The organism is Bacillus sp. AFS037270 (assembly GCF_002585305.1).
On sequence record NZ_NUNF01000007.1, the window covers coordinates 1 to 57671 of the forward strand.

The window sequence follows — 57671 nt, forward strand, 5'->3', positions numbered from 1 at the left end:
TTTTAACACCGTTTTTCACAGTTGTGACAAAACAGTTAAAAAGGTTTTGGATTTTACAAGGAGTCAAACTTCATTATTAGATAGCGTAGTTCCTGACGTTAAAACTGTTATAATCGTAAACTTATTTCCTTTCTATAAGACAGATTCAAGTAAACTATATGAATTGTTAAATGAACTCTGTGAAACAAGAAACGGTTATGAAGATTTGTTAGAAGCTAATTTATTGAAAATTAGAAGGGGAATTCAAAAGGCGGATTATATAGTATATGGGTGGGGGGACCCACCAGATAACGTTGATGAATGGTATCATAGAGAATTAACTTCTAGAATTTTAATAGCAGCTAAAAGATTTGGTAAAGAAAACACTTTTGTTTTTACAAGTACACGGGATGAAATAATTACTCAAAAAAGAAATCCTAGACACCCAATTATTATTACACTTACTGGTTTAATGAGATGTAAAATAGAGCACTTTTATACTGTTTCATTGAATTAATTTATATGGATATTGACGCTGTGATTTTATTAAAGTGAAATAGTGGTACACTTCATTTTACTTATTGAGAGTATGAATGGATCTTCTTGAAGGGGAAAAAAGTAAATGAATAAAGAAAAAATTTATCCAATATTAGTTAATATTTATACAGATTACTTCGATGGATTATACACTAAAGAGCAATTAAAATTCTTGTTAAGAAAATTACATAAAACATATCCACAAATTAGTAGTAATGAATTTGCACAGTTGTGTTTAGATGCACAGTGGGAAAATGCAACTGAAGAAGATTATAAAAAAACAAGAAAAATAAATGAAGAAAGTTCAGATGACTCTTAGTATTTAAAGTATGTATGGAATATAAAAAACACTTCCCAAAATTACCATGATTTACTAAAATAAACATTATAGGTTTCTTCATAGACGGGACAAAAATGACTGTCGGGATTCGTCAAAGGATAATTATCATTAGAAGAAATTATTTATAGTAGTAGAGTGATTTTTTACCAAGAAAGAGGGAAAAGCAATGAGTAACGGTGCAAGTATAAGAGATCCCATACACAATTATATTTACTTAACTGAGGTAGAGGAAGAGATAGTGAAGCACAAACTATTTCAAAGAATGAGATTTATAACACAGAATGGATTAGCATATTTTACTTACCCATCTAATCGAAATGATCGATTTTTACACTCATTAGGATGTATGCAAATAGGGGGAGACATATTTTTAAATGCTACAAATAATCTATTTGAAGAGGAAAACTATACTATAGATTATTTGGATGATGCTTACGATTACCTTAGGAGCAATTCCTCCAATTTTGATGAAGCAATTAAAAAATATTCTGAGCAAAATGATAAATCTTTTATCAAGTATGGTTTGAATACTTTAGCAGATGCTAGATATATTAAAGAATACGGCCCAGAAAAAAGAAAGTTTGCAAGGGCTGTATTATTTCAAAGTGTAAGGTTAGCCTGTTTGTTGCACGATATCGGTCATTTTCCATTTAGTCATACTGTGGAGTATGGTTTTAAAAAAGTAATAGAAAATGATAAGCCAAAAGAACTGTCAGAGCATTTAAAATCAATTGCATTAGAGAAAGAACTTCATGAAGCTTTTGGCGTAAAATTGTTAGACGTTATAATCCCTGAGTACGAAAATGCCTTTCATAATATTTGTAGAGAGTTAACAAGAGAAATCTTAAGTAATACAAATTCTAACGAAATTATCGTTTCTTTGTACAAGATAGTTTCTGGAGAGATTGATGCAGACCGCCTTGATTATTCATTAAGGGATCCTTATTCTTCAGGATTAGAATTAGGATTATTTGATAAAGAAAGATTGATAAATAATTTTGCTATAGTGTCTTATATGGAGGGTGACATAAAAAAATATGAATTTCTCCCGAAAGTCCAAGCTTTATCAGCAATTGAGAGTTTCTATCACCAGAGATATCTTACCTATAAATATTTAATTTATCATCATAATAAGACTAGGATGGACGAAATAGTTAAAGAATTATCTCTGTCATTTATAGATATCTATTTTTCTGAGGATGAGAAGTTTGGGGATTTGAAAAAAGTACTTATAGAAAATAATTTTGACTACTTATGGAAAAAACAAGATGAACAGTATTATTATTGTAATGAAAATTGGTATTATGAATTAATACAAAAATTTTATGTTATTTTAGATAAATCAGAAATAGAGGACTTAGAGTTAAAGGAAATAAAGAACCTATTAGAGATAATTCTATTTAGAAAAACGGAGCATGTTTATACATATTTCAAAAGGTATGATATGTTCCACGAATTTATAGAAAAATTGTATGATGAAAGCAATTTTCCGAAGAGTCCTCTAAAGGAAATGTTAAAGCAATCGCTTCCTGATATAAGAATTGATGAATTAGAAACGAAATTTGATCTAAAAAAATATGATTATGAAAAAAATATTACGAAGTTTAGAAGTGAATTGTATTATGTAACAAAAGCAACTGACTTTACAGCATTTAAACAAGAAATAAAAAGTAAATATAATGTTATTTTACTAGTTTCTTTATGTGAACCAAAAGTGATTAAAATGAACGATGGAATTTCTAACCTACATCTCATCGTAGAGAAAGAAAACCAAAAAGAACGCATTCCTGTTTCTAGATTCTCTCCATATTTGGAGACGCTAGGGGATGCTTCAGAGACCTATAAAGATCAGTTTTTGCATATCTTTATCATTGGAACAGAAATTAAGGAAAATGATAAAATTATTGAAGAAGTAAAACAAGAAATCTTCAACTTTTTAAAAAATCGAATTGAAACTGCTTTTAATGTTCCTGTTTAAATTTTAACTGGAGGGTGATTTAATATGTCTACTTTGGTAGAGAAGAAAGTTAATAATGTTTTGAATATTGTGAATTCCGAAGGGAATATCAAAAGGAGTCATTTAACCAGCGTGGTGAAAGAAAGAAAGGATATGTATTTTACAAGTATTTTTAGTCTAGATGATTTAGTAGAGCTTGTAGTAATTAAAGGGCTTTTAGAAAAAAATAATGATATACTTTCAATTACTGAAAAAGGGAAAAAATTTGTTGAGAGAGCATAATTCAAGGATCTAAGAAATAATTTGTGCCATAGCGAAACGGGCTTTCGTGAGTGGGACGAATCCTATTCAAGATACTTCTTTAAAGCATGTGTTGTAACAGGCCTAAAAGCTAGGCCTGTTTTTTCAATATTATATTAATCGCACTGGATTTCCTTGAAGGGAGAGAGATCTCCACTGTGCAAGTTCGATAGAAAGCAAGAGTAACAAAAGGGTAACATAACCTTGTGTTACTCCATTAATTTTCGTTAAAGATGTTACTCTTATAAACAAATTAAAACCTATTAAAGGCGCAGTTTTATCATTATTTGTTAACTCACGTTAAACATAGTACAAAAGGGAGGAAACATGGGCGGCATGATGTAATTGGGGTTTTAAAACCTTGTTATATCAACGTTTAAAATGATAATATGCTTTTCTTGTCCTCGAATTTGTCCTCGTTTTATAAAAAACAAGGCAACCTATGACAAAAAGCTAACTATAGGAGAAGGTCTTTCATCAGTTTGCTAAACTGTTGGGAGGCCTTTTCTTCCATATTGGCGGTCATATGGGCATAGATATTCATTGTAGTATTAATATCTGTATGTCCAAGCCGCTGTTGTATTTCTTTAATGCCAACTCCAGCTTCAATCAATAATGAAGTGTGGGTATGCCTAAATGAGTGTGGAGTAATGTTCTTTTCTATTTCTGCTTTTTTCAGAAGCCTTTTAAGCCGGGTATCTACAACTTTTCTTAATTGTGGATGACCATCCTCTCGAGCAAAAATAAATCCGTTGTCTTGGTAAGCAAGTCTGTATTTTAATTTAATTTCATTTTGTTTAAGTCGGTGCTTCTTTAACATATTGATTAGCATTTCATCAATTTTGATTGTACGGACAGAGCCCTTTGTCTTTGGCGTTAAAAGCTGATATTTTTTAAATTGATTGTTAGGGTTATAAAGAGTTTTAGTAACTCGGATAGTACCTTGCTTTTCGTTAAAATCCCCCCATTTTAAGGCCAATAATTCTCCTATTCGTAATCCGGTATAGGAAAGTACCGTGAAGACAAGATGATCCATTTCAAGCCCGTCTGTATAGGCTAATTTAAGAAAATGGGCAAGCTCTTCTTTTTCAAGAAAAACAATATCCTCTTCTGCTTTCTCCAGTTCCTCAACACTTTGCTGCTTTTTAGGCATTTTGAAATCCTCAGTAGGATTACTTTTTATCAGTCCTTGGGTTAATGCTTTCCGAAAAATCATTCTTCCGCAAGCATGAATACCATCCATATAATTTTGGCTGTATTTTTCGTTTAATTCCAGAATCCTTTCCTCATACATTTTCTTAGTAATGCGGCTGATTGGATAAAGTCCCCAAACAGAGGTAAAATGCTTCATTTCCTTTTCTCGAGCTCTCACACTGCTTATCTTAACACCACTGCGGCTATACGTTTTTAACCAATCCTGGGCGAATTGCTCAAAAGGCATATCGGATTCTTTGGTAAAAGTGCTATTTTGAATTTCTAATTCAACAACGCGTGCTGCTGCCTTTGCTTCTCGTTGTGTTTTAAAGCCGCCTTTAGATATCTCCTTACGCTTTTTTTGTAAGGGGGTCTAAGCCTAAATAAATATGATAACTCCATGTTTTTCCTCTTTGCTTGAATTTTGCCATCTTAATGGCCTCCTTTATTAATTATGAAGACTCCTGTAATGCTTTTCTAATTCGATAAGCTTCTTGTTTGCAAGCATTTGAACAGTATATTTGCCGCTTTACCTTTTTAAAAGGCAACTTACAATTTGGATTTTCACATATATGAACAGGCTCATTATTAGATACTAGGTGCCATAGATCACGATAAATAGCCCTTAACAGATGTGAAGTGTAATTCCACTCTTTTATGGTGAATCCTAAAGGCGGTTTACCTGTTACGATTGTTTCAGGAATCCTTTTAATGTCTTGGTTCCCAATTGAGTTAACTTTTTGAGCAAGTATCCCTTGAGCCAGTTTTAATAGACTCTCTTCTTTTTCCATTTCCTCCTCAGCAGCTGTGAACCCGGTCCATGATTCATCCCACCATAAAATTTGGCAGCTCCCGCCTATAGGTGGTTTTACATTTAATAAAATATCTTCAATTTCACTTTCTTGCATTTCTCCCTTATGAATGTTGACTAATGCTTGATATAGCTTTAGTAGCTTTTGCATTTGCTTTATATGAAAAAACCATAATTCTATAGGTTCGCAATCAGATGGGCCAATGGGTAAATCGATAAAGTAAGTAGAGTCTTGATAAAGATCTCTCATAAATTTAATTTTATTTATTTCCATATGACCGGGCGTGCTAATCCCAAGTAGGCCGTATCTCTTAGCAAACTCATTTATTTCTTTTTCGTTTTTTAATTTTGAAAATTCCCAGGCTAACCCTTCTGGATTAAATGTTTCCCCCATTGTTCTCCCATACAAAGCATTAAAACAGTGCTTACAGTGGTGCAGAAAAAGCATCGACAGTGACCTACTGTCGGTGTTTTTTTCTTGTCCAAAAAAATAAGAAGCCACCGATTCAGGAGAAAACGGTTTTATGCTCAGGTGACTAGTCTGAGCTGGCTTCAGCTAATATTTATCCTATATTCCATGATTGAGGCATTACTGGTGACGGAATTTGTTTTAAATAATTGTATATGCACTAATGTAGTGGACTGAGATACGATTGACGTTGAAATAGATGTAGGCTTAGGGGCTAGCCCCTGTACTTCCACTAACAGATTCTTACACTTTTATATGGCCGCCTCTAGGTTCAATTTAATATTGTTGTGGATTTTACTAGTAATTTTGTTATTGATTTAAAAGGAAATATGCCCTTCGGAAACACGAAGTCATCATATGAATTTATCGATATATAATTACATTTGTTATATTATTTCATTAAACATCAGACAAAAGTTAGTTATTTATCAAAAATACATAATATTTTAAAAATTAATATTGACGAATAAACCCATTATAATATACAATTTCATTATTAAATGATAAAAAATGAATTTTTATTGGAATTACAAACAATAAAAACATCATACAAATCAAAAGGAGGGAATGTTTAAAGACAAAAAAACATCAGACAAAAACAAAGAATTAAACTTTTAGGTAATAATTGGAAATTATGGCAAATCAAATTCGCCAGGGAATAATTGATATTGTTTTAATATCAAAAAATCCATCATATTCAGGTCCTGCTTTATTATCCGCCGATATCATCACAGCATTGTATTTTAATAGTATGAAGAGTGGGAGAACAGATGCTAGACAGCAAAAAAAGTCCAACTGCAGAGGAATATGAGAAAGCTATGGCGGACTTAAGGTAAGGAAATCTTGAGTTAAAGCTATCGTGTACAATGAAATTTCAACATTTCGTGGAAGCGTTTTACTAGGTGTGCGAAAATGAATAATAATGTATAGCATTAAGTGCAGACGCGGACAAAACCACTGGACTTTGCTCAACCCTCTGACGTTAATGGGTATAATTGGAAATATAAACGCGTTCATAGAGTCATGAAAATATGATAGTTTACTGGATAAGTAGAACTGGTAGCTTATCGAAAAGATCATGATTAAAGTTATGAACAAAAAAATCTTACCAAGGGGTGCAGTAAAATGGAAACTGTCGTGAAAGTAGGAGAATCTCACCTATCCTCAAAAGAGGAAAAGCATATAATGAAGGCGGTTGTAAAAACTGGTGAGCATCTAGGGTTCTCTTATATAGAAGTAGAGAAACCGACACCAAAACCGAATGAAGTATTAATTGATGTAGAAGCAGCGAATATTTGCGGAACGGATATTAGTTACTTTAAGTGGGGGCAATCAGCAAAGGACTTTGCCTCAAAATTTAATGTGAAATTTCCGTTTATTGTTGGTCACGAATGCGCTGGAACAGTTGTGGAAGTCGGCAGTAATGTTAAAAAGATTAAAGTTGGCGACCGAGTATCTCTTGAGACTCATATTCCTTGTGGTGATTGTTTTCAATGTAAAACAGGCAATGCCCATAACTGTATGAATATGGGTATTTATGGAACGAGCTGCGACGGCTGTTTTGCTGATTATGCCATTGCTCCGGAAAGTGTATGCTTTAAATTGCCGGACAGTGTTTCTTTCCAGGAAGGTTCCTTATTTGAACCAGCCGGTGTTGCCATGCGTGCAGTGGAATTGTCTGGTCTAGAGCCAGGTGATACATGTCTCATCTTTGGGTGTGGAGCAATTGGTCTTTTAGCTATCCAAATCCTGCAAGCGTGTGGGGTCTCAAGGGTCATTGCTGTTGATATTGATCAGTACAGAGTCGATATGGCCAAAAAATTTGGTGCGATTGGTGTTAATTCACTGACAGAAGATCTTCCGACCGTTGTAAAAGAATTGACAGCGGAGAGAGGTGGAGTAGACTTTATTTTCGAAATGACTGGTTCTCCTAAAGTCTATGAAACTCTATTCGATTTCCTTCGTTTAGAAGGAAGAGTAGTAACAGTGGGTCATCCTGGCGGTTCTATTCCAATTAATATTACACAAAGCATTAATTTAAAAGGCGCTACAATTAAAGGTTTATTTGGAAGAGGCATTTGGTCTACCTGGTATAAACTATCAGCTTTAGTTGAGGCGAAGAAAATAAATATTCTCGATGTCGTTACACATCGCTTTTCGTTTTCACAGGTGGATGAAGCATTTGAACAACTTAAACAAGGATCAGGGAAGATTATGTTTTTAAAGGACAAATAATAGCCTAAGCAGAGTTCGGCAATAATGCGAATTTGTAAAAAGGTATATAAATACAAGTAGGCTATAATATAAAGGCTACTTGTATTTATAGTAAGAACAACTAACATTCTATTAATAGTCGTTCGAGGTAAATAAGAATCTAAAATAATAGTATGGAGAGGGAGTCTATAGATGAAATTAAAAGCCGCAATTGATAAATTTCCTGCAGGAATGATGTTAATCCCTTTGCTTTTAGGAGCAGTAATTCGCACATTCTTTCCGAGTGTTTTTGATTTGCCTGAATTTAAAAGTTCTTTTACCGGGGGATTACTAACTGGAACCACAGCGCTGCTCGGTGGGTTTTACATATGTTTAGGTTCAACTATACGATTTAATGCAACCGGTTACATCCTAAAAAAAGGCGGATCCTTATGGCTTGGAAAAATTGGAACAAGTTTTTTAATTGCTTTCCTGATTAAAGCAATCTTTCCGGATCAAAATAATTTATTTTTAGGATTATCTGCATTAGCGATTGTGGCTGCTTTTTCCGATACAAACGGCGCTATTTATATGGCTCTCATGGGTCAATTAGGCAAGAAGCAAGAAGATATTGCGGCTTATTCTCTGATGTCCCTTGAATCTGGGCCATTCTTCACTATGCTGATTTTAGGTGCTACTGGTTTAGCGAGCTTTCCAGTTACGGCATTTGTATTTACCATTATACCATTGGTCCTTGGGATGATTCTTGGAAACCTGGATGAAAAAATGAGGGAGTTTTTAAGTGTAGGTGAGAGCCTCTTTATTCCCTTCTTAGGTTTAGCAATTGGGTGTGGAATCAACCTGGGTAATTTATTTAAAGCTGGTCTATCCGGTATTCTTCTAGGGCTAGCTGTTGTTGTGATTACTGGGATTGTATTAGTTATATTGGACTTTGTCACGGGTGGAGATGGTGTAGGGGGTATGGCTGCTGCAACTACCGCCGGAAATGCTGCAGCTGTACCATTAGCTGTTGCTGCTGTTCAACCTATATATAGTGAAGTTGCAGCAAGTGCGACACTTCAAGTATCAGCAGCTGTTATCGTTACAGCCGTTTTAGTCCCAATTATGACGACGTGGTATGCGAAAAGAGTAGAAAAAAGAAAAGCACAGTCTGCTAATAATATTGTAGCGTAGGGGATCCAAATTCTTGTAGATTTAACTGACCTTTAAATCACTTGGGATCGCAAATTGTCTTAAAGAGAAGGAAAGCTTTCCTTCTCGATTCTTTTTTTGCTTTCATTAAGTTTTAAAAGTATATTTAAGACTAAGCTAATTACTGTATAATTCAAAATGAATGGTTATTTTTATTTAAACATATAAGAAGGGTTCAAAATTAAAAAATATGGATTAAAGGTGAATGATGAGATGGACCTACTTACATCAGCGGCCGTTAAAAGTGAAATATCATTGGATAATAAGTCGGCTGTAAATAAAGTGACAGACTACATTAAGAATAAAATTATTCTTAAAGAGCTAAAACCTAATGATAAAATACCTACAGAAATCGAACTGAGTGAAATATTAAATGTAGGGAGGAGCTCTGTACGGGAAGCATTGAAGATTTTAGAAGCGATTAATATTATCCAAATCCGGAGAGGGGACGGTACGTATATATCGGAACCTGAAGATATTTCTATTTCTCAATCCCTATTGTTTAAAATGATTTTAAACAATATGCAATTGAAAGAATTGGTTGATTTCCGTGAACAGATTGAAATTGCAGTGGTTAAATTGGCCATTTCTTATGCAACTCAGGAAGATATTGAAGTACTAAGAAAAAATTATCAAGATTTTTTAGAGTGCATTGAAAATAATCCAGAAGATTATGAAAGGCTTCATACATTGGACTCGGAGTTCCATAAAGCCTTAGCGGCATCCACCAAAAATAAGCTCATGCAAGAGGTTTATTTGTTTTCATTTGAGATTTTTTCACCCATGATCTTGGAAAACTATGCCTCTGGTCAAATTGAGAGTGAGGACAAGGAACCAACATCAGAAAATCATAGGATTATTATTGAAGCAATAGAAAACAAGGATTTTTATCTTGGGATTCACGGTGTCAAAATAGCTCTTAATTTATGGAAAAAATGGATCAATAAAAATGAAAATAGTAAAATGTCAGAATAGTGGTTGAATAATGGGTTGCATTTTCTTGAATGCCTAGCTGGTATGACTGGGGGTGGTTCTTTTGTTTCTTTTGAACGAAAGTTAGAACCGTTCCCTTTATTTTTGCCTTTTTTACTATACAGTTTTTGCTGGCTTTATTCCTTACTCTATTAAGGATAATTGTATAGATTTTATTTTAGTTTTTATAGCTTAAATGAGTCCTATATGTATTGTTCCCTTTACCTTTGTTGCTCTTATAGACCCTCAACTTCCTCCTTGGTCCATAGTTATTTCCTAAACAAAAACTTAGAAGTGTAAGAAAGTTCAATTGTTTAAACATCATACAAATGAATTGTTCGATGATGAATTAAGTTGATATTTAAAATAAACATCAGACAAAAGAATACCCCCTCTTATATAAAAAGTAGTCTTTTTATGGTAAAAACCTCGAATTAGGCAGTTGATTTTTGTTGTTGACGGCTAATATTGGCATAGTATATAATCAGATTAAATAATAACATCAGACAAATTTTTAACGAAAGATAAAAATAAATGGAATACGTCTGATGAATTAGCGGAAAGTTATTAATTCAGGAAATGTTTGTGAAGGTGGTGTTTCCGTAGGAGTTTAAAGTTAAAACAAGGGTGGGAAGCAGATCTTACTGGTTCAACATTATTTAAAAAAACATAAACAGAAAGGAAGTGTAGGAATGTCTGAAAATAATTTATTGCTTGCCTTTTACGGAGATGATTTTACTGGGTCTACGGATGCAATGGAAGCGTTAGCATCAAACGGGTATCGCACAATCCTATTTTTGGAGCCGCCTTCACCAGACATGTTGGAAAACTTCAAAGGTATTCAATGTATTGGAGTTCCCGGAACCAGCAGGGCTAAAAATCCAGTAGAAATGGAGCAAGAATTACGACCAGTGTTTGAGGCATTATTTAAGCTGAGAACGAATGTGATTCACTATAAAACATGTTCAACATTTGATTCAAATCCGGATGTTGGCAGTATTGGTAAAGCAATTGAAATTGCGCTTGATTACACGGAAGAATCACAAAAAACAGTGCCGCTTTTTGTTGCAGCACCGCCACTAGGAAGGTATACGGTATTTGGAAACCATTTTGCAAAAATGTATGATACGGTTTATCGGTTGGACAGGCATCCAACTATGTCAAAACATCCAATGACACCTATGAACGAATCAGATTTACGAGTTCATTTAAATAAGCAATTTCAAACACCCAAGCAAATTGGTTTGATGGATGTGGTGGAGCTCTCTGGAGCTTATCGTAATGCTAAAGAAGTGTATGAGCAAAAATTAGAATCAAACGATGGTATCATACTTCTTGATGCGTTAGATGATAGCCATAGTCAAACGGTTGGCCGACTAATATGGGAAAAAGGCCAAGAAGGCTTGCGCTTCGTTGTCGGATCATCAGGTGTTGAATATGCATTAACAGCTGAATGGAATCGGCAAGGATTGCAGGCAACAAGCAACAATAATGGGCAAACAAAAATACCTGCTGCCAAACAAGTTCTTGTTGTTGCAGGCAGCTGTTCACCCATTACCAAACTCCAAATCGAAACGGCAAGTGAAGAAGGTTTCGTGGGAATTCAAGTTTCTCCCCAAGATATTATTAATAAAGAAGAACTGCCAAAAAATCTATTGGAAAAGGCAATTAAACATATCCAAAACGGAAAAAGTGTTATTTTATATACAGCTCAAGGACCAGAAGATCCCGCTATTGATGAAACTCGCAGACTTTTTGATGAGATGGGAATCGAGAAAAGGGAATCAGGCGAGTTGATTGGTAGTCAATTAGGTAAATGGACATTGGAAATTATAAAAGCAACAAATATTCGCCGAATCATTGCTGCCGGAGGGGATACTTCGGGCTTTGTGACAAAAGAATTGAAACTCTTTGCATTGGAAATGATTCTTCAAGTTGATCCAGGTGTTCCGTTGTGCTGTGGCTATTCTTCAGATCCAATTATGAATGGTATCGAAATCGCCTTAAAAGGTGGTCAGATGGGCAGCCCTGATTTCTTTGTTAAAATCAAGGAAGCTTGAGGGAAAGAAAGAAGAAACTATGAGATGTGTTGAAGGAGCTAGACGTTCGAGGGTTCATTAGAATGGTTCATGGATTTCCTTTAATGGTTTTAGTAACTTTTTAGTTTAGTAGATCACCATAACAAAAAAATGTAAAATTCGGACCGCATATCTAAATTTAATTTTTTTTAAAATTTCAACTATAAAGGAGAGTTACCAATGAGTCAGGATCGTGTTTTTGCTACATATCACATTGAGACACCCTATGATTTGGAATATGCTGCAAAAGTCATGGCGGGTGAGCAATCTACCGGTACTTTTATTGCTGTTCCTGGAGAAACAGAAGAACTTAAGGACAAGTTTTCAGCCAAGGTGGTGTCGATTGAAGAATTAGAGGTAGTGTCTACTCCTACTTTGCCCGGATCCAAACCACCTAAAGGATCCAATGGATCCTTTTCCTATCACCGAGGGAAGATCGTTTTATCATTCCCCTTACATAACTTTGGCCCTTCAATACCGAATCTATTGGCCACTGTGGCAGGGAATCTGTATGAACTCCGTGAATTTAGTGGGTTGAGGCTCATGGACTTGGAGTTGCCTCATGCATTTATGGAAAAGTATCCTGGACCTAAATTTGGGATTGAGGGAACGAGGAAATTAGCCAATGTGTACAATCGTCCATTTATAGGAACGATTGTGAAGCCTAGTATTGGATTAACACCTGACGAACTTCGTGTAGTGGTAAGAGATCTGGCGCTTGCTGGAATTGACTTTATCAAAGATGATGAACTCAACGCGAATCCTCCTTACGCTCCTTTGAAAAACCGTGTTAAAGCGGTAATGGAAGAAATCGAAAGGGTCGCAGATAAAACAGGCAAAAAGGTTATGTATGCCTTTAATATTACGGATGACATAGACCAGCTCGAACGTAACCATGAAATAGTTGTAAAAGCCGGTGGAACTTGCGTGATGGTCGGTATCAACAGCGTTGGGCTAGCTGGTGTTGCACATTTACGGAAATATAGTGAGGTTCCCATTCACGGACACCGTAATCAATGGGGAGCTATGACCCGCTGCCCGCAGTTAGGAATGGAATTTACGGCTTACCAAAAGATGTGTCGCCTGGCCGGAGTGGATCATTTGCATTGTAATGCTCTCGACAGCAAGTTCTATGAGTCTAACGAGTCCGTAATTAAATCAGTAAAAGATTGTATAACCCCGATGTTTGGCGGTTATACCGTGATGCCTGTATTATCTTCCGGCCAATGGGCAGGAACTGCACCAGATTCCTACTCGTCGATGGAAACGATTGATGTAATGCATTTGGCAGGTGGGGGAATCATTGGGCACCCAGGTGGTTCTGAAGCAGGGGTTAAAAGCATGATTCAAGGGTGGGAAGCAGCAGTTTCTGGTGTATCTCTCCATGAATATGCTGAGACTCACTTTGAGTTAGCGCAGGCCATTGAGAAATTTGGGAAATGAAAATGTGCGGGTGCTGCCGGACTTGGAGCGGCATTTGCAGATTTCTTCCAACTCCAGTCTGGAATTTAATTGGATGTACAGCTAAAAAAGATAGATAACACCCTTGACATCCTATAGGTTTACATTTGCAATCATTGAATCAGATGTTTAAACAAATAAAGGGGATGTAGCTTGATATGGATACAAAAGTAGGTATTAGTGGTACTGGAAGAATTGGACGGCTGTTAATCAGAAAGATTTTATCCGATACAAATAAATCATTGAAATTAGTAGCCATTAACTCGATTTATCCGGCCGAAACCGTTGCTCATTTATTAAAATATGATACTGTTCATGGAACCTGGGATGCAGATATCTCAGTTCAAAATAGTAATCTCGTCATTAATGGAAAACATTTTCAGATAGTATCAGAACGTGAACCCGAGAATATCCCATGGGGGAAAATGGGTGTTGACATTGTCATGGATGCGTCTGGTAAATTCACACACCGTCAAGGTGCAGAAAAACATCTTAGAGCAGGGGCATCTCATGTAATCGTAACCGCCCCTGGTGAACAGATGGATTTAACAGTCGTTATGGGAGTAAATGACCAGCTGTTAGACATTTCTAAGCATAAAATCATATCAGCGGCATCTTGCACAACGAATTGTGTGGCTCCTCTTTTAAATATCCTTGATCAAGCTTTTCTAGTAAAAAGAGGCTGGGTGACGACGGTTCATGCCTTTACTTCTGATCAAAAGCACATAGATAACCCTCATAAGGATTTGAGAAGAGCAAGAGCTTGTACACAATCGATAGTTCCAACAACTACTGGAGTCGGCAAGGCACTTGAGGATGTACTGCCACATCTTTCGCGTTTTGTGGAGGGAATATCTATACGTGTTCCTACCCAAGATGTTTCTTTAGCAGATCTAACTATTGAAGTGTCACGAGCGGTTACACTAGATGAAGTAAAATCAGTTTTTAATGGAAAATTAAATAAAAATCATTATGTATCTTACACAAATGTCCCTTTAGTTTCAGCAGATTTTATTGGTTGTGATAAATCTGCAGTTGTCGATGGGCTTTCAATCATGGCTACAAATAATCAAATAAAATTACTTGCCTGGTATGATAACGAATGGGCTTATGCTAGCAGGGTAATTGATTTGGCTCAGACGGTTCAAGAAAGGATGGAAAAAGAATGGTTGTTTCCCAAGATTCTGAATTAGTATTAGGGACCATTATATGTGACCGTTGCGGGAAGTTTATAGATACAGCTGATACTAATAGAGTCATCATTTATTATTCTCGGTGTGAAGACGATAAATGCAGCAGTCCAGAAGAAGAATAAAAATAGATTTTTTTCTGAGAGTTTAGCGAAGAGCATCTATGCTCCCATCCTAATGGAGAAATATGTTTTAATAACTCTTCTCGTAACACTCCTTTATTCCGGAGTACTATGTAAGTATCGCTTTGATCAAAGAGTGGCTAATACCATAGAATCATTACGGTAGTTGAACTACCAGGGGTAATAATGAACACGGGTTACACCTTACTGTGGTAGGGCAGATTGACCGAGATAGACTAAAAAGCACGTTAAGGCAAAAGGAATATTTTTCCATAGATAAAATAAAGTTGGCGGTACTTGAACCGTATGGAGAATTGTCGATTTTGGAAAAACATGTGTTAATATTGTTACGCTAAAGAAACGTCCCTTCTATGACGAAAGGGGCGTTTTTTTTAGAGAATAATAAGTTTACAAAAAAAAATTTGGGTAGCTTGTTGACTGCAAGTGAACAAATACATGAGTGTAAATAGTTTATCTCTGAATATGAATTTGAATATCCTCCAGGAAGATTAGATTTATGCGGGGCAATAATTGGCGTTATAACTTAATTGGAAAACAGCTGATTTTTCAGTATTAAAAAACTATGTGAAGAAATACACTTATGCTACGAGTGTGTTTGTTGAAGAAGGATTGTGAAGAGGAAAAAGCCCCACTCAATGGAGAAGGGCTGAATACATTCTTACATCTAAATGTGTCCTCTTTTGTCCTCCTGTTTGTCCTCCGATGTTTTATATTGCATTTAAAAATCTAAGTCGAGTTTTTTATAAATGTTAATTTAGAGCCTTTTTTTATACACTATTTCTTTCTATTATATATGAAAATGAATGGGCGGCATGATGTAATCATTGCCCAAACCCCTTGATATATGAGGGTTTTATGTAAGAGGGGAGCGGAATGCTAACATCTTGCTAACATTTCTCTCCTAAAATTAGAGGTTTCTCATGAGTTGCGCAAACTTGTGGGAAGCCTCTTTTTTTCTTTTTTTTGCTACGGGAATTCGGCAATGCCGATGTCACACTCCTGATTAATAACGCTGGTTATTACTGAACTCGAGTCCGTCACTTCAATTGAGAACTCTGTTTCTGGACTCACTTTGCGAAACTCTCTAGTCCAGCTGGGAAGATATGTTGTTGCAACGACCGTAGCTACAGAGATCTTGATGGTTTCCTGGTAACCCTGAAGACGCCTTGCGACATATTCTATGCTCTCGTTGTAGTTCTCCAAAATAATTTTGGCGTACTGTAAGAATCCGATCCCTGTTGGATTTAACTGAACTGACCCACCGACGTGGTCGTACAGCTGAGTTTCGAGCTCGTCTTCAATATTTTGAATATGAAGCGTGACTGTTGACTGGGAAACATGGAGGATGTCCGCTTTTACCAAAATCCTAGCGTTGAGACTTATCAAATACCCATAGGCGATATTTTTCTGCATTTAATTAAAATGGTTGTACTCCCTATTGTTTTTTCGAATATTGTAGTAGGGGTTACCGGATTGGGTAGTGCCAAGCGTCTAAGGAAACTAGGTTTAGAACCATTCGGTATTTTGAAATCGCTACCGCTGTAGCGATTGTAATCGGTCATTTATTTGCTAATCTTTTTTACCCAGGCACTGGAGTTGATGTGCATGCTCTTTCCAAAGGGCCTTAAGAAGTTTTAGAAACTCGAGTTATATTGATTTTAAATAATTCCGCTACTAGTCCAAAGTAAAAAAGATTGAGTACGCAGCATAAGTCGTAACGATTAACTTTCCTAATGGAATCAATGAAGCTGCACAAAAAAACTTAGAAACGGTTACATCGATTAAACCAAAAACTCCAAACGGAGCCACTTTAAGAACAATTCTAATTACTACAAGAGGTTGTTCTTTTATATTGGCTCTCTTCTCCGCATAAGTGGATCAATTCATCTGCAATAATTTCATGCGAGAATTTTTTTTAGCCTTTAACAGTTATTCATCAAATAAAAAAAATTATCCAGTCACTCTTCTTTGAACAGAAAGCAGCTGGATAACTTAAACCAGTCATTATAAATGTATAAGAATTTGTAACTAACACCAATTGACAAAGAGCCTTTTTTATTTATTTAAATATCTCCATAACGTTGTTCGACTGATACCAAGCTGCTCAGCTGTTAAAGATTGGTTGCCATTATTTTGATCAAGTACTAGTTTGATCAAATCCATATTAAATTCATGTAATGTTTTGCTACCATTAAATAAAATATTCATTCCAGCTTCTGAATAAGAAATATTATCAACAATTTTTTGTTTGCCCAAAATACTATTGACATTATTACTAGTTATATATAGCGATTTAGATAAGCATACTAATTCAGTTAGAACTTGTTTTAACTGTTCGAAATTACCTGGCCAATTATATTGTGAAAGAGTAGCCAGAGCATTGGGCTCGAAACCGATAATATCAGTATTGTTTTCAATATTTACCTTATTTAAAAACATCGTTAATATAGCCGGTATTTCATTTTTTCTTTCTCTTAAGGTAGGTAGAAGAAAACTTATACAATTCATTCGATTCATTAATTCTTTATAGAACTTTGATGTAATACCTTCAGATGTTTTTTCGCAAATAAATATGAGTCTATTATTTAGGTGTAAGTTAGTAGATTCAATAATAGTGATTAACTTTTCGAAGTTTTCATTTGAAATTTTATCAAAGTGATTAAACTGGATTGTATTACCAACCTCAAGTAAAGGGCCGTTACTTGTGTTTAAAAGATGTTTCCACATTGTATCATTTAGTAAGTTAGAATTAATCGTTACCATTGTATTATTGTTATTATTTTGTCTGATGAATACACTTTGAGAGACGATATATTTCCCTATACCTCTTTCTCCTAGTAATATAATTGGAGAATTATTTGAATTAATTTGTTTAATTTTATCGTAAATATCATTTGTGATAATAGGATTTTTATATAAGTTATTATTTAATTTTTGTTCCACTTCTGACTTATCTTCATATGTAACACCGAATTTAGAATTCATGATAGGTGTTACAGATTTTTGAACAGTTACAATATAAAAAATATCATTTGTCTTATTTGAAATTTTTACTTTTAAGTTATATAGAGTGTTGTTTACGGAATGATAAAAAGTATGTGATTCATTGAATGACGAAGTATCTTTTTTATTAAGTAAATAATTATAGATTGAGTCATGAATTTCTGTATCTAAACTTGAATAAATCAATTCAAACTGACTGGATAAAATTAAGCAGTCAGTTTTAAAATTTTCAATAGCTTCAGTAAGTAAGTTATTTTGTAATTTTAATTTTTGAAGATGGATATTTAACTCTATTGCTTGTTCGAATGTCCGTTTTATACTTTCACTTCCTGATGTAATCAGGATTGTATTTAAAGAAATTTCTAGTGCTAGTTTATTTGTTATTGCATCACAAAGAACTAATTTAATCCCTTTTTTCATCAGTGATTTTAACAGGCCTAAAGTATCACTTGAATCATCTATCGTATATATTTCCACGGAATAGTCCAATATGTCACAAATTAAATGTGCAGTTTCGGTAATACTTGAATAACCTATAATAGTAAATTTTGAAGTGTAGTTATTTGCTAGTTTGATCGCTCCTAAAATGTCATAAATAGATATTGAAACATCTATAACTGGTATGGATACATTCTTCCTGATTAACTCAGCTGTACCACCTCTTGATATCACAATATCGTAATCGTTGTGAATCGCCTCTAGGGCCAGATTTTTCCCTTCTTGCAAATCACCAGTATACGTATTTAGCAAAATATTAGAGAAAGTAGATCCTACATTTTCCATTGCGTATCTTAACTCTTCGTAAGGTGCTATACCAAGGATTTTAGTTATCTTTTGCATATACATTCCCCTTATGTGTTTCTTATTTAAACAGTTTACCACGAACACTTGAATCGTGGTAACGTTTTTGATAGAAGGGTTTCAAAAAGTAACAATAATAAAAATTATCATATTTTTTTAGGTTGAGTATAGACCTATAATTCAATTATGGTGAACAAATGTTAAGGGTATTTATAATGGCTCACGATTTTACGGAAGCGCTTGATACTGGAGTTAAGTTTTCTAATTACGGTGTTAATACTGTAGTGACCTCTGATTTAGAGATATGAATTTGGTGAAACTACAGATCAAATAGGAGTACTTGTCTTCAATACTGAAACCTTTTCCTAATTAGAAGGCAAAGGTATCTTTTATATTTTACTTTTATATACGGGGAAGATAAATGGAACTGGAATTTTTAACAGGGCTTCTTACGATTATTGCCATTAATTTAATACTAGCGCGTGCGAAAATTTATAAGGAGGAAAAATGTATGGAACAACAAATACCTAAAGTAAAACCTTTATGTCCACCGGGGCGCCCGCCGCGCTACGAGGATGTTCCCTTTGCGGAGGTAACCCTGGATAATGGGGAGCCATACACTCTGAAAATGGATATCTATCAAGATCTTAACCAGAAAACGCCAGGTCCATGCATCATTTATTATTTCGGAGGGGGATGGATGTATGGAGAATACAAGCAGGTTACTCAAAAAGCAGTATATTGCCGGGAACTTATAAGATTGGTAGAGCAAGGATTTACTATTGTATCTCCATCCTATCGCTTGGCTAGTCAGTCTGTTTTCCCAGCCTGTATCCATGACTGCAAGGGAGTAGTGCGGTTTTTGAAGGCGAAATCAGAGAAATATCATATCGATCCCGAACGGATTGGTGTGTTGGGGAACTCTGCTGGTGGACATCTAGCCGCAATGGTCGCAATGAGCGCAAATTGCAGTGAAATGGAAGGCGATGTCGGCGGTAACCAAGAATATTCGAGTGCAGTAAGGGCAGCAACAATTTTTTATGCTCCAACTGACCTAGTAGCACTCCTCAGGAACGACGCAAATGAAGCAATACAGAATCTGTCTGGAACAGAAGTCGATAATGCAGGCAAATCCATGGATACTGTGATAACCCAAATTCTTGGCTATACTGAACCTGGAAAATCGTTAATAGATTTGAATCAATTGCTAGAAAGCGGCAACGCGGGTGACCCAGATTGGAAGTATATAGAATTAGCAAAAAAATGTAGTCCGATTACATATGTAAGTGCCGATTGTCCACCAATAATGATTTTGCACGGTGGCAAGGACCCACTCGTGCCTATTGAACAAAGCGAGGGTCTTTACAAAGCCCTAGTATCTGCTAATGCGGACGCAATGTATTTATCATCTTCCCAGGCTAACCATGGCCCAACGATGGGAAATGAAGCTGATCAAATGGCATATCAATTCTTAAAAAACAGACTGTAAGAAAACTATATAATGCAACAGCAGGAATGGGTCCAGGAAACGAAGGAGATGGAGCAGAAATAGTATTATTAACCAATACAATCGTCATTTATTGCCTAACTAGTATGTGTTTTTTGTTTTATTCTTTTATAAAATTTTGGGCAACTAGAACGAACATCGAAAAAATTAGGACAAGCTGACAATAATTACTGAGCAGAAAAGAGGTTTTTAATAAATGGAGACAGAAGTAATTGTAACAATATTAAAAATCATCATGATTGATATCATTCTATCAGGTGATAATGCAGTAGTAATTGCCATGGCAACAAGATCATTACCTAAAAATTTACAAAATAAAGCTATCTTCTGTGGTACGGCATTTGCTGTTATTTTCCGTATTATCCTTGCTACGGTTGTTCTGATGATTATGGGGATACCATACATTCATGCTGTTGCTGGTTTATTGCTGGCATATATCGCGTGGGGAGTACTGGACCAAGGTAAAGAGGAAGATACTCACATAAAGAGTTATAACTCTATTTGGAAAGCAGTTGTTACTATTGCAGTTGCCGATTTAACAATGAGTTTGGACAATGTTGTTGCTGTTGCCGGGGCTGCTGGTGGTCATATGGGTCTATTAATTGCTGGGATTGCCATAAGTATTCCACTAATGATAATTGGTTCTAAATTTCTTGTTTACTTGATGGATAAATATCCTATCATTATCTATATTGGGGCTGGTATTCTTACTTGGACAGCTGGAGAAATGATTTTAAAAGATAAAAGTTTAAATCGTTTGGTTGATCTTCCACATGGGGCTAGGTCCTATGCAATTCTGGCTCTCGTAACAATCATGTTACTTTTAGCAGGTTATGTTAAAAACCAAAAGAATGCAAGAAAAGTTAAAGATAGACAAGCCGCATAATTATTGAGGGAAAGAGTGAAATTTTACTCTTTCCCTTTTTTATTACTCAATTTTTTAAGCGAACTTTGCTCCCTTATTAACAGGGTACTATAAGTAAAGTATTTTTGTTATATTTTGCATGCATATTCCCTTTGTGTGTTTCTTATTTAAACAGTTTAACGCGAATCTTTGAAATATGGTAACGTTTTCGTTAGAAAAGTTCCAAAATGAAACAATAATTATAATTATCATATTTTTTTAGGTAGAATATTAACCTATAATTCATTTATAAAGTAGGTGGTGAGCAAATGATAAGGGTACTTATAATGGCTGATGATTTTACGGGAGCACTTGATACTGGAGTCCAATTCTCTAATTATGGTGTTAATACTGTAGTGACCTCTGATTTAGACTTTGAATTTGGTGAAACTACAGATCAATTAGAAGTACTTGTCTTCAATACTGAAACAAGATACTTGAATAAATGTGACGCCTATGAAGTTATCAAGAAAATCGCCGTAAAAGCGAAAGAAGAAAATATTCCATATATATTTAAAAAAGTTGATTCAGCATTAAGAGGAAATGTTGCTTCTGAGTTAAGAGCTTTGAGTGATGTTTTCGAGGATGTATCCATTCCTTTTATTCCGGCGTATCCAGAACAAAATCGCTTTAGTTGTGAAGGAATATTACTTATTGATTCAATTCCAGTAAATGAAAGCGTTTTTGGACAAGATCCGTACGAACCAGTAACGGAAAGCCATATCCCATCTCTTCTACTTAAAGAAGCAGATTTAAAAACTTATATTACAAAAAAATATGAAATTCCTCCAAGAGAAGAAAGAATTTTGTTAATAGAAAGTCACTCTGATGAGGAGATGTTATCTCAAGGGAATGAGCTATTAATAAATGATGCATTAAAGATAACGGTGGGATGCGCTGGGTTTGCTAAAGCATTAGCAAATATAATCTATAAAAAAAGGGATACCACTCAAAACGAGATGAAACTTCCATTATTGATTGTAAGTGGAAGTGTGAATCCCGTAACAAAAAAGCAGGTTGTATTTGCGGAAGTGAATGGTTATGAAAGAATATCACTAACGTTGGAGCAACTTTGGGATAAACAATATTGGGATACAGAAAAAGGGCAAGAAAATATCCATCAATTTTTAAAAATTGAACAACCTTTCATGTTTGAAACATTTGGGAATGTATCGATCGATCAAGTTTATCAACTGCCTGATCAAGGAAATGAACTAAGATTTAGGATAGGACAGTCACTTGGATACCTAGTAAAGAATCTTATGTCAAATGGTATGAAAAGAACGATATTATTTACAGGTGGAGATACATTATATCAATCGATGAGAGTATTGGGGATTACTGAAATTAAACCTCTGAAAGAATTATTCCCCGGAATTGTTCTTGGAAATATTGATTTTAAGGATGAAAAACATTATGTCATTACTAAATCTGGCGGATTTGGTGAAGAAGATCTATTTATTAAATTAAATGCATTGATTAAGGACAAAGGGGATGCTCATTATGTTAAATCAATATAATTTAAAAATGCCGACAAATGTATTTGCAGGTTCAGATGCCATGCAAAACCTCCATACCATTATCAAAGATGGTGTGACAAAAATCACGATATTTACAGATAAAGGCATACTTAAAGTTGGATTGCTAGACGAAGTTATCAGTATTATAGAAAAGAATAATATCGATTACGAAATCTTATCTGATATACCAACAGAGCCATCTTACATTGAAGCTCAAGAGGTTGTAGAACATTTTAAAGCACTGAACTCTGATTTTATCATTGGAGTTGGTGGTGGAAGTGTTATGGATATCGCTAAATTAGCATCCGTGTTATCTACTGATGATTATACTGTAAAAGATTTACTAGAGGATCCGTTAGTAGCTAAAAAACAAGTGACAACATTAATGATTCCTACCACAGCTGGTACAGGATCTGAAGCAACACCCAATAGCATTGTAGGTGTACCTGAAAAGAATTTAAAAGTTGGTATTGTAAATGGTGAATTAATTGCTGACCATGTTATTTTAGATAGCAACATGATAAAAAATTTACCTAAACCTATTGCAGCAGCAACAGGTATTGATGCTTTAGCACATGCTATCGAATGTTTTACTTCAAAAAAAGCTAACCCAATCAGTGATACCTTTGCACTAGAGGCATTAGATTTAATTATGAATAACATTATTGAAGGTTGCACAAATCCAGATGCACTTGAAGCGAAGCGTAAAATGTTATTAGGTTCTTTTTATGCTGGGGTAGCGATTACATCTTCAGGGACTACTGCTGTTCATGCCTTGTCTTATCCTTTAGGTGGAAAATATCACATTGCTCATGGTGTTTCTAATGCAATTCTATTAACGCCAGTTATGAAGTTTAATGAGCCAGTTATTAAAGATCTCTTAGCTAAAGCCTATGATCGAGTGGTAAAGGGGAAAAGTGAAGAATTAACTGTAAATGAAAAGTCAAAATATATCATTGATTTAATAGAAAATATTGTGAAAACACTTGAAATTCCAACTAGCTTAAAAACTTTCAATGTGCCGGAGGAAGATCTTGAAGGCTTAGTCGAGGCTGGAATGGAAGTTCAAAGATTACTTGTGAATAATAGGAGAGAAGTAACACCAGAAGATGCTCGTAAAATTTATCTAGAAATTATGTAGGAGTGAATAGTGTGCAAAACAAATTACAAGGAATTATTTCACCAATTGTTACACCTATGTATGACAATGAAAAAGTTAACTATGAAGAACTCGTAAATCAGGTGAACAGAGTCATTGAGAATGGTGTTCATGGTATTTTCACGTTTGGTACGAATGGAGAAGGTTATATTTTAAGTGAAGAAGAAAAAGTGAAAATCATGGAAACAGTAGTTGATACAGTAGCAGGGAGGGTTCCAGTTTATGCATCCACAGGATTAGTTGGAACACAAGATACCATTCGCTTGTCTCTAGAAGCAAAGCGTGTTGGTGTAGACTACTTATCAATCATTACACCCTATTTTGCAACAGCCACTCAAGAAGAGATTTATCATCATTTTAAAACAGTTGCTGAAGCGGTTGATATGCCAATTGTTTTATACAATATTCCAGCTAGAACGGGTAATTCTATTCAACCTGCGACTGTTGAAAAACTAAGTCACATTGACAATATTGTTGGTGTCAAAGATAGCAGTGGAAACTTTGATAATATCCTTCAATATATTGAAAGAACAAGAAATAGAGAAGATTTTTCTGTGCTATCAGGTAATGATTCATTAATATTGTGGACGTTACTTGCTGGGGGAACTGGCGGAATTGCAGGATGTTCTAATGTTTATCCGTTTACTATGGCACAAATATACGATCAATTTATTAATGGTCATATTGAAGAAGCTCGTAAATATCAAGATTCTATCAGAAGTTTCAGAGATTGTTTTAAGTTTGCGAATCCAAATACTGTGGTAAAAACGGCTGTTGAACTACTAGGCTATCCGGTAGGGAAGTGCCGCGCACCATTTAATCAAGTGTCTGATGAAGGAATTACAGCATTAAAATCAGTATTAAATGAAAATATTGAATTAGGAATGAAGTAGTTAGGAGGACATTATGAAAAAAATTATCGGTATAACAATGGGTGATCCTGCAGGTATCGGACCTGAGATTTCAATCAAAGCTTTTCAAAAGAAAGGCTTATATGAAAAATGTAACCCATTACTAATTGGAGATAAAAGTATTGTCGAGAGCTATTTAGAGAAATTCCCAGAGATTAATTTAAAAGTAAATGCCATTACTTCACCGGAAGAAGGATTGTACGAATGGGGAACAATGGATGTTATTGACTTAGCTTCTGTAGATGCGAATGAATTACAAATTGGTGAGGTATCTAAAGAGGCTGGAAATGCGGCATATTTATATGTGGAAAAAGTCATTCAATTAGCCCTTGAAGGGAAAGTAGATGCCACCGTTACGAATCCATTAAATAAAGAAGCGTTAAACTTAGCAGGACATCACTTTGCAGGTCATACTGAAATTTATGGACAGCTTACAAATACGAATAAATTTTCTATGATGTTAGCTGATGGTGATTTAAGGGTGGTTCACGTTTCAACGCATGTTTCTTTAAGACAAGCCTGCGATTTAGTTAAAAAAGAGAGAGTATTAGATGTAATAAACATTGCCCATCATGCTTGTTTAAACTTGGGTATCGAAAATCCAAGGATTGCTGTGGCGGGATTAAATCCACATTGTGGAGAAAACGGATTGTTTGGTACGGAAGAAATTGATGAAATCATCCCTGCTATTGAAGTAGCTAAAAGTGAAGGGATTAATGTATTCGGACCTTTACCTGCAGATACTGTTTTCTCAAAAGCACGTGGTGGAATGTATGATATCGTTGTGGTAATGTACCATGACCAAGGACATATCCCATTAAAACTTTTAGGGTTTGTATTTGATAAAGAAGAAAATAAATGGAAAGAGGTTTCTGGAGTAAATATTACATTGGGATTACCAATTATCCGAACCTCAGTTGATCATGGAACAGCATTCGACCAAGCAGGTAAGATGACTGCGAGTGAACTTAGTCTTGAAAATGCAATTGATTACGCGGTACAGCTAGCAAATAATGCTAATTAAGAAACGAAGTGAATTGTGTGATAATAGTTTTAATAGAAAATTTAGATGAATATAGATCATTAAATCCAAAATTTGCCGACGGTTTAGAGAAATTAAACGAAGTCGAAATAGATTATAATAAGCGATTTGATTTTGATGGTGGTTATTTGTTCTTTCAGGAAGGAACTACGAATCCTATAGATGAAGGAACCTTTGAAGCACATAAAAAATATATGGATATTCAAATTGTTTTGGACGGATCGGAATACGTAGCCTGGACCCCCATTAATCAATTAGTAGTAGATGTAGAATATAATGCGGAAAAGGATGTAGTTCGATTAAACGGTAGTCCGAAAGAAATCATGAAAATCAATAAAGGTATGGCCTATATTTGTCTGCCTCACGATGGGCATAAAGCGTTAAAACATATAAATCAAGCGACGAAATATAAGAAAGCGGTAATTAAGATAGAAATTTAATGAGAAAGATAGGGTGATTAGGTGATTAGTATGAGTAACAATAAATTAGTCATTAACAGGTCGATTCCAAACGGTAAATTAGTTCATGATGATTATACAAATATTGATTTTTCTTTAATTCCATCTGGTCCTTTTTCAACCGCACATGCACCAACTATTATTAAGTTAGAAGATGGAGATTTATTATGTGCATGGTTTGCAGGTTCATTTGAAGGTAGTCCGGATATTTCCATTGTATTATCAAAATTTAATCATGAAACCGAAGAGTGGGATGAACCGAAAATTGTCTCGCAGGATGATACGCGTAGTGAGCAAAACCCATCATTCTTCCAAGCACCTGATAAATCAATATGGTTAATCTATACTTCCCAGGAAGGGCGACAACCAGGTAAAGATAATATGCAGTTTACGTCAATTATTAAATATCAGAAAACATATGACAATGGTGAAAATTGGACAGAACCGGAAGTATTATTTAGCCAGCCTGGTACATTTGTTCGACAAGCTATTCAAGTATTAAGTAATGGAAGATGGATATTTAGCACGTGGGTATGTGAAGATTCAGAATTAGGTCTTACAAACGATCCTACCGTATTTCAAGTATCAGATGATGAAGGACTAACATGGAAAGAAGTACGCATGCCTGATAGTAATGGACGAGTACATGCCAATGTTATCGAATTAGAAGATGGTCATTTAGTAGCATTTATGAGAAGTAGATTTGCGGATTATATTTATAGAAGTGAGTCAAAAGATTTTGGAGATTCTTGGACAGTGCCTGAGCCAACAATCTTACCAAATAATAATGCGAGTATAAGTGCAATCAAACTGGATAACGATGCAATTGCTATTGCTTATAATGCGAACGCTGCCAATAATCCAGAAAAAGGTAAAGTAGCATGGCCTGGATTACGAAATCCAGTAGTGGTTTCAGTGTCTGAAGATGGCGGAATTACTTGGCCAATCGGTCGAATTATTGAACACGCAGAAGGTTTCATTGGAGCAGAGAATAAAACGAATAATTCACAATTTGAATATCCTACTATTTATCAAGATGCGGAAGGACGCTTACATTTAGTATACGCATATAAGAATAGAATATGTGTAAAATATAATAGTTTTTCAGTTGAAGATATTTATGGTGAAAAACGCGAAAATGAAGGGGTTTACAATCCTACATCTGGAGAAATAAGTTAGATCTTAAGTTATCACATAATTATAGTTTGATAGGCTTTGGGATAAAACCCAAGTTAAAAAAATATCCAGTTAACTTGGTTATTAAGAGAGGAGAAATAAGAAATGACATTGCACATGATTCTTGCCCTTGGTATCTTGATCCTGATGATTGGATTGATTATGTCAGACAAGATGGCCTTCGGCGCACCACCAATCCTGGCCTGCCTTCTGCTGGTAGTCACCGGTCTGTCCACTGTTCAGGAGGCATTCGCAGGCTTCGTGAACCCAAGTGTTATCATGATCGCTGGCTTTATGGTTGTTATGGCGGGACTAATGAAGACTAGCTTGATTGGTAAGGTCCAGTCCTCAATGCTTGCTTTGGTAAATAAGGGCGGTTATAAGAGCTATGCTCTTTTGCTCGTGGTAGTTATGCTTGGTGCCAGTTTACCAGGTGCCGGTGCCACTGGTTACTATGTACTGATTTTATCCTTGATATCTACTATCCCTTACAATAAAAAAATGCCTACGTCTAAACTGATGATGCCTTTGGGGTTTGCTACTAACCACCCTTTGATTCCTTTCAATGTAGCACTCTTCTATGGTGTTACTGTCAGCGTACTGGAAACGGCAGGTTATCACGACGGGCTTTCTATGACGAAATTTGCTGTAGTGAATTTCATCCTGGCTCTTGGTTTCTTAGTATGGAGTTTGGTTGCTTATCGTCTTCTACCGGATCATCCAATTTCGGAAGCTTCTGCATTTGATGAGGTGGCAGCTACGGCTGAGATTGTGGCTATGCCTGCATGGAAAGAATACTGCACCATCGCTTTATTTGCCCTCAGTGTTGTTGGTATGATGCTTATGAACGTATTGGGCAATGCTTCCTATGTAATCCCTGGCCTTGCAGGAGCATTTCTACTAATAATCAACGTACTTGATTTCAAGGAAGTTCGTGATAATATGGGTGCACCTGTAATCCTTATGATGGCTGGTGTTATCGGCGTTGCTGACGCTCTGGCTAACTCTGGATTTACAGCTATGATTGGAAAGGTTGTGGCGCATTCATTGGGTACTAATATCAGTCCATTCATTCTTATCTTGATCTTCGCACTTCTAACTAGTACCTGTGCTACTTTTACTGGTTCAAATATGGGTTCTGTATTCATCTTTGCGCCAATCGCTATTGCAACCAGCCTTAGTTTGGGACTTAATCCTGTTGCTGCCGCAGTTGCAGTTGTAGTATCTGGATGGAACGGCGGGTACATGCCAATCGATGGTATGCCTGCTATGATTTTAGGTATGGGTAAATATAAGCTTCCACAGTTCTGGTTGTTCTCAGTACCTATGTACCTGATCCGTATTATTGCACTGTGTGTAGGTGCTATTCTTATTTTCCCTGTAAACTGATAAAGTGATAGAAGGATAACCATGAAATTTTAAATCCACAAAAACATCAAAAGTCTGCTGTAATGTTATTGTAAATAGCCAAATATGTATAATTTGTGGTTGGCTGTTAGGTTCTTATTTGTTTTAAAGGCAATGATATTAAATATGATGATTGCAATAATAAGTCCGATCATAACGTTCGCTCTCAGGAAGAGAAAAAATGGGTGTTATAAATTACCAGTATTTTTCTGTTGTACAATTTTGGTAACGCTCTCAGGAAGAGAAAAAATGGATGTTATAAATTACCAGTATTTTTCTGTAGTACCTCCATTCGTAAAAGTACACCTTTCGGGATGGTTACATGCTCCCTATAAAATCAACGTTCTGGTGCCTAGGAGTACATTTTACCGGATAGTAAAGGAATATGAATAAACACTGGGCCCTCAACATGTGTGAGGGCTTTTTTATTTGAACATGTAACTAAACTTCGGATGAACATACAAAAATACCTATATTCTATATCACTTTTTTGGTTTTATTTTTGGCTTTAGTTTTCTTTAGTTTACTGTGTCGTTGCTCTACGTGCTGAAGTAACCCAGATGAGGTTCTCTTTTTTAACAAAGGATGCCCAAACAAAATTGCCGAAATTTCGATGTCTGTTCGATGAGGAAGATTAATAATGGTATTATCGATTAATTCATCTTCTTGCAGAGACCAAAGTTTATTACCAGCCATTTTATCACCCTTCTCCTTTACAATCATAATGTTCATGATTAATTCTATATGTTGCATACAATTCCCTGCAAAAAATAAGTAAATTAAGATGGAATGAATGGAAAAAGGTAGTGCTAGAGCATTTGCTTAAACAATACGAGGCTTAAGCCTGCTTTATAGCCTTCAAGGCTATTCGTTCAAATATTATGAATCGAAATGAAAAGGGATTTTAAATCAAGAGATTGTGAATATTTTCACTTAAACTAACTGGGCAGAAGAGTTGAATAAGAGGTATGCTATTATTGGGGTGATTATATGAAATACACTTGTCCTTGCTGTGGGTATAAAACATTAGATGAAGAACCCCCTGGAACATATGACATATGTAGTATCTGCTTTTGGGAAGACGATGGAGTTCAATACGATGACCCTGATTATGGCGGTGGTGCAAATATTCCTTCTTTAAGGCAAGCACAGAAGAACTATATCCTATTTGGGACTTGTGAAGAAAGGTGTATTGAGTTTGTAAGAAAACCAAATGAAAATGATGTTAAAGACCCTGATTGGAACCCGTTATAGCTTATTAAAGTAACGGGGGCGTTAGTTTCACAACAAATGGACTGTTTCGGCAGTCCTTTTTGCTTATCGTTATTTAACTAAAGGTGCAGGTTAGTGCAATATGAATAAAAAAGTAGCCCGTAGGACTACTTTTTTATTTACTAATATTAAACCAGCCTGTCGATAGTTGAATTACTTTCCATAGTTTTTCTGGAATATTAAGCTGGTCAAGTTTCGATACGTCCAACTCAGAAGCGACCTCGGCTTCAAGTCCATTTGTGACCTTTTCAACCCAGTCAGGATTCATAATTAACGCATGCCCAATAGCTACAAGCGGTAAACCTAATTCCATAGCTATAAGTGCATCATCTGGTGTTATCATGGAACCAGCAGCCAACACAGGTACCTTACCGTTTGCTCTTTCAATAATTAATTCAAGCCGTGTTTTTTCATCTTGACTATCAACTGGCTTTGAAGGCACATTATCTAATGAAGCATGTATATAATCTAAATTTTGTTCAATAAGGAAATCAATTAATTCATATGTGTCTTTCATCCGCAATCCGTCCACTTTGGAGGATTCTTCAGGAGAAAATCGGTATCCTAAAATGAATGGTTTGGTAGCATGTGTTTCAATTACCTTTTTGATTTCTTTAATAATTGCCAATGGAAAACGCAGTCGATTCTCAAGTGTTCCCCCCCATTGGTCTGTTCGTTTATTGGTTGCTGGAGACCAGAAGTTTTGAATTAAAAATCCATGAGCCGCATGAATTTCGACGCCATCAAATCCAGCTTCAATCGCTCTTCTCGTTGTTTCGCCAAAAGCACGTATAGTCGAAAGGATTTCCTCATGTGATAGCTCTCTTGTTTCTACACTTGGACCAAAAGGAGTAGCCTCTGTTTGATATGCACTTGCACTGACTGTATCCAATCCTGGCAAGGCTTTATCGCCTGCATGAAAGATTTGCAATACAGCAGGGGAACCTCCACTTTTGGCTGCATCAACTAATTTTCGTAAACTTGGAATAAATTCATCGTTGTACCCAGCAAATTCATTCGTAAAACCTTGCCCATTAGGTGAAACATGAGTACAACCTGTAATGACGAGTCCTACTCCATTTACTCTTTGTTTGTAATATTTTACCTCTTCATCAGAAATGGTAAGGTCGTCATTACTTGACCAAGTTGTCATAGGTGCCATAACGATTCTGTTCTTAATGGTTATTCCGCTTCTGAATGTGAAAGATTCAAATAACTTACTGTATTTTTGATTCATTTCAATAACCTCTCTATCCTAAATTCTTCTAAAGATGAAAGTTTATCTTACTGCATTATTGTTATCATCATGAGCCATCACAACTCTCCATTAGAAGTCTATTTTAGTATAATTAGTTGACGTAAGGGTAAGTCAAGCGTAAATGATTAAAATGATTATACACCAAGATTATTGATATAATATTCTTCCTTATGATATTCTTTTAGTTACAGTAACTGTAACAAAGGAGGACAAGGGAATGTTGTATCCAATGAAATATGTAGTGGAGAACTTAAATATAACGGCAAAGACACTTAGATTTTATGAAGAGCAAGGGTTACTGCAAGATGTATCTCGTGATGAAAAAGGTAGAAGAGTTTATAACGAACAACTTATAGATTGGATTTCTTTTATTCGTTGTCTTAGAGAGACAGGAATGCCACTTTCGAAAATTAAGGAATATAAGGAACTTTACGAACAAGGGAATTCTACCTTTTTGCATAGAGAAGAAATGTTAAAGCAACATAAATTGGAAGTGCAGAAGAAAATTGACGAAAGTATAAAACACTTAGAAGAAATTAACTATAAAATTGCCATGTATGAACTTCAGAAAGAAGAGGTTACGAAAAATCCTAACCATAACTTTAAATGTCACGGTCTGGAGATTAAGATTGTGAAGTAATGTACTTACGCTAACGGGTAGCTTTAGTTGAACAAGACATTTGTATTTTATGACGTCAATAATGACTAACAACCATGTTAATTCGATTAGGAAAGTTAGGTTTGTTCGAATAATACTTCTAAAAAGAGTAAATATAAAGAATTCCAAAAAGCCTTTCTCCTATATTGGAGGAAGGCTTTTTTAACACAGGTTTGGTATATAAAAATGCTCATAATTTTGCTCATAGTATTTTTTGCTATTGTTTTAAATTATTTTAAGTTAAAGTTAAAATCCCTATAATATCAATGACTTTATGAATCCATTTAATTTAATTTTATGCCCTAATGAATGGGCGGCATGATGTAATCTCCCACCAGAAATCCCGAAATAACAACGTTTAGTGGCTTCTTCCCAAAGTTTGGGAGAAGCCTTTTTTACTTGAGTCTATTGGAAAGAGGGCCTTATAAGCCCTTTAGATATTCATCATAAATAAAGTCGATTTTTTCCTCCTTAATTAAGGCCTTCCGAGCACCTCAATGTTTGTCGCTTTCCGCATGAATCAAATTTTTGATCTGTTTGATCAATGTTGTCTTGTTCTTAATTAAAAATCAAATCCCGTACCATTTTAAGGGATGATACGGGATACTTTAAGGGTTTCAACACACATATTTTAGTAATCAGCATTATTAAGGATAAATCGAATGGTCCATTGGCCCTTTTGATTCAATATCCCATGAGTTTTAAATGTCATATGAGGATTTTCAGGTCTGTATTGATGTAGTTGTGCTTCTATCGTTCCTTTATATAAGTTGTTACCTACTTTTTTAAACGTATCAGAATTTTCACGAACTAACGTGTGTTCAATCCAAATATGCGGACTTGCCATAAGGCTTTTGGCATACGGATCTACTTGAATATTCGAATTGGAATATATTGTATAATTCAGCCTAATGGTATGACCATGGTTTACGATGGAATAACCATTGAGTGTTAGCTTGATTCCGTTATCTTCAGCTGAGCCTAAGCCCTGATTTAGGGATTCGGCACTGGTCAAAGCAGGGGAGGCAAAGCCAATGAGCAAGCAAAGGAAGAAGGCGATAGCCCTGAATCGCACGGTATATTTCGTTAGGTTTCTCATTTTACCACCATCCTTATTTTTCGTTTATAGGTTGCTCCACTTTGAAACAATCTGAGTCCGAAAGAAGTGATCGGACTCGAACTGCTTCAAGAAAACACATCATTTCTTTTTGGACAGCCATTCTGCTAGTGCTTCAGCTTCTGCACCTTTAGCGAGGCCCGCCGGCATGCGGTCGCCGCCGTTTAAGATTTGATTCAATATTTGTTCTTTGGTCATCGATTTACCGATGTGTTGAAGATCTGGAGCTGTTGCGCCCTGAAGATTATCTCCGTGACAAGAAACACAACTTTTTTTGTAAACCTTTTCCGGGTCGATAACGACGTCGGCTTGCCCTTGTAATTTAGCATTTTTATTAGGGGCAGCGATCTTTTCCTTACCGCCGAGTCCATAAACCACAACCCTCGTTCCACCAGTAATCACGCCAATATATTGTTTGCCGTCAACCATATAAATGGAAGGGGCCATTTTAATTTGTTTTCCTCCACTTTTCATGCCCCATAATACTTTTCCTTCTTTAATATCGAGAGCATTCACCGTTCCGTCCAATTCCCCGTAAAAAGCAAGACCGGAAGCGGTACTTGTGAATCCTCCATACATCGGATCATCGGTATTGCGTTGATAAACTTTTTTCCCTGTATTCATGTCAATTGCTGTAATGGTACCAGAAGTATCAACATCTGCTGGTAAAGGAAGGATCTTTGTACCAGGGAAGGTATTGTTATCTTTTGCAATCTCTTTCCGATCTTTTGCTGCTAACATTAAATTCGGGTTATTAATACCTGGAATCAGCACATAGTTGGTGTCGGGATCATACGTCTCTGGGGCATAGCTTTCTCCACCTGGCGTACCCGGCCATTGAAGTTTAACTTTACTCTGATCGCTTGGTGGTGTTGAATTTTCAATTTTGACAAACGGTACACCATCATAAATGGTTTTTCCAGTTTTGGCATCCCATGCATACCATTTCCCATTCTTTCCGCCTTCCACCACAACCTTCTGCTTTTTCCCGCCGACGTTGGCATTGAGAACCATTGGTGTCGCAGCGGCGTCATAGTCCCATACATCGTGGTCAACTTCAGATGATGCCCACTTAAATTTTCCTGTCTTACTGTCCAAAGCAACGATGGAATCCGTATATGGATTTTTTCCTTTCCGATCTGCATCATAAAAGTCAGGGGCTGGATTCCCAACTGCAAAATACATTATATCGGTATCTGGGTCGAACGACATTGGTGTCCATACGGAGCCTCCGCCCGTGTATTTCCCCTTCGCCCAGCCTGTTCCTCTTTCAGGAACGGTCCAAAATGGTTCTTTCCAGAGCGGTTCGAGGCTATCAGCCTTAAATGCCCAAACGAAGCCTCGAGTGCCATTATCACCGCCGCTGCTTCCAACGTAAATGTTGCCGTCATAATACATGGGAGCCGAAGATTCATAGTAGCGGTTTTCTAATTTAATGGAGGGAACATGATCCCAGAAGTTGACCATTTTTTCCAGTTTTCCGGTTTTGGCATCAAGTTTGGCCAGCCTATTGTCAATCATCAAGACATATACCTTTCCATTGGCCACCGCGACACCTCTGCTTGCCACGTTGGACTGCCATGGCAAACTTTCAAGATGGTCAAGTACTTCCTTAGGAGGTGTCCATGCCCAAATTTTCTTTCCGCTTGCGGCATCAATTGCAAATACATGATTTTTTGCACTCGTCACATACATGACCCCGTTTTGCACGACAGGGAAATCCTCTTGTAAATTAGGAACATCCTGATTCCATTCTAAGATATCCTGCTGCCAGACAATCCCCAATTTTTTTACATTATCTTTTGTAATCTTTTTATAGGGCACATGTCGGGTATGTTGAAGGTCATAACCCCAATTTGGGAATCCTGTCTCCTTTACTTGATTTGCCTGGTTGGATTCCTTGGTTTCTTCCTTGTTATTTGCATTGTTCTGCTTATTATTCGTTTGACAGCCAACAAGGACCATACAGGCCAAAAAAAACGAACCTGTTGCATTTAAGTAACGCCTCACGAAAATTCCTCCTGACATTATGAAATCTTAATATGTATTGAATCACTGATCATGAAATGTACCAGTTTGTTCCCTCCTTTAGAGGATCTAATTTTAATAAGAACAAGGATATGGTCCCTACAAAATCCCTAAATTATACAAGTAATGAAAAATCTACTTCTTTATTTTGTTGGAATTGGGTTTTCTTGTTTTACGGCGATGGCAACCCGCCTCACCATGAAGGTCAGTTCTAAAGCCCATCTCAATTGAGTTGGGCTTTATTATAACTTTTGAAATTGTCCTATTTTTGTCCTCCGATGTTTATTCACAATCTCTTCTGTAAAACGATCCTATCACTTCATAAACATCCTTCCTTCTTTTGAAAAATTAAATTCCACTTGGAATCACCCATAATAAATGTGAAATGATACTAATGAATAATATAGAGATAAAGGTCCTCCTGTATTACCCATGCCTTTTTTCAATTGATAGTAATTCACCCGCGCTAAAATCCCATGTGAGATAGAGTGAGGAAGGCAAACAATGCATTAAACTACTTACAAAGTTGCAGTTTTCTCTCCTTTGATTTACTATTTAGAATGCTTTTCCATCATTATGCTTATATTCCAATAGTTCAAATTTGGTGTATCCCAAGTCACCTGCATTAAGTTGAGTTCCAAGTTTATACACACTAGGCGTGTATTTAAAAGTCATGGAATCAATTTTAATTCCAGGTTCTTTGCTAGTGCATCGCACATTTTTAATCCAGTCCTGAGGTGAATGTTCATGAACCGGCCAATAAAAGATGATTCTTATCAAATAAGTATACAAAACATTGAATATTACTCACACCATATCCGTTTAGGAATTGAGATTCTTCTTGTTATAAGGGGAGAAATTGAGGTTACGGTCAATCAACATTCCTTCCAATTAGCCGAAAATGATCTTCTGCTTATTAATGCCAATGATATACGCTCTATTAAGGGGAATAAGGAGAATGTGGTCTTATCGTTACAAATCCCCTTGGATCTAATCGAGCCGCATTATCCGAATATTCATGAGTGCTATTTTAACTGCAATTCATCCAAAGAGGGTAACGGGCTGTATCTGCTTTTTGATCAAATTCGCCAACTAATGGCGAAAATTTTGATTGCCTATTATCAAAAGCAGGATGGAAGTGAGATCGAGATTAACGGACTGATTTTTCAGTTAGTTACACTGTTGATTCGAAATTTTAAAACAACACACCTCGGGAGTCATCAATTCACCGAAATGAAGGATGAAAGAATTAGAGAGCTCCTGGCTTTTATCGAAAGAAACTATCGCAAACCGATATCATTGGAGGAAATCGCCAAGCAGCAATATTTGTCTCTTTATTATTTATCGCGTTATTTCAAGCAGGAAGTTGGGGTTAGTTTCTCCCAATATGTCAAAAATGTCCGTTTGAAATCAGCGGTTCATGAGCTCCTGTATACCGACCATAACATTCTTCAGATCTCGCTGAATAATGGTTTTCCCAATGTGAAGGCGTTTAATAAGGCTTTTAAAGAAATGTACCAGCAAACGCCTACTGAATATCGCAGCCTTCATAAAGTGGAACCGATGGATGTCGAGGAAATGAAACATGAAACGGAACAATATACTTTACTGCAATCGCCTAATTTTTTAATGGAAATCAGCAAATATATTTCAGGAAATGAGAAGAGCACTACGCTGATGGAACCGGCTGCTTCAGCCATATATGTGGGCCTGCCGCAGGAGCCCATTTTTATCAAAGAAAAAGCGTTAAAGGTACTGGTGATTGGGCAGCTGGAATATGCTTTGCATGAAGAGGTGCAGGCAGACTTAAAGTTAATTCAAGAGGAACTTGGATTTGACTATATCTATTTTACGAACCTTTTTTCGGACAGCTTTGCGATGACAACGCCCCTCTATCAAATCGGGGGGCAATTTTATCAGATGGATGCCTTGTTCACCCGCTTTCAGCAATTAGGGTTGGTTCCTTTCATTCGCGTAGAAGTTGAAAAGGAAGTGGAAAGCAGCTCTGAATATCTTAAAAAGCTTGATGAATTCTTACAGCACAGTCTTAGTTATTTTGGCAGTGCCTTTGTAGGCAAATGGCGGTTTGAATTGGTTTTCTCGGAATGGGGTGAAACAGCAAAGAGCTTTTATCAAGATTTTTATCAAACTGTTAAAAAGTGGGCTTCTGCCTCAAAAGTGGGTCTTCATGTGCCGTTTTCTTTAGGAAATGCTATACCCGGTCCTGCTGATGACTTTTTAAACCAAATTTCCGATCGTTGCGAGCTGGTCTGCTTCACCTGCAATCCGAATGAAGAAGTGGATTTTACCGATATGGATAATCTTACTTTTGAAGGAGTAAAAAATTATGTAAAGAAAGCTTGCAGCAGATTAAAGGAATGCTTATCGTCTGCGGGTTTGGAGGAGATTCCGATTTTTCTTACGGATTGGAATACGCTATATGGAAATACGATGGATTTAAGCGGCACCTTTTTCCGTTCAGCCCTTATTTTTAAAGAAATGCTGGATGCGATGAAGGAACTTTCCGGTTTGGGGTTTTGGATTGATACCCACTCGCTGGAAAGAAATAATCTGGATCAAGACCATATTGCCATGAATGGAATTGCCCTTCTTTATTATTATCAAATTAAACGCCCTGCTTATTTTAATTTCCAACTGATGGAAAAAATGGTCCTAAGGATTTTAGCTGAAGGTGAGGATTTTGTCATGGCAATGGGGGAAAGCGGCTATCAATTGGCCGTTTATAACCCCTCCTATATCAATCCTTCTTATTCGGTCGAGAGCTTCTTTTTGCAATCCATCACAAAGGAAAAGAAAGTCGTGATTTCGGGTCTGCCGCCTGGACGTTACCAAATTCGCAAGCACATTCTTGATCAAAATAACGGCGAATTTTATATTAACTGGATAAATTTGCAGCATCAGGATATTTACGACCAGGAGGTCATTTCTTTTATCAAGCAGGGAACCCGCCCTGATCTGCAAATTTATGAGGAAAAAGTGGAAGCAGAGCTTTATTTACAATCCACCCTGACCTTTAACGCTTTTCATCTCTTTGAAATTAAGCCATTAAGTTAAAACTTAATGGTCTTTTTTTGTGGTTGAATGTGACGAAAATGTGAAGGAGGGCAAATATGGGTGATACATACAACAAAGATGGGAATGTAAATCGACAAAAAACGATATAAACTAGGTACATGAAAACGTTTTCAATTTAACTCTTCTTAATCGAGAATAGAAAGAAATTTTCACTGAAAAGTTAATCGATGGAGGTTTATACGATGTCAAGAAAAGTTTTAGAAGAGATATTAACTCCCCAGCTGCAAGAGCTGCATGAGAAAGGGCTATATAACGTCATTGATACAGTAGAGGGACCTAATGGCCCAATCGTGACAATCAATGGCAAAGAAGTCATCAATATGTCGTCCAACAATTACCTTGGATTAGCAAACAATGAAAGATTAATCCAAAAGGCGAACGAAGCCACAAAACAGTATGGTGTGGGTGCTGGTGCCGTTCGGACAATCAACGGAACGATGACCATTCATAATGAATTGGAAAAAAGGATTGCCGAATTTAAGCATACGGAAGCGGCGATTGCGTTCCAGTCAGGATTTAATTGCAATATGGGCGCAATCTCGGCAGTCATGACGAAGAAGGACGCGATTATTTCCGATGAATTGAATCACGCCTCGATTATTGATGGCTGCCGTTTGTCCGGAGCAAAAATCCTTCGGGTCAAGCATCAGGACATGGATGATTTAAGGCGGGTTGCAAAAGAAGCAGTCGAAAGCGGCGCTTATGAAAAAATTATGTATATTACCGATGGTGTTTTTTCAATGGATGGGGATGTGGGAAAGCTTCCGGAAATCGTGGAAATCGCCGAAGAATATGGCTTGCTTACATATGTTGATGACGCACATGGATCAGGCGTTATGGGCAATGGGGCCGGCACGGTTAAACATTTTGGACTTTCCGATCAAATTGATTTTCAAATTGGAACGCTTTCCAAGGCCATTGGTGTCGTGGGCGGCTATGTGGCCGGTACCCAGCAATTGATTGATTGGTTAAAAGTGCGCGCCCGTCCATTTTTATTTTCAACATCGCTTACACCAGGAGCTGCTGCTGCCTGCATTGAAGCTATTAACATCATGACGGAATCAACGGAGAGAGTCGATCAGCTATGGGAAAATGGCCGCTATTTAAAAGAAGGCTTGAAAAACTTAGGGTTTGATATTGGCCACTCAGAAACACCGATTACGCCATGTATTATCGGAGAAGAAACATTAACGCAGCAATTTTCCCGCCGTCTAATGGAAGAGGGAGTTTACGCCAAAGCCATCACCTTCCCGACAGTGCCGAAGGGAACAGGCAGGGTGCGCAATATGCCGACTGCAGCCCATACAAAAGAAATGCTGGACCAAGTGCTTGCTGTATATGGAAAAGTTGGAAAAGAGCTGGGCGTCATCTAAGTTTAGAAGATAAACAGGGGAGGGCCCCGTTTCCGGAATAGGACCCTCCCTGTTACAACTTGATACCATGTGTTCATTATATAAGGGAAATACTCAGGAGGTTGTTTACGGTGAAAAAAATTCTTGTGACTGGAAGCTTAGGTCAAATCGGTTCAGAGTTAACGTTGAGACTTAGGGAACTTTACGGAGAGAAAAATGTCCTTGCCACTGATATCCGCCATGTTGATGGGAACCCAGTGGTGGAAAATGGTTTATTTGATACATTGGATGTGCTGGATGGAGAGAAAATGCAGAAGTTGGTCAATGACTATCACATTGATACGATTATCCATTTGGCAGCGCTGCTATCGGCCACAGCCGAGAAAAAACCGCTGCTAGCCTGGAATTTAAATATGGGCGGATTGGTAAATGCACTCGAGGTGGCGCGGAATTCCAATGCACAGTTCTTTACACCAAGCTCGATTGGCGCTTTTGGTCTATCTACGCCAAAAGACAATACGCCCCAGGATACAATCCAACGGCCAAACACGATGTACGGTGTCACCAAAGTCAGCGCCGAATTGCTATGTGACTATTATTTTGCAAAATTTGGCGTCGATACCCGAGGCGTCCGCTTCCCTGGATTGATTTCCTACAATACACTACCGGGCGGAGGAACGACAGACTATGCGGTTGATATCTACTATGAAGCATTAAAGAACAAAAAATATACGTCCTATATTGCGCAAGGCACTTACATGGATATGATGTATATTCCAGATGCGATTGATTCGATTATCAAACTAATGGAAGCGGATTCATCGAGATTAAAACATCGAAATGCCTTTAATATTACAGCGATGAGCTTTGAACCTGAAGAAATTGCTGCTTCCATCAGGAAATTTATACCGGAATTTACGATGGATTATCAAGTGGATCCAGTCCGGCAGCAGATTGCCGACTCTTGGCCAAACTCCATTGATGCGACCGCTGCCAAAGAGGAATGGGAATTTAATCCGCGGTACGATTTAGACCGTATGACAAAATCAATGCTCGAAAACTTAGCCAAAAAATTGGACATTCCAATTGGGGAACCTATATTGGTTTAAAGGAAAGAATAACATCAAGAAGAAAGGGTTTAAAAAATACAAGGGGAAAGAGGGAAGTTTATGTCAAAAAACCAGGAATTAAAGCGTGGGCTTAAGTCGCGTCATATTCAAATGATTGCTTTGGGTGGTACGATCGGGGTTGGTTTATTTATGGGTTCGACCAGTACAATTAAATGGACGGGTCCATCGGTTATGATTGCCTATGCAGTTGCCGGCCTCTTCTTATTTTTCATCATGCGCTCGATGGGGGAAATGCTTTATTTGGAACCAACCACCGGTTCATTTGCTGACCTCGGCAATAAATATATCCATCCTTTGGCTGGCTATTTGACAGCTTGGAGCTATTGGTTCCAATGGATCACTGTCGGCATGTCGGAAATCATTGCGGTTGGTGCGTATATGCATTATTGGTTCCCACATCTGCCAACATGGGTCCCTGGGGTGGTCGCGATGGTGATTCTGGGCGTTGCCAACATGATTTCGGTTAAAAACTTTGGTGAATTTGAATTCTGGTTCTCATTAATTAAAGTGTTAACGATTGTCTTCATGATTATTGCTGGTATTGGCATTATTCTCTTTGGGTTCGGAAATGGCGGCCATGCAATTGGATTTTCAAACATCTGGAAAAATGGCGGCTTTTTCACTGGGGGATTTAAAGGTTTCTTCTTTGCTCTTTCCATCGTTATCGGTGCTTATCAAGGGGTGGAACTAATAGGGATGACGGCTGGAGAGGCAGAAAATCCGCAAAAAACAATTACACATGCTGTGAAAACCACCGTTTGGCGTATTTTAATTTTCTATATTGGTGCTATCTTTGTAATTGTAACCGTTTATCCTTGGAACCAGCTCAATCAAGTTGGCAGCCCATTCGTATCGGTTTTTGCTAAAATTGGAATAACGGCTGCAGCTGGTATTATCAACTTTGTCGTCATTACGGCAGCAATGAGCGGCTGTAACAGCGGCATCTTCAGCGCCACACGAATGCTTTACGCATTGGCGAAAAATGGACAGGCACCAAAGATTTTTGCCAAATTATCGGAAAATAAAGTTCCTGTTTATTCAACCATAACGGTTTTAATAGGTTTGGCTATTGGTGTTGTGTTAAGCTATGTTGCACCGCCATCCATCTTTGTGTATGTTTACAGTGCGAGTGTACTTCCAGGAATGATTCCATGGTTTGTACTGCTCATCAGTGAAATCAAATTTAGAAAAGTAAACGCTGGTGCAATGGAAAAACATCCATTTAAAATGCCTCTTACACCGTACAGCAACTACGCTACCATTGTATTTTTACTGGTCGTCCTTGTCGGTATGGCGATCAATCCAAGCACGCGCATCCCGTTAATCGCGGGAATTGGATTCCTTGCCATTATGACAGCCATTTTCTATCTGTTAAAAATGGAAAAACGCGTACCGTTAGACGAGGCCGAAAACGAAAAAGGCACAAAAACGAAAGCAGTATAATATAAAGAAAACAAAGGATGAAACAGGGGGGACGGTTCTAATGCTTCATGCATGGGGACCGTCTTTTTTGAGGGAGTGATACTATGTCTTTCACGAGTTTAAGAGAAGTAATTGAACTAGCTAAGCAGCAAAATATAACGATTGCGGAATTAATGATCCAAACTGAAATACAGCAAAAGAGCATTCCACGGGAAGCGATTATCGAAAAAATGGCCGAGCAATTTAAGGTAATGGAAGAGGCTGTCCTTAGGGGGACGAAAAGTGCTGTCATGTCCCGTACCGGCTTGACCGGCGGCGATGGGTACCGACTTCACCAATATGCCGAAAATGGAAAATCCTTTATCAATCCCGTGACATTAAATGCCGCAGCCAATGCACTGGCCGTATCAGAGGTCAATGCGACAATGGGGCGGATTGTGGCGACACCGACTGCAGGCTCAGCGGGAATCTTGCCGGCAGTACTTGTACACGCTCTGGACAGCGGAAAATTCCAACGGGAGCGGATTGTACTGTCCATGTTCACTGCCTCTGCTCTTGGCTTGGTGATTGCCAATAAAGCTTCCATATCAGGGGCAGCCGGCGGATGCCAGGCGGAAATAGGCTCAGCAACCGCGATGGCCGCCGGCACTTTAGTTGAGCTTGCCGGCGGCACTCCAGAGCAGGTAGGAAATGCCATCGGAATAGCTTTAAAAAATTCACTGGGACTAGTTTGTGATCCGGTCGCCGGGCTGGTGGAAATTCCATGTATCCTTCGGAACGGATTACACGCGATTACCGCCCAGGCTGCGGCAGATATGGCGTTAGCAGGGGTGGTCAGCATCATTCCGCCGGATGAGGTAATCCATGTGATGCATGAAGTCGGGCAGCAAATGCCTGAATCGCTAAGGGAAACCGGGATTGGCGGTCTGGCAGGCACCCCGACAGGTCAAAAATTGAAGGAGCAGATTTTCAGCGAAAAGACAAGTGGCTGCGGACCGGCCAAATATCAAAGCGCCTATGAGATTATCGGCCCCGTCATGGTCGGGCCATCAAGTTCACATACAGCAGGTGCTGTCCGCATTGGCAACATAGCCTGTCAGCTGTTAAACGAAAAACCATTATTTGCAAAGTTCTCCCTGATGGGTTCCTTTGCTGAAACTTATCAAGGCCATGGCACAGATTTAGCATTATTAGCAGGGGCTCTTGGGTTAACAACAATGGATGAAGGCATTCCACGTGCGAAATCCATTGCCGAAGAAAATGGCTTACAATACGAGTTTACGAAACGGGTGCTTGGAAGTTACCACCCGAATACGGTGCTAGTAGAATTATCAGGTGCAACGCGAACTGTAAAGGTATTGGCAAGTTCCTTAGGCGGTGGCAAAGTGGAAGTTCAAGAATTGGATGATTACCCATTAAAATTTTCCGGAGACCGACCAACACTTGTAATCCGCCATACCGATCGAAAGGGGGTTATTGCCGAGCTATCGGGATCTCTTTATCAAAAAGGGTTAAATATTGCCCGTATGGCGAATGAACGTTCAAAAATCAATGGTTCGGCGATAACGATTTGTGAAATCGACAATCAGATCAAGGGAAATCTCTTAACCATATTGAAAAAAGAAATTCCCATCATTGATGAAATTTTATTAATTCAAACTAAATAGTGATCAGGGGAGGATTTCAGGTAAAATGGGAGAGAAATGCTAACATTTTGCTAACACAATGAAGTTGAAAACGTAATTTTACGTTAAAGATGTCACACCTTTTCACCTTATGGGCGGCATAATGTAATCCTTTCGCGAAAAACTGTTTAAGGGTTGGAGACTAAGTCTCCAACCCTTTTTTATGGAATAATCACAGGTCTAGCCTTTTTTCGAAGTTAGGAATACTTTCTGGAGCTTTCTGATTTTAGTTTGGGTGCGGGAGCTATTGGCTTGTTTTTGTATTCTATCAGTTTTGAACATGGTCAGTCCCATTGGAGTTTTATGGCTGTAGAATACCTTGTATATTCCGGAATTTTGGCATCTGCATTGGCTTTTGTTATATGGTCTCATATTCTTTCTAAGATGGAAGCCAGCAAAGTAGAAAGGAGGTCCCCTTCCTATCCTTGCTTAATTATTTAAGAGCATGTTATCTAAATATTCCTTACTTGCTTCAACATTTCTAGAAACCTTCATTTCTCTGATTTCGTCTTTTTTCAACTTTTCTAAAGATTTTCCCATGATATATTGTTCTTTCACTTGAGGTATTACCACAACGCCATCGGCCCCACAATAATGTCCCCTGGATTGACCGCAGTAACTCTACACTTGCTACCTGCCTGGAGCAAACTCGGTTCATTGATAAACAGGATTCGGTTGAAGTCAAGGTTATCTATGGAACGGTCGGAAGGCCTGAATACCAGCATGAATATAACAGATTTAAAGAGCAATTAATAAAAAACTTTATGTAAGCAGTTACGGCAGCTGCTTACTTTTTTTATTTACAAAAAAAATTATTAAACTTTCATAATCTATGAAAACGGTTTACATGGGAATATGATAACAAAGAAAGCGCTATTCATTTTAATTTAACATCTAGAAAGAGTAGCTGCAAATGTAGCAGAAAAAATCTTAAAAGCAGCTAAAAAAACTAGATAGCAAGATTATAAAAATGATTTTAGGAGGATTAAAAATGCAAATTCCAATTAAGAAAACGCTTGATAAAATTCCAGGAGGTTTGATGGTTGTTCCACTGTTTTTAGGGGTATTAACGAATACATTTTTCCCGCAATTTTTAAAAATTGGAAGTTTTACAACGGCATTATTCAGTAAAGAAGCATCATCAACTATTTTGGCATGTTTTATGTTTTTAATTGGTTCACAAATTAATTTCAAATTAGCACCAAAGGCAATAAAAAAAGGTGCCATATTATTAACAGGCAAATTTATAGTAGGTGCTGGTATAGGTATTACTGTAGCAATGCTTTTTGGGCCTGCCGGAATACTAGGATTATCACCATTAGCAATCCTTGCAGCGTTATTAAATGCTAATGGTGGATTATATGCATCTCTTGCTTCATCTTATGGTGACGAAACTGATGTAGGGGCATATGCTTTATTTTCTTTAAAAGATGGTCCATTTTTTACATTAGTTGCATTAGGTGCATCCGGCCTTGCCTCAATTCCTTTTCAAACACTTGTAGGAGTATTAATTCCAATAGTAATCGGAATGATTTTAGGAAATATTGATCCTGATATGAGAAAGTTCCTTGGAAGCAGTAAACTATTATTAATCCCATTCTTCTCATTCCCATTAGGTGCAGGAATGAATCTTTCAACTATTATAGAAGCGGGAGGTCCTGGCATATTACTAGGGTTAATAGCTGCATTCACAGGAATTGGAGCTTACGTACTTTTGAAGTTATTTAAAGAAAATCCTATAGTTGGTTTAGCAACAGGGTCAACTGCAGGAAATGCTGTAGCTACACCAGCTGTTGTTGCAGCAGCAGATCCAACTTTAGCTTCAATAGCACAAGGAGCTACTGCACAAGTTGCAGCAGCATGTGTAATATCTGCAATAGTCTGTCCGATTATTGTAAACTATGTATTTAAAATGTCCAAAAAGAAAAAAGCTAAAAAATCAATTGCAAGTGCAGCATGATAAAAAGAAAAGTAAATCTATAAACACGGAAAAGTGAAAGATAGACCAAAGCAGTCAGCATTTTTACTTTCTACTTTGTTTAGTTACAAAAAAGGGTTATTAAATTAAAAAAACTACTGAATAACGGAAATGTTATTAACATGAAAAGGTAAGAATCTATTTTCCGGTATTATCCGAATAGCAATTTATAAGATAGAAAGAAGGAAACACCATGAATGTACCTGAGAATGTTATTATTACAACATTAAAGGGAAAAGAAGTTCTCTCAAATCCTTTTTTAAATAAAGGAACGGCCTTTACTAAAGAGGAAAGGGAAGACCTGGGACTCGACGGCCTGTTACCGCCCCAGGTGCTCACCCTTGATGAACAAGCAAATAGAGTCTATGAGCAATATTCGATGCGAACTACCGATTTGTTCAAAAACGGGCTGCTTTATGATTTATATAACCGTAATGTCGTTTTGTTTTACCGGCTATTAAAAGAACACTTAGCAGAAATGCTCCCAATCATTTATACTCCTACTGTCGGTGATGCTATCCAGTCATACTCCCATAGCTACCGCCGCCCGGGTGGCTTATATCTTTCAATTGATGATCCTGAGGGCATTGAAAAGGCATTTTATAATCTTGGGAAGCCTAAAAATGGCATTGATTTAATCGTAGTTACCGACTCTGAAAGCATTTTGGGTATTGGGGACCAAGGAGTAGGCGGTATTAATATCGCGATTGGTAAACTTGCCGTATACACAGCGGCAGCTGGTATTGATCCAAGCCGTGTTCTGCCAGTCGTGCTGGATGTTGGTACGAACAATCAGGATTTGGTTGCTGATCCTATCTATATTGGCAACAAATTCGCCCGTGTCCGTGGTGAGCGTTATGATCAATTCATTGATTTATTCGTTCAGACTGCAAGAAAGTCCTTTCCAGAGGTTCTTATTCACTGGGAGGACCTTGGCAACGTGAATGCGCGTAAAATTTTGGACAAATACGGTGACAAAATTCTTACCTTCAACGATGATATCCAGGGAACAGGTGCAGTTACCCTTGCTGCTGTTATGTCTGGATTAAAAGTAACAGGATCTACTCTGAAGGACCAGCGTATTGTTGTCTTCGGACCAGGGGCTGCCGGTATCGGTATAGCTGACCAAATCTCAGAGACAATGGTTCTTGAAGGGCTGACTAGAGAAGAAGCCTATAACCGTTTTTGGGCTATTGACTATCGGGGATTACTAACGGATGAAACACCAGATGTTCTGAACTTCCAGAAGCCTTATGTAAGGAAAACGGGTGAAGTCAGAGACTGGGATAAGAATGAAGACGAGATCATTTCATTAATGGAAGTGGTTCAGAGGGTGAAGCCAACCATCCTGATTGGTACTTCCGGACAAGCCGGCTCCTTCACTGAGGAAATTGTTAAAGAAATGGCCAAGCACGTTGAGCGTCCCATCATCTTGCCTATGTCCAACCCGACTGCACTAACTGAAGCAGTGCCAGAAAACCTGATTAATTGGACAGATGGCAAGGCCCTAATTGCAACAGGCAGCCCGTTTGCCAATGTAGAATACAAAGGTGTCTCCTATGAAATTGGGCAGTCAAATAACGCATTTGTATTCCCAGGCCTAGGTCTTGGAGCCATTGTTGCAAAAGCTGAAGTGATCTCAAAAGGAATGTTCGCAGCAGCTGCTTATGCGGTTGCAAGAATGTCTGACACCAGCACACTTGGAGCATCCCAGCTGCCATCCATTGAAAAACTTCATGAAGTCTCAAAATACGTAGCTATTGAAGTAGTCAATGCGGCCATATACGAAGGAATTGCGAGAGCGGATATCCCAGATGTTGAAACTGCTATTGAAGAAGCCATGTGGAAACCTGAGTATAAGGAAATTAAGAGTATGGGTATTTGGACTTTATTATAAATGAAAATGAATGGGCGGCATTTGGTAACAAACATCATAAAGCCTTTATTATAAGTTTTTACATGCAATTAAAAGAGATAAATGCTCATCCTTTTGCTTTAGTAAGTAAAAGGATGAGCATTTTTTTAGGATATTTTCATTTTTTAAAGGTTAGAGTCTATCAGGATCCACACAATTGCTGTCGGTAGTAGTTTCATTGACTGAAGTATCGCCCTCCTTTTTCACTTTGGCTTCCTCACGCTTTACATTTTCTGTTACCTGTTGGGTTTCCGTAACTTGCTTTTTGCCAATTACCAGTTCTTCAGAAACAACAGGTTTCTTCGTAACTTCAACTTTTTCTTCGACAATTGGAACGCGGATGGTTTCATCATCGCCTATTGGTCCGGTTGTGTCTGATTCATTCTTGTCCACTGCCCGTCTTTCTACATATACCTCTTCATGTTTTACTGGAACATTTACCGTTTTCTCTTCTTCAACGACATCTTTTTTAACCTCTACTTCACCTGTCTGAACGCGGTGTTTATTAACATCTAATTGTTCTTCGCGAAGCTTTAGTGAGCGCTGCTTATCTGTGTCGAAAGTATCTTCAAGACCCATTTGTTCACGAGCCATGGTTCCTGTGGAGACACCGCCTGCAGCACTAACATTCCCTGATCCCTTATCAGCAAGAAGCAGGACCTTTCCGTAATTGATATCGTCTTCGTATCTTAAAGCATCTACTTCACTGATACCCTGGGCGACCAAGTGATCATAATAGGTAGCCTTTCCGTCATTTTGATTCATACTATCCTCAAACGGGGAAAATAGACTTGCTAAGAACCCTTGGTGCTCTTCTGTTTGTGTTTCATTCCTTGTGCTTACCTCTTGAGAAGTTACTCCTGTTTCCTCTTCAATGGAGGAAGGGACATCTGTTGTATTAGCAATAATCGACAAGTCTTTTACAGAATATCCTTCGTTTCGGAATTCCTCAATGGCTCGAACCACTTCATCATTAGAATTGTAAACACCTAAAACTGTTTTACTCATAGTTATAGCCTCCATTTCCCTTTTTGTTTGCTTATAAAGCTTACAAATTATACTTACCCGGCTTAACAACATCGAAAACAAATTTTCTCCTGGTGATCAAGAAGGGATGCCACAATTTTACTGAAACAATGCTTTGCCATAAGAATTGTGAAGATTAATTAGATGGGAGGTTTTGTTATGGCTGAATAGAGGGGCTGATCTGTCTAATTTTGTTTTGTATCGCAGGGCGATATAGCTTGCAAATAAATCTAAAAACCTTCATATTTAATAGAAAAGGAGGCCCGATATGCGACGTGATATACAACCAAATGAACGAGCATTCTCCTCTAAAGAGGTGGCTGAAGAAGTGGGGATTGCAACACCCACTGTTCGAAAGTATGGCCAAATCTTAGAGCGGAATGGATATGAGTTTTTAAAAGATGGTGATCGGCGTATTTTTGTTCAATCTGACATCGGAGCGCTTATAGCGTTACGCGATACGGACAAGCCCTTAGACGATACAGCCAAAGACCTTGCGTATCAACAAAAGGAAAGATTAGAAGAATCCAGTGAAAAAGAGCTTGCGATACCCGATACATATGAAAATTTGCCCCAAGATCCTAATCAATTAAAAGAGATATTAATGTTTTTAGTCAATGAAATCGCTGCTACACGTGAAATGAATGTCCAACTGACAAACGATATGTCTGAGCTTAAAATAACGGTTTCTCGGCTCCAGCAAGATCATCATGTTATAAGTTCTAGTATTGGGAATTCAGCACAAAGGACTCATGCGAAAATTGAAAAATTAACTGAACAACAAAAAGCATATTACGAAACCTTTCTCTATCAAGAACAAGAAAAAAGTGAGTTCTTACAAAAAGAATTACAAAAAATGCGGGATGAACAGAAAAAAGAATGGCTTTCACAAAATGAGTTTAATAAACGTTTAGAAGAAGCGATACAAAAACCTAAAGAAAAATGGGGAGGGCTTTTCTCTATATTCCGAAAATAAGGTGCCCTTTCGACATTAAAGGCGTATAGCGCTGGGCGATACGGATACGGATAAGCCCTTTGATGATACAGCTTAAGACCTTGGTAATCAGGAAAAAGATTAGAATAATTAAATCAAACCTAGCTTGCGATACCCGATATACAATAGATGCGTGTCGCGCTTAAAACAACGTTTCCCGGCTCCAACATTTCCTCGATTGTTCTACACTTAGATTTACCATTTTTCAAATTTCAACAAATTCCCGGGAAATATCTACAAATTCTGAGTAGGTGTCGACAAATATGCCTTGATGAATGGGCGCGCATGAAGCAAGAGGTTCTAAGCCAACATCATTAGAGAACTAGTGAAAGCTATTTCCCACCTATTCTGTAAACTGGTTGTGTGAATAAATTACATTATTATTAAAAACCACTTCTTACATTTTAGAAAGTGGTTTTTTGCTGTTAAAATGGGTTTATTGTCAAACAGCATTAGATTAAAATGGGGACTATTAATACATGCTAGTAGAATTGTTTATTTCTTTATTTATTAGATTTTTATGAAAGGGGTTTATTAATCTGAAAAAGCTAATAGTTGCTTATATCTTTCTACTCGGACTTTTTGCTTTATATCTATTTTACTATCATTTTAATAATTCAAATGGAACCGCTTTAGAACAGGTTCAAGAGGGAATCCGCGGAGATATGAATGAAAAGTATGTAATGGTTACATTCCAGGCAGGACATGACTATTGGAAACGGGCACTTAAAGGGTTTGAGGATGCGGCAGATGCCTTAAATGTTTCAATCGAATACCGAGGGGCTGCCCAGTATGATGTGAATGAACAAATTACCGTATTAGAACAAGTTATTGCCAAAAAGCCGGACGGTATCGCCATTTCGGCCATTGACCCCGAAAAAATTACAACGACGATTAATAAAGCAGTAGATGCTGGAATTCCTGTTGTACTATTTGATTCCGGTGCACCATCGAGTAAGGCTCAAACTTTTATTGGCACCAACAATTATAACGCAGGAGTAATGGGTGCACAGGAAATGGCAGCTCTGTTGAATAACAAAGGAAAAGTAGGCATTGTAACCTTACCCAAACAGTTGAATCATCAAGAAAGATTAAAGGGCTTTCAAGAAACAATAGAGAAGGATTATCCAGGGATTGAAGTCGTAGAAGTGAAAGACGGGAAAGGAAGCGAACCAGTTTCAAGAAGGGCAGCTAACGAACTGTTAGCCCAATATCCAGACTTAAACGGGATTTTTGCCACTGAGGCGATTGGCGGAATTGGAGTTGGAAGTGCTGTAAGTTCCGCAAAAGTAAAAAACAAAGTAAAGATTGTCAGCTTTGACACGGATAAACAAACGCTTGATTTAATTAAAGACGGAACTATCTCGGCGACACTTGCGCAAGGTACATGGAAGATGGGGTATTGGTCACTGCAGTTTTTATTTCATCTAAATCATAAGCTTACTGCTGATTCCAAGCTCGGCAACATAAGTGCACCGCCACTGCCGCCTAATGTAGATACAGGCGTCTCTGTGATTACCAAAGAGAATGTAGGGGATTTTTATGGCCAGTAAGAGATTGACCAACCTGCCTTTCATCCCTAGTGGTATAGAGAAATGGCGGATCAATGACTTTCCTATTCGTTATAAATTAATCGTCCTATTGTTATTGATAAGTATCGTACCATCAATTGGTCTTAGTATTCTGACTGGAATGACTGTTGAGCGGATTATTGAAAAACAGGTGACAGAAAATACCTTGCAATTAATTGGTCAAGTTAATAAAACATTAGAAAGCTATGCCAATAATATGCAAAATATAAGTTATTTGATCTCCTTTAATCCAGATATAAAGAGATTCATAGACGAAACAGAGGATATTCAATCAACTGGAGAAACGGATACCTACGAAATGAGGGAGTTTTTGCGCAGCCTTTCCACCCTATATCCTGAGGTGGCAGGTATCCTCGTCGTGAATAGCAGCGGGAAATACATTAGTAATGAATTATATTCAGATTCCAATAAAAATTTAACCGAGGAAAAATGGTATAAACAGGCCGAAGAAAATAAAGGTATTTTTAAAATCCTCGGACATCCGTCTAATCGTAAGGTGAAAAGTTATTTGCAGTATAAAGATGATGAAGTTATATCAGTCGTAAGAGCGATAATTGACCCTGACACACAGAAAGTCAAAGGGGTTGTCTTAATTGACTTAAAACTAAGGGTCATAGCTGAAGCGACAAAGGATGCCCGTCTTGGAAAAACTGGCTATTTAATGGTATTGGATGAGAAAGGCGAAAACATTTATTCACCGGCAAAACAACTCATTAAAAAGTTTCCACTAGAATGGGTTGCTGACAGTGACGCTGGAACGTTTTTTAGAAAGGTAAATGGAAGTAAATCGCAATTTATCTATCAAAAATCCTCTTTTACCAATTGGACGACGGTAGGTGTATTCCCTTCTAATGAAGCAGTTTCAGAAATCAAGGAAATCAATTTTTATATGATTAGCTTTGTCTTTATCGTCTGTTTAATCGGATTAACAGCGTCCTATTATTTATCTACTTCCATGTCCAGGCCGATTGGTCAGCTAATGTCGTTTATGCATAGGGCTGAAAATGGCGATTTAACCGTTCGATATGAGGGAAATCGTAAGGATGAGTTAGGAATGCTCGGAAGAAGTTTTAATACAATGCTTGTTCAAATCAATAAGCTTATTTCACTAACCGAAAAACAGGAGAGGCAAAAGAGGGAAGCGGAATTACGAAGTCTCCAGGAACATATTAAGCCGCACTTTCTTTACAACACATTGGATACCATTAATTGGATGGCACGCAAACAAGGAGCCGAGGATGTTGCTAACCTTGTAGGATCTTTATCAAGACTATTCCGCATTGGTCTCAGTAAGGGCCATGATATCATTCCTTTGAGCGAAGAAATCGAACATATACACAGTTACCTTCAAATTCAAAAAGCAAGATACAAGGATAAATTAAATTATACGGTTGAAGTTAATGAAAGTATTAAAAAGGTACCTATTCCCAAACTCGTTCTCCAGCCAATTGTTGAAAACGCCATTTACCACGGCATAAAAGAGAGGAGAGGCCCAGGCCATATTCTCATTAAAGCCGAGGAGTACATGGGCGATTTACTTATTCGTATAAAGGATGATGGAAAAGGAATTACAAAAGAAAAATTAACGGCCCTTCGGGAGAATCTTGAAGTTTGCTTTTCAGAGGCTGAGGAGAGGATAGGTCTGGGATATGGAATGAGAAACACTCAGGCCAGAATTCGATTCACCTGCGGCGACCAATATGGTCTATCGATTGATAGTGAAGAAGGAAAAGGAACGACCGTGACCATTTTGCTGCCAATGGAAAGCGGCGGTCAAATAGGAGAAAAGGATAGATAAAGAGGTGAGGTATTATGAAGGAAAGCTGGCGGGTGTTAATTGCTGATGATGAACCAATCATCCGTGAAGGAATTCGAGAGGCAGTGGATTGGCAGGCACTTGGTATGACTGTTGTAGCGGAGGCTGAGGATGGGGAGGAAGCCCTTGAACTTGCATTAAAGCATTCTATCGATATTCTGTTGGTCGACTTGAATATGCCGATTATGAATGGGATAACCGTCATTAAACACGTCCGGGTACATCTGCCCAAATGTAAGATTGTGATTATTACAGGATATGATGAATTTAATTATGCACAGGAGGCATTGCGATTAAATGTTTCCGACTATATATTAAAGCCGGCCAACCCAGAACAGCTGCAAACCGTGCTTGAAAAAGTCCAGAACGAACTGGAAGCGGTTATTAAGCAAGATGAGTTTGTAAAATTGGCCTCTAATCAAATTAATAACAATATTGACCTGCTTCGTGAAAAACTATTTTATGATTTACTTGAAGGAAAATGGAGTGAAGAAGAGGCTCTCGAGCAGCTCCAGTTCCTGGGGTTACCTGTTAAAAGTCCGAAACAAATAGGGGTCATTCAGTCTCCAGAATACTATGCAAATGATCCTGTAATCGCAGGAGAAGATCATCAGTTGATTTCTGTTTCACTTGAAAATCTTATTTTCGAAGAGTTGGGGGCTCGCGAAAAAATTTATATACGGGATTACTCTGGAAGTATACTAATTTTACTTTGGGATTCCATCAATGAAGAAAAGATCATGATGATAGGAAAACGGGCGAAACAGGAGTTAAAGATGACAATCCATTCCTGCTTTGAACCGTTAAAAAAGGGCTTAAGCACGATTCCTGAGGCCTATAAAACATGTAAACAAATAATGGAACAAGATTCTACTATTTCCCCCGTAGTGCGCCGGGCCAGAGACTATATTTTTGAACATTTTTCAGAGCCCGATATTACGCTAGAAAAAGCAGCCGAATCTCTGCAGGTCTCTTCAGTATATTTAAGCAGAACATTTAAGCAGGAGTTAGGAGTATCTTTTGTCAGTTTGATCACCAACCTTCGCATTAAAAAAGCTATTATGCTGTTGAATTCCACGGACCTCTCCATTCTTGAGATTGCAGAGAAGGCCGGTTATGATACACAACATTATTTTAGTACGGCCTTTAAAAAAGTGATGGGGGTTTCCCCGAATCAGTATCGGAGAACCCCAAAATAAATAGATTTAGGAAAAAGGGCATGTCGGTTAAAATCCGGCATGCCTTTTTTTCTGGAAACAAATAGAATGAAAGCGATTTAAATTAAGTTAAATTATTATAAAAATAGTTATTTTTTTAAAAAGACCTAATTTTGATAGGGTGATATATTGAACTTAACTGAAGCGCTTTCTTAGAAAACTTTCCAGTAGTAAAAGAAGGGAGGAAATTACGTGAAAAAGTGGTTATCAGTGATAACTCTATTATTTATGCTAGTATCCTTAACAGCATGCAGCAGCAATCAAGCAAGTGGTAAGGAAAGTGGTTATGTGGGGATTTCAATGCCGACAAAATCTTCCGAAAGGTGGGTAAATGACGGTGAAAACATGGCCAAGCAATTTAAAAAGCTCGGGTATAAGGTAGATTTACAATACGCAGAGGATGTTGTCGAGAACCAGACAGCTCAAATTGAGAACATGATTACTAAGGGTGTGAATGTGTTAGTGATCGCCCCAATAGACGGCCAAGCTGCACTAACAAATGTCTTGGAAAGAGCGCACAAATTAGGCATCAAGATCATAGCTTATGACCGCTTAATCAGAAACAGTAAGTATATTGATTATTATGCGACATTTGACAACTTTGAGGTAGGAGTTCAACAGGGTACCTATATCGAAGAAAAGTTGGGATTGAAGGAAGGAAAGGGTCCGTTCAATATTGAGTTGTTTGCCGGCTCGCCTGACGATAATAATGCCTATTTTTTCTTTGATGGTGCGATGTCTGTCCTAAAGCCATATATGAAATCGGGAAAATTGGTTGTTCGGAGCGGTCAAACAAAATTTAACCAGGGAGCCACTTTACGGTGGGATGGTGCCCTTGCACAGTCAAGAATGGACAATCTCTTGAGCGCCCATTATTCAAGTGAGCGAGTGGATGCGGTTCTTTCCCCTTATGATGGTATTAGTATTGGAATCATTTCCTCTTTAAAAGGTGTAGGCTATGGCAAGGGTGACAAACCATTACCAATCATAACCGGGCAGGATGCAGAACTGGCCTCGATTAAGTCGATTATCCGCGGAGAACAGACTCAAACGGTCTTTAAGGATACAAGGAAATTGGCCGAAAAAGCAGTTGAAATGGCGGATGCCGTTTTAAAAGGAAAAAAGGCAGAAGTAAACGATACGAAAACCTATGATAACGGTGAAAAGGTCGTACCAGCTTATCTTTTGAATCCGCTTTCGGTAGACAAAACAAATTATGAATCTTTATTGATAGACAGTGGCTATTATACAAAAGCCCAGCTTAAATGATTCTTGTAAAATTTTAGCCCATATTTAAAAACAGGCGGGTGATCCTATGACAAACATCCTTTTGGAAATGAAGGGTATTACGAAAGAGTTCCCAGGCGTAAAAGCGCTTGATAATGTTAATTTGAAAATTAAAAAAGGCGAAATACACGCCTTATGCGGTGAGAACGGGGCAGGTAAGTCAACTTTAATGAAGGTATTAAGCGGAGTCTATCCGTTTGGCTCCTATAGCGGTGATATCTTCTATAATGGCAAGGAGTGTCAGTTCAAAAATATTAGGCAAAGTGAAGATTTAGGGATTGTCATCATCCATCAGGAATTAGCCTTAATCCCGTATCTATCGATTGCAGAGAATATTTTTTTAGGAAATGAACAGGAAAAGAACGGCGTCATTAATTGGAATAGCACCTTCATGAAAACCAGGGAACTGCTGCAAACAGTGGGTCTGTATGAATCGCCAAATACACTTATTACGAACATCGGTGTCGGGAAGCAACAGTTAGTCGAAATTGCGAAAGCGCTATCTAAGAAAGTGGAACTATTAATCTTGGATGAGCCGACTGCTTCTTTAAATGAAGATGACAGCGAGAATCTATTAAATTTATTGTTAGAGTTCAAGAAACAAGGAATGACGGCCATTATCATTTCACATAAATTAAATGAAATCTCCAAGGTGGCCGACTCCATTACCATTTTACGTGATGGTAAGACCATCGAAACACTGGATATGAAAAAGGATGAGATTACAGAAGACCGTATTATAAAGGGAATGGTCGGACGAGACTTGACCCATCGCTATCCGGAAAGGAAGCCAAGGATTGGGGACACTATCCTTGAAGTTAGGAACTGGAATGTTTATCATCCCCAGCACCAAGACCGTAAAATCATTGACAATGCCAATCTCCATATCCGGAAAGGCGAAATAGTCGGGATTGCGGGATTAATGGGGGCAGGCAGAACAGAACTGGCTATGAGCATCTTCGGAAAATCCTACGGTAAGAAAATTAGCGGTCAACTTCTAATGAAGGGAAAAGAAGTGACACTTAACGATGTCAGTCAAGCTATTAATCAGGGCCTTGCCTATGTTTCAGAGGACCGCAAAGGTAATGGGCTAATCCTAATGGAGGATATTAAGAAAAATATCACCTTGGCGAGTCTTGATAAATTAGTCAATAAATTTGTGATCGATGAAAATAAAGAGATTATGACCGCCGAAAACTACCGAAAAAAATTAAGGATTAAAACACCGAGTATTTTTCAAAAGGCAGGGAACTTGAGCGGCGGTAATCAGCAAAAGATTGTATTAAGCAAATGGATTATGTCTGAGCCTGATGTGTTGATTCTTGATGAGCCAACACGAGGTATTGATGTAGGGGCGAAATATGAAATTTACTCCATCATCGATGAACTTGCAAGGGAAGGAAAAGGAATTCTGATGATCTCCTCTGAACTTCCAGAAATACTAGGGATGTGTGACCGCGTCTATGTCATGTGCGAGGGGCGGATCACCGGCGAACTTAGCCGTAAAGACGCAAATCAAGAAAGCTTAATGAAATTAATGACACAAAGTAAAGTAAGGGGGTAATGAAAATGCAAACAATCATGCAAAAGGTAGATAAAAATAAGCCATCTTCAAGCGGAAATTCTAATGGCAATATGCTTGGAAACTTCCTAAAGAGTAATGTAAGACAATACAGTATGATCATTTCTCTTATTTTCATCATGGTGCTCTTTCAGGTTTTGACAGATGGGCTATTATTAAAGCCATTAAATATTACAAACTTAATCCTGCAAAACAGCTATATTCTAGTACTGGCAATCGGAATGGTATTAGTTATTATCACAGGCCATATCGATTTGTCAGTGGGATCCATTGCGGCGTTCGTCGGAGCTATTTCAGCCATCTTGATGGTTAATTATGAAATACCAACCTTTGTTGCTGTTGTTCTTTCTTTAGCCATTGGTGCATTAATTGGAGCTTGGCAGGGATTTTGGATTGCCTATGTGAAAGTACCTGCTTTTATTGTGACACTTGCCGGTATGCTTCTTTTTAGAGGATTAACGATGATTGTCCTGGAAGGCAAATCCATCGCACCTTTCCCGGAAAGCTTCCAAAAAATGAGCA

At 37.6% G+C, this 57671-nt stretch carries 48 protein-coding genes and 1 pseudogene (1 of these 49 running past the window's edge); 38 read left to right on the plus strand and 11 right to left on the minus strand.

Translation table 11 applies throughout. The features are described from left to right. From COD92_RS02815 to COD92_RS02830, 4 genes are all read left to right on the plus strand, one after another. Positions 1 to 496: DUF1643 domain-containing protein (locus COD92_RS02815; protein WP_141561066.1), on the plus strand; the 496-nt coding region annotated here is incomplete at its 5' end. 105 nt (positions 497 to 601) lie between these two features. Continuing rightward, positions 602 to 835 (plus strand): hypothetical protein, encoded by a 234-nt coding sequence (locus COD92_RS02820; protein WP_098995875.1) that lies wholly within the window; start codon positions 602 to 604, stop codon positions 833 to 835. A gap of 187 nt (positions 836 to 1022) precedes the next feature. Continuing rightward, complete coding sequence (locus COD92_RS02825) at positions 1023 to 2834, plus strand: HD domain-containing protein (protein ID WP_098995876.1); 1812 nt, start codon at positions 1023 to 1025, stop codon at positions 2832 to 2834. Between the two features lie 24 nt (positions 2835 to 2858). Then, positions 2859 to 3095: a hypothetical protein gene (locus COD92_RS02830; protein ID WP_098995877.1), complete on the plus strand. Its 237-nt coding sequence runs from the start codon at positions 2859 to 2861 to the stop codon at positions 3093 to 3095. Positions 3096 to 3570: 475 nt separating this feature from the next. Here COD92_RS02830 and COD92_RS02835 read toward each other — a convergent pair whose 3' ends face one another. Next, entirely contained in the window at positions 3571 to 4554 is a 984-nt protein-coding gene (locus tag COD92_RS02835) for a tyrosine-type recombinase/integrase (RefSeq protein WP_255295236.1), read from the minus strand. Between the two features lie 205 nt (positions 4555 to 4759). Continuing rightward, positions 4760 to 5512 (minus strand): hypothetical protein, encoded by a 753-nt coding sequence (locus COD92_RS02840; protein ID WP_098995878.1) that lies wholly within the window; start codon positions 5510 to 5512, stop codon positions 4760 to 4762. Positions 5513 to 6712: 1200 nt separating this feature from the next. Here COD92_RS02840 and COD92_RS02845 point away from each other — a divergent pair. From COD92_RS02845 to COD92_RS33215, 8 genes are all read left to right on the plus strand, one after another. Further along, complete coding sequence (locus COD92_RS02845) at positions 6713 to 7822, plus strand: zinc-dependent alcohol dehydrogenase (protein WP_255295237.1); 1110 nt, start codon at positions 6713 to 6715, stop codon at positions 7820 to 7822. A 171-nt stretch (positions 7823 to 7993) separates the two neighbouring features. Continuing rightward, complete coding sequence (locus tag COD92_RS02850; protein WP_098995879.1) at positions 7994 to 8974, plus strand: 2-keto-3-deoxygluconate permease; 981 nt, start codon at positions 7994 to 7996, stop codon at positions 8972 to 8974. Positions 8975 to 9205: 231 nt separating this feature from the next. Further along, the gene (locus tag COD92_RS02855) at positions 9206 to 9967 is read left to right on the plus strand and encodes a FadR/GntR family transcriptional regulator (RefSeq protein ID WP_098995880.1); all 762 of its coding nucleotides are present in this window, start codon (positions 9206 to 9208) and stop codon (positions 9965 to 9967) included. A 689-nt stretch (positions 9968 to 10656) separates the two neighbouring features. Further along, entirely contained in the window at positions 10657 to 12024 is a 1368-nt protein-coding gene (locus COD92_RS02860; protein ID WP_098995881.1) for a four-carbon acid sugar kinase family protein, read from the plus strand. 198 nt (positions 12025 to 12222) lie between these two features. After that, positions 12223 to 13485 carry a ribulose-bisphosphate carboxylase large subunit family protein gene (locus tag COD92_RS02865; RefSeq protein WP_098995882.1) on the plus strand — a complete coding sequence of 421 codons (1263 nt, stop codon included), beginning with the start codon at positions 12223 to 12225 and terminating at the stop codon, positions 13483 to 13485. Between the two features lie 176 nt (positions 13486 to 13661). Next, positions 13662 to 14696, plus strand: a complete 1035-nt coding sequence (gene gap / locus COD92_RS02870) for a type I glyceraldehyde-3-phosphate dehydrogenase (protein ID WP_098995883.1) — start codon at positions 13662 to 13664, stop codon at positions 14694 to 14696. Then, positions 14669 to 14818 (plus strand): GapA-binding peptide SR1P, encoded by a 150-nt coding sequence (locus COD92_RS31470; RefSeq protein ID WP_141561068.1) that lies wholly within the window; start codon positions 14669 to 14671, stop codon positions 14816 to 14818. The genes gap and COD92_RS31470 overlap by 28 nt, the downstream gene beginning before the upstream one ends. A 206-nt stretch (positions 14819 to 15024) precedes the next feature. Further along, entirely contained in the window at positions 15025 to 15171 is a 147-nt protein-coding gene (locus tag COD92_RS33215; RefSeq protein WP_098995884.1) for a YetF domain-containing protein, read from the plus strand. 631 nt (positions 15172 to 15802) lie between these two features. Here COD92_RS33215 and COD92_RS33220 read toward each other — a convergent pair. Then, on the minus strand, positions 15803 to 16249 hold the full coding sequence (locus COD92_RS33220; RefSeq protein ID WP_098529546.1) for a LysR family transcriptional regulator: 447 nt from the start codon (positions 16247 to 16249) through the stop codon (positions 15803 to 15805). Positions 16250 to 16258: 9 nt separating this feature from the next. Here COD92_RS33220 and COD92_RS32620 point away from each other — a divergent pair, with 9 nt between their 5' ends. After that, positions 16259 to 16381 (plus strand): hypothetical protein, encoded by a 123-nt coding sequence (locus COD92_RS32620; RefSeq protein WP_255295238.1) that lies wholly within the window; start codon positions 16259 to 16261, stop codon positions 16379 to 16381. 144 nt (positions 16382 to 16525) lie between these two features. On the opposite strand, the pseudogene COD92_RS33225 reads toward COD92_RS32620, so the two are convergent. Together COD92_RS33225 and COD92_RS02890 are read right to left on the minus strand one after the other, a co-directional pair. Then, positions 16526 to 16666 (minus strand): annotated as a pseudogene (locus tag COD92_RS33225) (glutamate:protein symporter); the annotation flags it as partial. A gap of 225 nt (positions 16667 to 16891) precedes the next feature. Continuing rightward, complete coding sequence (locus tag COD92_RS02890) at positions 16892 to 18679, minus strand: sigma-54-dependent transcriptional regulator (protein WP_176541157.1); 1788 nt, start codon at positions 18677 to 18679, stop codon at positions 16892 to 16894. 382 nt (positions 18680 to 19061) lie between these two features. Here COD92_RS02890 and COD92_RS02895 point away from each other — a divergent pair, with 382 nt between their 5' ends. The 9 genes from COD92_RS02895 (at position 19062) to COD92_RS02935 (ending at position 28706) form a co-directional block, all read left to right on the plus strand. Next, the gene (locus tag COD92_RS02895; RefSeq protein ID WP_255286617.1) at positions 19062 to 20129 is read left to right on the plus strand and encodes an alpha/beta hydrolase; all 1068 of its coding nucleotides are present in this window, start codon (positions 19062 to 19064) and stop codon (positions 20127 to 20129) included. 214 nt (positions 20130 to 20343) lie between these two features. Beyond that, entirely contained in the window at positions 20344 to 21033 is a 690-nt protein-coding gene (locus COD92_RS02900) for a TerC family protein (RefSeq protein ID WP_098529550.1), read from the plus strand. A 305-nt stretch (positions 21034 to 21338) separates the two neighbouring features. Further along, complete coding sequence (locus tag COD92_RS02905; RefSeq protein ID WP_176541158.1) at positions 21339 to 22571, plus strand: four-carbon acid sugar kinase family protein; 1233 nt, start codon at positions 21339 to 21341, stop codon at positions 22569 to 22571. Beyond that, positions 22555 to 23712 (plus strand): iron-containing alcohol dehydrogenase, encoded by a 1158-nt coding sequence (locus tag COD92_RS02910; RefSeq protein WP_098529554.1) that lies wholly within the window; start codon positions 22555 to 22557, stop codon positions 23710 to 23712. Before COD92_RS02905 ends, COD92_RS02910 begins: the two co-directional genes overlap by 17 nt. An 11-nt stretch (positions 23713 to 23723) precedes the next feature. After that, complete coding sequence (gene dapA, locus COD92_RS02915; protein ID WP_098529556.1) at positions 23724 to 24623, plus strand: 4-hydroxy-tetrahydrodipicolinate synthase; 900 nt, start codon at positions 23724 to 23726, stop codon at positions 24621 to 24623. 13 nt (positions 24624 to 24636) lie between these two features. Beyond that, the gene (gene pdxA, locus COD92_RS02920; protein WP_098529558.1) at positions 24637 to 25665 is read left to right on the plus strand and encodes a 4-hydroxythreonine-4-phosphate dehydrogenase PdxA; all 1029 of its coding nucleotides are present in this window, start codon (positions 24637 to 24639) and stop codon (positions 25663 to 25665) included. A gap of 17 nt (positions 25666 to 25682) precedes the next feature. Further along, positions 25683 to 26123 carry a NanQ anomerase/TabA/YiaL family protein gene (locus COD92_RS02925; protein WP_098995885.1) on the plus strand — a complete coding sequence of 147 codons (441 nt, stop codon included), beginning with the start codon at positions 25683 to 25685 and terminating at the stop codon, positions 26121 to 26123. Positions 26124 to 26153: 30 nt separating this feature from the next. Then, entirely contained in the window at positions 26154 to 27320 is a 1167-nt protein-coding gene (locus COD92_RS02930) for a sialidase family protein (protein WP_098995886.1), read from the plus strand. A 102-nt stretch (positions 27321 to 27422) separates the two neighbouring features. Then, a complete protein-coding gene (locus COD92_RS02935) occupies positions 27423 to 28706 on the plus strand; it encodes an SLC13 family permease (RefSeq protein WP_098529564.1) in 1284 nt (427 codons plus the stop codon). Between the two features lie 495 nt (positions 28707 to 29201). Here COD92_RS02935 and COD92_RS02940 read toward each other — a convergent pair whose 3' ends face one another. Then, positions 29202 to 29477, minus strand: a complete 276-nt coding sequence (locus COD92_RS02940; RefSeq protein ID WP_098529566.1) for a hypothetical protein — start codon at positions 29475 to 29477, stop codon at positions 29202 to 29204. Between the two features lie 237 nt (positions 29478 to 29714). Here COD92_RS02940 and COD92_RS02945 point away from each other — a divergent pair, with 237 nt between their 5' ends. Further along, a complete protein-coding gene (locus COD92_RS02945; RefSeq protein ID WP_098995887.1) occupies positions 29715 to 29978 on the plus strand; it encodes a CPCC family cysteine-rich protein in 264 nt (87 codons plus the stop codon). A gap of 133 nt (positions 29979 to 30111) precedes the next feature. Here the strand turns inward: COD92_RS02945 and COD92_RS02950 are convergent, their stop codons facing one another. Further along, entirely contained in the window at positions 30112 to 31233 is a 1122-nt protein-coding gene (locus COD92_RS02950) for an NADH-dependent flavin oxidoreductase (protein ID WP_098995888.1), read from the minus strand. A gap of 238 nt (positions 31234 to 31471) precedes the next feature. On the opposite strand from COD92_RS02950, the gene COD92_RS02955 reads away from it, so the two are divergent. Further along, a complete protein-coding gene (locus COD92_RS02955; protein ID WP_098532275.1) occupies positions 31472 to 31894 on the plus strand; it encodes a MerR family transcriptional regulator in 423 nt (140 codons plus the stop codon). Positions 31895 to 32543: 649 nt separating this feature from the next. Here the strand turns inward: COD92_RS02955 and COD92_RS02960 are convergent. Further along, positions 32544 to 33011 (minus strand): hypothetical protein, encoded by a 468-nt coding sequence (locus COD92_RS02960; protein WP_098532274.1) that lies wholly within the window; start codon positions 33009 to 33011, stop codon positions 32544 to 32546. Positions 33012 to 33110: 99 nt separating this feature from the next. Continuing rightward, entirely contained in the window at positions 33111 to 35039 is a 1929-nt protein-coding gene (locus COD92_RS02965) for an outer membrane protein assembly factor BamB family protein (protein WP_176541341.1), read from the minus strand. Between the two features lie 765 nt (positions 35040 to 35804). Here COD92_RS02965 and COD92_RS02970 point away from each other — a divergent pair. The 5 genes from COD92_RS02970 to sdaAA all read left to right on the plus strand — a co-directional run bounded on the left by COD92_RS02970 (position 35805) and on the right by sdaAA (position 43724). Further along, positions 35805 to 38132 carry a helix-turn-helix domain-containing protein gene (locus COD92_RS02970; RefSeq protein ID WP_176550387.1) on the plus strand — a complete coding sequence of 776 codons (2328 nt, stop codon included), beginning with the start codon at positions 35805 to 35807 and terminating at the stop codon, positions 38130 to 38132. A 203-nt stretch (positions 38133 to 38335) separates the two neighbouring features. Continuing rightward, the gene (locus COD92_RS02975; RefSeq protein WP_098532271.1) at positions 38336 to 39526 is read left to right on the plus strand and encodes a glycine C-acetyltransferase; all 1191 of its coding nucleotides are present in this window, start codon (positions 38336 to 38338) and stop codon (positions 39524 to 39526) included. Positions 39527 to 39636: 110 nt separating this feature from the next. Continuing rightward, positions 39637 to 40614 (plus strand): L-threonine 3-dehydrogenase, encoded by a 978-nt coding sequence (locus tag COD92_RS02980; protein ID WP_098532270.1) that lies wholly within the window; start codon positions 39637 to 39639, stop codon positions 40612 to 40614. Between the two features lie 60 nt (positions 40615 to 40674). After that, entirely contained in the window at positions 40675 to 42078 is a 1404-nt protein-coding gene (locus tag COD92_RS02985) for an amino acid permease (protein WP_098532269.1), read from the plus strand. An 83-nt stretch (positions 42079 to 42161) separates the two neighbouring features. Further along, positions 42162 to 43724: an L-serine ammonia-lyase, iron-sulfur-dependent, subunit alpha gene (gene sdaAA / locus COD92_RS33230; RefSeq protein ID WP_098532268.1), complete on the plus strand. Its 1563-nt coding sequence runs from the start codon at positions 42162 to 42164 to the stop codon at positions 43722 to 43724. 447 nt (positions 43725 to 44171) lie between these two features. Here sdaAA and COD92_RS31755 read toward each other — a convergent pair whose 3' ends face one another. Further along, positions 44172 to 44315 carry a hypothetical protein gene (locus COD92_RS31755; RefSeq protein WP_176550388.1) on the minus strand — a complete coding sequence of 48 codons (144 nt, stop codon included), beginning with the start codon at positions 44313 to 44315 and terminating at the stop codon, positions 44172 to 44174. Positions 44316 to 44733: 418 nt separating this feature from the next. On the opposite strand from COD92_RS31755, the gene COD92_RS03005 reads away from it, so the two are divergent. Beyond that, positions 44734 to 45702 carry a 2-keto-3-deoxygluconate permease gene (locus COD92_RS03005; protein WP_098532266.1) on the plus strand — a complete coding sequence of 323 codons (969 nt, stop codon included), beginning with the start codon at positions 44734 to 44736 and terminating at the stop codon, positions 45700 to 45702. A 211-nt stretch (positions 45703 to 45913) separates the two neighbouring features. Beyond that, complete coding sequence (locus tag COD92_RS03010) at positions 45914 to 47617, plus strand: NAD-dependent malic enzyme (protein WP_098532265.1); 1704 nt, start codon at positions 45914 to 45916, stop codon at positions 47615 to 47617. A 150-nt stretch (positions 47618 to 47767) separates the two neighbouring features. Here the strand turns inward: COD92_RS03010 and COD92_RS03015 are convergent, their stop codons facing one another. Beyond that, positions 47768 to 48643 carry a YsnF/AvaK domain-containing protein gene (locus COD92_RS03015; protein WP_176541339.1) on the minus strand — a complete coding sequence of 292 codons (876 nt, stop codon included), beginning with the start codon at positions 48641 to 48643 and terminating at the stop codon, positions 47768 to 47770. Between the two features lie 286 nt (positions 48644 to 48929). Here COD92_RS03015 and COD92_RS03020 point away from each other — a divergent pair, with 286 nt between their 5' ends. The 7 genes from COD92_RS03020 to mmsB all read left to right on the plus strand — a co-directional run. Further along, positions 48930 to 49637 carry a hypothetical protein gene (locus COD92_RS03020; RefSeq protein ID WP_098532263.1) on the plus strand — a complete coding sequence of 236 codons (708 nt, stop codon included), beginning with the start codon at positions 48930 to 48932 and terminating at the stop codon, positions 49635 to 49637. 557 nt (positions 49638 to 50194) lie between these two features. After that, a complete protein-coding gene (locus tag COD92_RS03025) occupies positions 50195 to 51208 on the plus strand; it encodes a substrate-binding domain-containing protein (RefSeq protein ID WP_098532262.1) in 1014 nt (337 codons plus the stop codon). After that, positions 51198 to 53045, plus strand: a complete 1848-nt coding sequence (locus COD92_RS03030; RefSeq protein WP_098532261.1) for a cache domain-containing sensor histidine kinase — start codon at positions 51198 to 51200, stop codon at positions 53043 to 53045. The genes COD92_RS03025 and COD92_RS03030 overlap by 11 nt, the downstream gene beginning before the upstream one ends. A 14-nt stretch (positions 53046 to 53059) precedes the next feature. Continuing rightward, entirely contained in the window at positions 53060 to 54262 is a 1203-nt protein-coding gene (locus COD92_RS03035) for a response regulator transcription factor (RefSeq protein ID WP_098532260.1), read from the plus strand. Positions 54263 to 54472: 210 nt separating this feature from the next. Beyond that, complete coding sequence (chvE, locus tag COD92_RS03040) at positions 54473 to 55549, plus strand: multiple monosaccharide ABC transporter substrate-binding protein (RefSeq protein WP_098532259.1); 1077 nt, start codon at positions 54473 to 54475, stop codon at positions 55547 to 55549. A 46-nt stretch (positions 55550 to 55595) separates the two neighbouring features. Next, complete coding sequence (mmsA, locus tag COD92_RS03045) at positions 55596 to 57131, plus strand: multiple monosaccharide ABC transporter ATP-binding protein (protein ID WP_098532258.1); 1536 nt, start codon at positions 55596 to 55598, stop codon at positions 57129 to 57131. A gap of 5 nt (positions 57132 to 57136) precedes the next feature. Beyond that, positions 57137 to 57671: the beginning of a multiple monosaccharide ABC transporter permease gene (gene mmsB / locus COD92_RS03050; RefSeq protein WP_098532257.1), read on the plus strand. Its footprint extends 689 nt past the window's final position; only the first 535 of its 1224 coding nucleotides appear in the window; its start codon is at positions 57137 to 57139; its stop codon lies off the right edge, out of view.

Excerpts from the sequence above, each read along its gene's own strand:
- COD92_RS02950 (WP_098995888.1), bottom strand. The coding sequence starts at position 31,233 with ATGAATCAAAAATACAGTAAGTTATTTGAATCTTTCACATTCAGAAGC.
- COD92_RS02855 (WP_098995880.1), top strand. The coding sequence starts at position 9,206 with ATGGACCTACTTACATCAGCGGCCGTTAAAAGTGAAATATCATTGGAT.
- COD92_RS03030 (WP_098532261.1), top strand. The coding sequence starts at position 51,198 with ATGGCCAGTAAGAGATTGACCAACCTGCCTTTCATCCCTAGTGGTATA.
- COD92_RS02985 (WP_098532269.1), top strand. The coding sequence starts at position 40,675 with ATGTCAAAAAACCAGGAATTAAAGCGTGGGCTTAAGTCGCGTCATATT.
- COD92_RS02820 (WP_098995875.1), top strand. The coding sequence starts at position 602 with ATGAATAAAGAAAAAATTTATCCAATATTAGTTAATATTTATACAGAT.
- COD92_RS03005 (WP_098532266.1), top strand. The coding sequence starts at position 44,734 with ATGCAAATTCCAATTAAGAAAACGCTTGATAAAATTCCAGGAGGTTTG.
- COD92_RS02945 (WP_098995887.1), top strand. The coding sequence starts at position 29,715 with ATGAAATACACTTGTCCTTGCTGTGGGTATAAAACATTAGATGAAGAA.
- pdxA (WP_098529558.1), top strand. The coding sequence starts at position 24,637 with ATGAAAAAAATTATCGGTATAACAATGGGTGATCCTGCAGGTATCGGA.
- mmsA (WP_098532258.1), top strand. The coding sequence starts at position 55,596 with ATGACAAACATCCTTTTGGAAATGAAGGGTATTACGAAAGAGTTCCCA.
- COD92_RS02910 (WP_098529554.1), top strand. The coding sequence starts at position 22,555 with ATGTTAAATCAATATAATTTAAAAATGCCGACAAATGTATTTGCAGGT.
- COD92_RS02935 (WP_098529564.1), top strand. The coding sequence starts at position 27,423 with ATGACATTGCACATGATTCTTGCCCTTGGTATCTTGATCCTGATGATT.
- COD92_RS03035 (WP_098532260.1), top strand. The coding sequence starts at position 53,060 with ATGAAGGAAAGCTGGCGGGTGTTAATTGCTGATGATGAACCAATCATC.
- COD92_RS32620 (WP_255295238.1), top strand. The coding sequence starts at position 16,259 with ATGGTTGTACTCCCTATTGTTTTTTCGAATATTGTAGTAGGGGTTACC.
- COD92_RS02960 (WP_098532274.1), bottom strand. The coding sequence starts at position 33,011 with ATGAGAAACCTAACGAAATATACCGTGCGATTCAGGGCTATCGCCTTC.
- COD92_RS02970 (WP_176550387.1), top strand. The coding sequence starts at position 35,805 with ATGAACCGGCCAATAAAAGATGATTCTTATCAAATAAGTATACAAAAC.
- COD92_RS02930 (WP_098995886.1), top strand. The coding sequence starts at position 26,154 with ATGAGTAACAATAAATTAGTCATTAACAGGTCGATTCCAAACGGTAAA.
- COD92_RS03010 (WP_098532265.1), top strand. The coding sequence starts at position 45,914 with ATGAATGTACCTGAGAATGTTATTATTACAACATTAAAGGGAAAAGAA.
- COD92_RS02905 (WP_176541158.1), top strand. The coding sequence starts at position 21,339 with ATGGCTGATGATTTTACGGGAGCACTTGATACTGGAGTCCAATTCTCT.
- COD92_RS02900 (WP_098529550.1), top strand. The coding sequence starts at position 20,344 with ATGGAGACAGAAGTAATTGTAACAATATTAAAAATCATCATGATTGAT.
- COD92_RS02835 (WP_255295236.1), bottom strand. The coding sequence starts at position 4,554 with ATGCCTTTTGAGCAATTCGCCCAGGATTGGTTAAAAACGTATAGCCGC.
- COD92_RS02845 (WP_255295237.1), top strand. The coding sequence starts at position 6,713 with ATGGAAACTGTCGTGAAAGTAGGAGAATCTCACCTATCCTCAAAAGAG.
- COD92_RS02940 (WP_098529566.1), bottom strand. The coding sequence starts at position 29,477 with ATGCAACATATAGAATTAATCATGAACATTATGATTGTAAAGGAGAAG.
- COD92_RS02895 (WP_255286617.1), top strand. The coding sequence starts at position 19,062 with ATGGAACTGGAATTTTTAACAGGGCTTCTTACGATTATTGCCATTAAT.
- COD92_RS31470 (WP_141561068.1), top strand. The coding sequence starts at position 14,669 with ATGGTTGTTTCCCAAGATTCTGAATTAGTATTAGGGACCATTATATGT.
- COD92_RS03015 (WP_176541339.1), bottom strand. The coding sequence starts at position 48,643 with ATGAGTAAAACAGTTTTAGGTGTTTACAATTCTAATGATGAAGTGGTT.
- COD92_RS02840 (WP_098995878.1), bottom strand. The coding sequence starts at position 5,512 with ATGGGGGAAACATTTAATCCAGAAGGGTTAGCCTGGGAATTTTCAAAA.
- COD92_RS02955 (WP_098532275.1), top strand. The coding sequence starts at position 31,472 with ATGTTGTATCCAATGAAATATGTAGTGGAGAACTTAAATATAACGGCA.
- COD92_RS02975 (WP_098532271.1), top strand. The coding sequence starts at position 38,336 with ATGTCAAGAAAAGTTTTAGAAGAGATATTAACTCCCCAGCTGCAAGAG.
- COD92_RS02850 (WP_098995879.1), top strand. The coding sequence starts at position 7,994 with ATGAAATTAAAAGCCGCAATTGATAAATTTCCTGCAGGAATGATGTTA.
- COD92_RS02825 (WP_098995876.1), top strand. The coding sequence starts at position 1,023 with ATGAGTAACGGTGCAAGTATAAGAGATCCCATACACAATTATATTTAC.
- COD92_RS02860 (WP_098995881.1), top strand. The coding sequence starts at position 10,657 with ATGTCTGAAAATAATTTATTGCTTGCCTTTTACGGAGATGATTTTACT.
- COD92_RS02890 (WP_176541157.1), bottom strand. The coding sequence starts at position 18,679 with ATGCAAAAGATAACTAAAATCCTTGGTATAGCACCTTACGAAGAGTTA.
- sdaAA (WP_098532268.1), top strand. The coding sequence starts at position 42,162 with ATGTCTTTCACGAGTTTAAGAGAAGTAATTGAACTAGCTAAGCAGCAA.
- COD92_RS02865 (WP_098995882.1), top strand. The coding sequence starts at position 12,223 with ATGAGTCAGGATCGTGTTTTTGCTACATATCACATTGAGACACCCTAT.
- COD92_RS03020 (WP_098532263.1), top strand. The coding sequence starts at position 48,930 with ATGCGACGTGATATACAACCAAATGAACGAGCATTCTCCTCTAAAGAG.
- COD92_RS02830 (WP_098995877.1), top strand. The coding sequence starts at position 2,859 with ATGTCTACTTTGGTAGAGAAGAAAGTTAATAATGTTTTGAATATTGTG.
- gap (WP_098995883.1), top strand. The coding sequence starts at position 13,662 with ATGGATACAAAAGTAGGTATTAGTGGTACTGGAAGAATTGGACGGCTG.
- COD92_RS33220 (WP_098529546.1), bottom strand. The coding sequence starts at position 16,249 with ATGCAGAAAAATATCGCCTATGGGTATTTGATAAGTCTCAACGCTAGG.